This is a genomic window from Fenollaria massiliensis (genome assembly GCF_000312505.2).
Lineage (GTDB): Bacteria > Bacillota > Clostridia > Tissierellales > Peptoniphilaceae > Fenollaria > Fenollaria massiliensis.
Map to the genome: position 1 here is coordinate 1 of NZ_HG326230.1, position 46,885 is coordinate 46,885.

The following is a 46,885-nucleotide window of genomic DNA, read 5'->3' on the forward strand; positions in this document are numbered from 1 at the left end:
TTCTAATCCGTGTGCCGGGGGTTCGACTCCTCCTAGTCGCGCCATTGTTGGGATGTAGCCAAGTCGGTAAGGCACCAGACTTTGACTCTGGCATTCCGTAGGTTCGAGTCCTACCATCCCAGCCATGCGGAGAGGTATCGAAGCGGTCATAACGAGGCGGTCTTGAAAACCGTTTGGGTGCAAGCCCACGTGGGTTCGAATCCCACTCTCTCCGCCATTTTTTTTATTTAAAATGGCTTATGCCGAATAATTTAATAAATATTGGAGAAGTACTCAAGTGGCTGAAGAGGCTCCCCTGCTAAGGGAGTAGGTCCTAATTTACGGGGCGCGAGGGTTCAAATCCCTCCTTCTCCGCCACAATGTGGACCTTTAGCTCAGTTGGTTAGAGCGTCCGGCTCATAACCGGCAGGTCCGGGGTTCGAGTCCCTGAAGGTCCACCAATTTAGGGGTTTAGCTCAGCTGGTAGAGCAACGGTCTCCAAAACCGTGTGCCGAGGGTTCGAAACCTTCAACCCCTGCCATAAGCCTTTTATAGGCTTATTTTTTTAGCTTTTTTTATAATTTACTATAAAAATTATTTAGAATGGATGTGTTTTCATGAAGGCGCACGCTTTTTTTGAAACAATTGAAGAAATATTATTAGAGTCTTTAAAAGATGAACTTGATTTAACACCTAAGCCTGGCTGTGTTGATGGAGATGACTGTGGTCCGCACTCAGACATGGATTATGATGTGTTTTTAAAAAGTATTTCATCTCTTAAAGGCTATTTTTTTGAGATAATGGAGGCATCAAATACAGAAAAAAGTTTTTCTGATACTTTCAATGCGATTAGATCCATTGGCATAAAATATGAAAAGAAGATGTATGAGGCAAGTGGGGGAGTCAATACACATAAGGGTGCAATATTCACTCTTGGTGTGATTGCTTCTGCTATTGGAAAAATTTATTATGATAACAAATACATTAGCATAAATCTAATTAGTGATTATGTTAAAAAATTGTGTGCGAATATTTTTGACGATTTTAATAAAAAAGAGATGCAGGACTCGAATGGTGCTCGTATTTATAAAAATAATGCTAAGCACTCTGGAATTAGATATGAGGCGAAGCATGGCTTCATGACTGCTCTTGATGCTTATGATTTTTATAAAAACACGAAAGACTTCTTAAAGACTTATGTCTACATCATTTCAATTCTTGGTGATACGACAACTATTAATAGAGTAGGTGAATCTGGCCTTAATTTTTCTAAAGATTATGCAAAAAAAGTATTAAATAGTGATAATTTTGATTATGAAATAAATCTTATGAATAAAGTTTACACTGAAAAAAACATTTCAACTGGCGGCTGCGCTGACACCATTGAGCTTGTTTACTTTTTTAAGCACATGGACGATTTTTTAGAAATCTATATGAATAATTTTTTAAATAACAAGGAAGATAGATGGAAAATTATTACAAAAGCTATTGAAGACTATAAAAAACCAATTATCACTCTTAATTTAAATATAAAGGGAATGCATAAGGATAAGGTTGAGTTTGAGCCTATTTACAAGGCTGCGAAAATGTTTTTATCTAATTATAAATTGATTTATGAGGATGAGGATAATTATTCAGCCATTTATCTAGCGAAAAATGATGGGGCTTATGAAAAGAAAAAATTTGTGAACTTAGAGGAAAAATATGATTTTATGCGCTTTGTTGATATTGATGTGATTGATACTAGTCTTAAACCTATATCGAGATCTGATCTTGGTCTTCATAAAAGGTCTTGTATTGTTTGCGGAGGCGATAGATTTATTTGTATGCGTGAAGATAGGCATTCGCAAGAGGATTTCAACGCACGATTAGACAAAACTTTATTGAATCTTGACAAATAGGCTCATTTACTATATAATATTATCTATGGAAAAAAGGTTTATGAACATGGCAATCAGAGAGGCAATCAAGGCTTACAAGTTAGGCGAGGTGCCTGTTGGTGCTGTAATTGTTAAGGATGGAGAAGTGATTTCTAAGGCCTTTAACGAGACCATCACCATGACTGATGCATCTAGTCATGCGGAGATTATTGCTATAAGAAGGGCATGTGAAAAGCTTGAAAACTACAGGCTCACAGGCTGCGATCTCTATGTAACGCTTGAGCCATGCATGATGTGCCTAGGAGCGATTTTGGAAGCGCGTATAAAAAATTTATACATTGGTCTACTTGATTATAAGAAGGGCGCTTGTATTAGCAAAATGCAGCTTCACAACTCATCTCTTAGCTATCACAAGTTAAATGTGTTTTATGAGGAGAGCAAAATTTACAAATTTCTTTTGCAAAACTTTTTCAAGACCTTAAGAAACAAATAGGGAGTGGTATCGAAGAGGTCATAACGGGGCGCACTCGAAATGCGTTAGGGGCCTTGCTCCACGTGGGTTCGAATCCCACCCACTCCGCCAATATAATATATGTGCACTAGTAGCTCAGTTGGATAGAGCAGCGCCCTCCTAAGGCGTGTGCCGGGGGTTCGATTCCTCTCTAGTGCGCCATTTTATTTTTTTCACAAGGAGGTACTTTAGTGAACTTTAAGATAAAAAAGCTTGGCATCATCGCAAGTGTGGCATTTATAGCTCTTGCCATGACCATACTTTTTGTATATAAGAATTTTTTCTCGAGGGTAGAAGTTTTTTCTTCTGGTAAATCTTTGGGTGTATACGCAAGTGTACATAAATTTAATGAAGCTATTGATAATTATAAATCCAAATATGAAGATAGATATGGTGTATATCTTATAAAGGCAAAATATGAGTTTAATTCAAGTGATGAAGAGCTTAGAAACACTATATCTGAAGACGCTTTTGACATAGACGCTTATGCTATTTTAAAAAATGGTAGAAACATTTATGCACTTAAGAATGAAGATTCTGCGAATGAGTTTTTGACAGATCTTGAAAACCATTACTATAGTGACAACACCGTGAGCGTAAAAATTAAGGACGATGTTGAAATAAAAAGAGAAAAGATGCCTCTAAGAGCTGTAATGACTGTAAAAGCAGCGCTTGAAGAGGTATTAGAGAACAATAAATTAAAGAATGAAAACGCTATAAATGTATTACTAACTAAGAAGGAAAATGTTGAAGAGGTCATCACTATGCCGGTTGAAAGCCAAGATGATCCATCTCTTTCAAGAGGTGAGACTGTTCTTTCAATGGATGGTGAGGACGGACTTAAAACTGTTAAGAGCATTTCTTATTACGAAAACGACGAGCTTATAAGCAAGGTAGTTTTAGAGGAGAATGTTAAGAAAAAGGCTGCTCCGAAGCTTGTTCTTGTTGGAACTAGAAAGGCTTTGGCTGATGGAAGCTTCATAAAACCTACCAGAGGTGGCTACTCATCAGGATTTGGTAGAAGATGGGGCAGAATGCACCAAGGCGTTGACATAGACGCTGATTATGGAGACGATGTTTTCTCAGCTGATGGCGGCGTTGTAAGCTTTGCTGGAACTTTAGGTACTTACGGTAACCTTATCGAGATAGACCACCAAAACGGCTACAAGACTAGATATGCTCACCTAAGCAGTATAAATGTTTCCAAGGGAGACACTTTAACTAAGGGTGAGTTTATAGGCAAGGTTGGCGCGACTGGTAGAGTAACTGGTCCGCATCTACATTTTGAAGTTATTGTCAATGGCAAGGCTCAAGACCCAATGAATTACTTAAGAGGCAATTAAAATGAAGAAATTTCTATTATTAGCACTTGTTCTTTTAATGAGCCTAAGTTTATTTTCATGCACAAAGAAGATAGAATACAACGAAGCAAAGGACATAGCTCATAAGTATATGGAAGCACTTAGAAGTGCTGATGGTGACGTGCTTTTCGAAGCGGCTAAGCTAAAAAATCAAAAGCAAATTGAAAGAGAAGCTTTTCAAAGATCTTTAACTCAAACTCTTAAAAAGATAGGTGAGTTCAAAGAGGGCAAGGACGAAAAATTTGATTATATTGAAAACACTTATGTATTATCGAGTGAAGATAAATTTACTTATAGGATGACTACATCCATTATAGAGCTTAACAAGTCAGGCGGCTTAAATAACGCATACTTTATGCTTAAGGAGCCAATTTGTGAAGATAATGACATTTTCAAAGAAGAAAGTTTTGTTTTGGACAATGATGGAGCGAAGATGTATGGCGCTCTTACCATTCCAAAGGATTTTACTTCTAAGAAGGTAGTTTTTATGATGCAAGGATCTGGTCCACAAGATATGGACGAAACAGTTGGTCTAAACGGCAACAAGCCATTTAGAGACCTTGCTCATGGCCTTGCAAAGCTGGGTGTAGCAACACTTAGAATTGACAAGAGATATGTAAATAACGCGCCAAAGGAATACACTGTTGATGAAGAAGTTTTATCAGACGCAAAACTTGCTATAGAAGAGCTTAAGAAAGACTCTAGATTTGATGATGTTTATGTACTTGGTCACTCACTTGGAGCGATGCTTGCACCAAGAGTAGCCAAAGAAGAGGGTTTGAATAAAGTAGCCATGCTTTCTGCATCGACTATGAAGTTTACTGACATAATTTATACGCAGCAAATGGAGTATCTTGACTCAGGCGAAGTAAGCAGCTCAGTTGCTGATTTTCAAAAGAAAGAGATCACTAAGATAAAAGAGCAAATCGATGCGATGACAGAAAAGACTAAAGGTAACTTCTTTAGTATGCCTGCTTCTTATGTTTATTCAGTTAATCAAGTGAGTACAGTAGATGACATAAAAACATCAAACTTTGACGTATTTATAGCACACGGCTCAAAGGACTTCCAAGTGAAGAAAGATGAGCTTGATAAGTTTGAAAAAGCCTTGAATGGTAGAGAGCATGTTATATACAAGCTATACGAGGGACTTAATCATCTTATGATGCCAGAGGATTCAGATGAGCTTTCAGTAGAAATATATGACAAAGAAAATCACCTAAGTCAAGACGTAATCAATGATTTAGCAGAATTTTTTAAATAAGATATAAGAGCGAATAGAGATATTCGCTTTTTTAAACGGAGGAAAAATGTTAAAAGCGATTGCATTTACATTAATATTCTTAGGAACATCCTTGCAGCTTCCTAGCAAGATAGCGTCATATAAGAAAGAAAGAAACGCAGAAAATTTATTAGAGATGCTTGCGTATATACTAATTCCGATAGGATCGTTTTTACTAGCGTTTGGATATTTTTTTGGATAATTATATAAAAAAATAAAATTGTTATTTAGCTATGAAAAAATTAGCTTTATATAAAATATTTATAAATAGGAGGAATTTATGAAATTCAAAAGACTAATGGCCCTAATTCTTGCATTAGCATTATTTGCATCATTCGCAATTGGCTGCTCAAAGCCGGCTGATGATGCAGGAAAAGCTAATGAAGAAGAAAAAGTAGCCGAAGAAACAAAAGATGATGAGACTAAAGAAGAGCCTCAAGAGGCTGAAGAAGCCGAAGAAGATGACGGCCCTGTACAAGAAGGAGGCACTTTAACAATTGGATTGTTTGGAGAACCACAACAATACTGCCCACTAGTAAATTATTTAAGCGTAATTGAAAATAATATCGCTCCAAATGTATTTAATGGACTTGTAAAACTTAATTTAAAGAAAGAAATAATTCCAGACCTTGCTGAAAGCTATGAGTATAAAGACGATGGCAAGACTATAGTTTTCCACTTGCATGACAATGTAAAGTGGCACGACGGAGTGGATTTTTCCGCTGAAGACGTAAAGTGGTCATATGATGCTTATAGTAATAATAAAAATTATAGTGATTATTTATTTAATCTTGATTCTGTGAATGTTATCGATAAGAATACTGTTGCATTCAAACTTAAACAAGCAGATGCAGCCTTTATAGCAAATACGGCTGATCTTATGATGTATGTTTTGCCTAAGCATATATATGGCGGTAATAATATTGTAAATAATCCTGCAAATAAGGCGCCTATAGGCACTGGCCCTTTTAAATTTGTCGAACAAAAAGCTGGTGAGTCAGTTACACTTGAAAAAAATCCAGTTTACTTTGGCAAGGGTCCTTATCTAGATAAATTAGTATTTAAAATTTATGATGGTCTAGATCCACAATTCAAAGCCTTGACAAACGATGAAATTGATTATGGTGGAGTTTCATATAATGATGTTGATAAGCTTGCCAATAATGATAAGTACAAATTTGTATCTTATCTTGTCCCAAAAATTGAAGGGATAGAATTTAATGTTAAAAGCGGAAAGTTTGCAGACTCTAAGCTAAGAGAAGCGGTTTTATATGGACTAGACAGAAAAGCAATTTGCGATAAAGTTCACAAAGACAGAGGCTCAGCTTCAGATTACTTTATCTCACCTATTTATGAGTGGGCGCTTAATGACGATGCAAAGATGCCTGAAAGAGACGTAGAAAAAGCTAAAAAACTTATAGAAGAAGCTGGCTTTACTATGAATAGTGATGGATATTATTTTGAAACAAGCTATCTTACAAATACAAAAGCTGAATATGACGACTTATATAAAGTGCTTGTTGAACAATTTAAAGAAATTGGCATTAAGTTAAATCGTGATGAGGTAGAGTATTCAGATTATATATCAAAAATTCATGATAAGAAAGATTTTGAAATAACCGTTATAAATTTCTACAATGGAGCTGATATCTCATCAATAAGCGAGGTATTTCAATCATATTCATCAATTAACTTTGGAGCTTACTCAAATGAAGAGATGGATAAAGAACTTAATCTTGGTAGAATTGCATATAAGATAGAAGATAGAGCACCTCACTATAAGAAGGTTCAAGAAATTGCAAGAAAAGATTTACCAGTTATATTCTTGTGGAATTTTGGATATAAAACACCAGTTAAGAAATATATTAAAAATATGCCTTTTGATAAAGTTAAAGACGAAGTTACTTGGGGAGAATACACTCTAACTTGGATAGACAAAAGCAAGAAATAATGTTTTAACTTAATAAACACTAAATTAGCGTAAGAAGCAATTTGCTTTTTACGCTTTTTCTTATCTATTAATAGCTTTTGGGTATATATAATTCAGGTGATTATATGAAAAATATCAATGACAATATCAATTTAGCAGATGAATTATACGATAAAATCGAGAGGGAACTTGGCAAGCTTAAGAAGGTGAAGATACTTGTGCTAGGCAAGACTGGTGCAGGTAAGTCGACCCTTATCAATGCCTTGTTTCGTGAGGATATACTAAAGACTGGCGTTGGCTATCCTATGACAAAAAACATTGTCAAGGTAGAGAAGGACGGTGTGCCTCTTACTTTATATGACACGCGTGGACTTGAGCTGGACAATGACTCGCGCCTTGAAGTATACAAGGAAGTCGCAAATTTCGCCCGTGAAATGCAAATGAAGGGTGATGACGAAAAACTGAGTCTCATATACTTTTGCATAAATGCCCAAGGACTTAGGATAGAGAAGGAAGAGGAAGAGCTCATAAGAACGCTTAGTAAAGAGAATAAAGTCATCATAGTGCTTACAAAATTCTTCTCTGAAGAAGCCAAAGATTTTTACTCTTTTATTAAAGATATGAATATGGGTGAGTTTGCCATAGCTCCAGTACTTGCGAAGAACCTTAAGATCAACCGTGATAATATTATTTTGGCACATGGACTTGAGGACCTTGTTAAAATGAGTATGGATGCGCTTGAAGAGGAGTACCAAATATCTTTTAACAATGCCCAACATGCAGATTTAAAGCTAAAAGCAGAAAAGGCACGCAGTTGGGCGAAAAAATACATTGCCTCAAGCTTTGGAGTTGGCTTCGTTCCAATACCATTCTCCGATGCATCGGTGCTGGTACCCATGGAGCTAACCATGCTTGCTCATATCACAGCCATCTTTGGAGTGCCGGTGAATAAAAAGAGGCTCGCTTCATTAGTCGCAGGTCTCGGCGGAACTATGGGCGCGACCTATCTTGGACGCTTCATAGTAAGTAACGCACTAAAATTCTTTCCAGGTGCAGGAACCGTTGTCGCAGGTCTCATAAGCGGCACAACCGCTTCAGCCATCATGGCTTCACTTGCCTTTGCCTACATAGAAGTACTTACAGTTCTTCTTAAAAAAGCAAAGACGGGTGACGACATAGATGACAAAGAATTAGAAGAACTATTAAAGAAGCTATACAAAGATAATTTAAAGAATCACAAAAAGCTTAAATAAATTAAGACCTTAAGAGTTAATTCTCCTAAGGTCTTTTACTTTGCTTATAAAACTAATTATCTATAAATGAACCAAACTAAAACGTATCCGACTAAGACTGCTGTTAAAGTGAACGGCACGCTCATCTTCATAAAGTCTTTGTTCTCAACAGTGTAGCCCGCTTCCTTAAGTATGCCAAGTGAAGCGATGTTTGCTGAGGCACCTATTGGCGTGATATTTCCTCCAAGTGTCGCGCCGCTTAGTAGCCCGAAATAAAATACTGTCATGTCAAATGGCACGTGCGTTGAAATTACTGAAAGAACTGGCAGCATTGTCGCAACATAAGGGATGTTGTCAACGAAGGCACTGATTAAGACGCTGCCCCAAACAAGTGCTGTGTATAATAAAAGCGGTCTGTCTGCTAGCTTTATGAATAGCTTTGCGATTTCATCGATAACACCAGCATTTTCAATACCAGATATGATTATGAATAGCCCCGCAAGTAAGCCAAGTGTGTTGAAGTCGATTTCGCTTGCAACTGTCTTGATTATGGATGTATCTTTATGTCTTAATAGGTGATAAATTACACCAAAAATAGCTACACCGACGCAGATAAGTCCATTTAGTATATCTATCTTTTCTTCTTGCGGAATAAATGATGCGAAAATCAATAAAATTATCATAAGTATTACTAAATATGTTGGCATCATGTCTTTAACCTTTGTTACTTCGATCGCATCGACCTTGCCCTTCATATCTCTAATTGCAAAATAAATGAAGGCAGTAGCAACTATTGCCGAAATCTGAACTATCCAGAACATACCCATGTGTCCATGATATACGAAGAAGTCGAAGAAAGTCATATTTAATGCACTTCCTAAAAGTATTGAAGATGTATCGCCAACCAAAGTTGCCGCACCTTGTAAATTTGATGAAATCGATATTGCTATAATCATTTTAACTGGTGATATCTTTAGTTTTTTAGCTAAGCTCATCGCAACAGGTGCTATCATTAAAACTGTTGCGACATTATCGATGAAGGCTGATACAAAGCCGGCGAACAAGGATAAGAAAAGTATTATTAGCCTTATGTCCTTAACCTTGTTTATGATAAGGTCCGCAAGTCTTGTTGGCATCAAGCTTTCGGAGAACAAAGATACAAGCATCATAGTTCCACCTATCATTAAAAGTACGTTGAAATCGATAGCACCCCAAATTGTATTAACAGGCACTATATTTAAAATTATAAAAACAAGCGCACTTATGCCGACAACGAGCGGCCTATGATTAACAAACTTAATCATGAATATGTATGTTATGATGAAAAGTGCAGCTGCGAGTATGAGTTTATCCATATTGTCCTCCTTTATATATATTAACTAGATTATTATATATATAATTATAAAAAATGTCAAGGAGTTCGCAGCTCATATTGATTTTTTCATGCGTTTGCTGTATTATATTTATAGGTGAAATTATGTTAGAAGAATTAATTTATGAAGATATAGAAAATTTGAATAATATCGTCTTGGTCGATGTGAGGAGCGAAATTGAGTATAAAAACGCTCACATACCAGGCGCCATCAATATACCGATACTTGATAATGATGAGAGAAGTGAGGTAGGCACACTATATGATAGGGTGTCTTATGAACTTGCTAAAATAAAGGCCGTTGAATACGTATCGAAAAAACTTCCTGAGCTTTATAAAAAATATTTGGATTTAGAAAAAAATTATGAAGAAATTGTCATATATTGTGATAGAGGTGGATATAGATCGACTGTGCTTGAGAAAACTTTTCGTGCGCTTGGCATGCACATCTCAAAGCTTGGCGGTGGTTACAAAGCATATAGAAAATATATAACAAAAAAACTTGATGAATACCTAGATAGGATAAAGGTCCTTAGCTTATACGGTTTAACTGGCACACATAAGACATATATAATTAGAAGACTTGAGGAAGATGGCATAAAAGTTTTGGATTTAGAAAAGTATGCGAATCATAGAGGATCCATCTTTGGCTCAGTTGGCTTAAAGGAAAAAGTTTCGCAAAAAATGTTTGACTCATACATCTATGAAGCGATTAAAAAAGATCCTGATGCGACATACATTACAGAGGGCGAATCAAGAAGGATAGGAGACATAATTTTAGATGAAAAACTATATGCCAAGATGCTCAGCTCAGATAAAATACTTATAGAAGCATCTCTTGATGAAAGAGCAAAAAACATTAGCGAAGATTATTTGCCAAAGGACAATGAAGAAGAAATACTAGAGACTTTTGAAGAATTTAAAAAATTCATTAGCAAGGAAAGATATGAAAAATACAAGGAGATGCTCTTAGCTAAGGATTACATAGAACTTATCAAAGATATGATGAAGAGCTACTACGATCCGAAGTATTCATATAAGAATTACGAGTACATCAAAACATTTAAAGACGCTAGCTACGAAGATATTAGGGAATTTATAAAAAAGCACTTGACATTGTAATCTAGTTATGCTAAACTATGGATGTAGTATTAAATACTAAGTGGAGGCAATATGAGAGTTAAAATATTAAACAGTCTTAGCGAACTAAAGCTTCCAAGATACAAGGACTTGCCTGACTTTGGTATATATTCAGAGCAGCTAGTCGAGATAGTTAACAAAGCTTTGGAAGCAATGTTTGATGAGGATAACAAACTAACGAAGTCCATGGTCAATAATTATGTCAAGCACAAAATTATGCCGAGCCCAATCAAAAAGCGTTACTTTCGTAATCACATCGTTTATTGCATAGTGATTACTGTTTTGAAAAACATTTTGAGCATAGCAGAGATTGATGAAGGGATTTTGCATGAGCTTAATAAAAGCCCTATAGAAGAATCATACAATTATTTCTGCAATAAAATGGAAGAAGTGATGAGACTCGTTATAAGCATCTTGGATAGGCAAAGCAGCCCTGAAATTAAAGGCAGAGCATCTATTGATATAGATCTTGACAAGAGAAATGGCTTAACACTTGCCATAGTAAGCGTTTGCACCAAAGTTATTACACAAAAACTATTAAAATACGAGCTTTTAAATGCTAAGGAGGACAAATGAGTAAAGTAGGATTAATTATAGATACAGCCTGCGATGTACCTAAGGAAGCGTACGAAAAGTTAAATGTAGCTATGCTACCTTTATGGGTTCATTTCTCAGACAAATCATATAGAGATATCTTAGATATAGAAAAAGGTGAGTTTTATGAGCTTCTTGATAAGGAGTTTCCTAAGACAAGTACACCATCTCCAGTAGAGATAAAAGATATAGTTGACAAAGAATTTGCAGACGGCGCAGATGAAGTCATAATCATCACACTATCGTCAAAGCTTAGCGGTGCCAATAACTTAGCAAATCTTATAGCTATGGACTACGATGGAAAGGTAAAAGTTTTTGATACAAAAAATATTGCCATCGGTGCAGGTTTTTACGCATATAGAGCAGCAAGCCTTAGAGATGAAGGACACAGCGCTGATGAAATCATCAAGATAATGACAGATGATAGAGATAATATGAAGTCCAAGACATACTTTGCTATACCAGAATTAACTAATCTAATCAATGGCGGAAGGATAGGCAAGGTTCAAGGCGTTATTGGTCAATTTTTAAATATAAAACCAATAATCACATGTAATATGGACGGCGTTTACTATGCAATCGATAAAGTGAGAGGCTTTTCAAAGGCACAAAAGAAACTTATCGAGAGGATAAAAGAAGAGCTAAGTGGTGTAAAAGACTACTACCTAGCTATTTGCCACGGAGCAAATCCTGAAGCATTTAATTTAGTTAAGGAAGCACTTAAAGACGAAGTAGCTAAGGCAAAAGTATATGTTGAAGAACAAATCGCGCCAACACTAGCAGTACACACAGGCAGAGGCCTTGTGGGCGTTGCATATTATAAATTATAGATTGAAAAGCTTAGGAGATGACCTAAGCTTTTTTGTTACCCTTTTGTAAGATTTAAGTACTTGTATATGGATTTGATAAGATATATAATATACTTAACGATATATCAGACGAAAGCACAAGGAAGGTGGTTTTATGAAAGCTATTAAGAAAAATATGTTTTTTGTTTTATGCTTACTAGTATCAAGCTTATTATTTATCAGCGCGTGCTCAAGTAATATCGCTTCAAAATTCCCAAAAGACGAGGACGGCTATCCAGAACAAAATTACGCAATGATTGATGGCGAAGTTTATGAGGTAGAAAAGAAAGAAGATTTGTATGGAAAAGATGAAAGTGATAATCCTGATGAAAAGGTCATAGACATAAGCACAAATAAAGATGAAGTAGAAGTAGTCTTGCCAGCAGGAAATTGCTTTGACGAGTGGGTTATATCACCAAAGAACGATTTAGCTGAAAAAACGTTTGAAAAATTTAAAGTTAAAGGCGAGTTAAGAGATGGAGGCCCATCACGTTTAGTAGACATATATAAAGTTAAACTCAATGGCGATGAGACTATAGAGTTTAAGAGAGTAAACGTTACAAATGAAGATGAATATGAGTCGAAGAAGGCCTACTTTGTAATTAAAAATTAGGGTAAAAAAAGAAAAGTAAATAGATGATATATAAGGGCTTACAAATTAAGTCCTTATATTTTTGTAAAAATATATTAAAAGACTAAAATAATACTTGACAAAGCAAAAAAATGTGTATATAATAAAATTAGCTCATATTCAATAGTGAATATGGATGTAAATTAAAAGAAAAATATATTTTAAGAGGCGAAAATTATCTAAACATTATTATGTATAAACACTAGCAGGATTATATCATAAAAAGGAGGAAAATTATGAAAAAGAAAGTATTTATATCTGTATTGCTTTTATTATCGATATTAACTTTAATTTCTTGTAATCGTAAAGAAAAAAGCACAGAAACAAATAATAGAGATTATTATTTATATAAGAACGATGTTTATGGATTTACTCTTGAAATACCTGAGTGGAACTATAATATTCAACTATTTAATGTTAACGATGATTCGGATGCAGAAAAATATGGTTATGAGAAGCAATATGATGATGCAACGACTATAAATTTTATGATATTAAGGAGAGAAAAAGATTTAGACATAAGCTTTTATACTGCTTTTGAACTTATTGTATCAGAAAAAAGCAAACTAGATTCTAATCTTATAAAATTAGGCGAAAAAGACGGAAAAACATATTACTACAAAGAGCTTAAAGAAGATGATGTCATGAAAGAGATAAAAGATAGAAAAGACAGTGACGATAAATATATTGCTAGAATTAAGAATTTAATTAAAGAGCTAGAGCCTATGCACAAAGAAATTATGGATTCATTTAAATTTATTGATGCATAATATTTTGTGTTGTAGATATAAAATTTAAATAAATTGGAGTGATAACTATGAAAGATAAAAAGTTTTTTATATTTTTAATGTTAGCAATATTAGTACTCTGTTTTTCTATAGCTTGTAATATAGATATTGGAAAAGAACAAAAATCTAATATTCGTGAACATAATGATGCTAATGAAAAGTATTTATACCATAGTGATGATTATGGCTTTACTCTTGAAATACCTGAGTGGAAGTACGATGTTATGCTGATAGAAGTTGTAGATGACTCAAAAAGCGAGACTGCAGATAGCAATAAAGATACTAAGACGATAAGTTTTGTTTTAGAAAAGAGGGATAGAGAGTCTTTAATTAGATCATTTAGCTCAGTCTTTGAGATAGTTGTTTCTAAGAAAAGCGACTTGGGCGGCTATTTTTTAAAAAAGCTTATAAGTAAAGGAGATAAAACTTTTTATTATCACATAAATAAAGATAGTGGAGATGATGGTGCCATAGAAGAAATGATTGAAGAATTAAAACCTATGCATAAAGAAATAAAAGATTCGTTTAGAATTGATGATTAATTGTAAAATTATAAAACTTTAAATGAATTAGTGCTTGATATGTGCAATTTATTGCTTATGTGGCTAAGATTGCACATATCAAAGCAAGTTTATAGAAGCTAATAATGATTGATAGCATTTTATACAATATAGAAAGGAGGTACATATGAATTTATCAGATAGCGAGTTAATAGTTTTAGAGGAGTTATGGAAAGGCGATTGCCTAGATGAAAACGGAGAGATAACTGCTTTAGAATTATCACAAATACTTAATGAAAATATAATTTTTCTAAAAGTTCAAGTTACACCTTTATAAACAGATTAGTAGAAAAAAATGCACTTAAGAGAAGATATCCAAATTATATAATTAAACCTGTGATTAAAAGAGAGGATCTTGGAAACAATCAAATACAGAAAATTATAGATACAGTTTATAAAGGATCATTTGTAAAATTATTTTCAGCATTTGTAAACAATAAGAAAATTACTAATACAGAGCTAGAAGAAATGAAAGATATTATTTCTTCAATTGAGATTAAGGATGAGTAAGCTGTGTTTGAAATAATTAAAGTAAATGCTGTTAACAAATTAATTAAAAGTGTATTATTAATTGCGGCAATACTATTATTGAGAAAATCATTTAATAGAAAAAGTATAAAATATGCCAATAAAATTATGTGGTCATTACTTTTTGTGTATCTAATTATTCCTTTTGGCGTGCAAATAAATATAGAAAACGCTAGTTATGGGCCCATATTAGATGCATGCTTTTCATTTATTAAGAATTTAAATGAGTATACAGAGTTATTACTTATAAAATTCGCAAATGTTTTATATTTAAAAAATCGTTTGATAGCAGCAATATTGTGTTTAATATATCTAATATTTACAGCTATAAAAACTAATAAAGCTTTGAGAAGTGCTAATAAAGTCAATAATCTTAGTATTAATGAGTATATAAGTTCATTTAATCTAAAAAGAAAAGTAGAAGTTTTAATAAATGATAAGCTCGAAACACCAGTAAGCTATGGATTTTTCAAGCCAAAGATTGTTTTGCAAACATACATTTTAAAAGACGATATTATCTTAAAAAATGTAATTTATCATGAGATGATGCATATAAAAAAATGTGATATATTGCTAAATTATTTAAAATATATGCTAGCATGTTTTTATTGGTACAATATATTTGTGCTTTTAGCTCTAAAATATATAGATGAAGATATGGAAATACTTTGTGATAAATTAGTTATAAATAAAATGGGTGGATCAAATTTAGCAAAAAAAGAGTATTTAGAAACAATGCTTAAACTGTCTAGTGTAGAAAATAAAAAAGCAAATAAATTTGTGTTAGAATTAAATCCAACATTAGAAAGAATGAGGATTATGAGCTCATATAAAATTACAAAGCTTGGTGTAATTTCATTAGCACTTGTATTCGTTTTGAGTTTAAATTCATTTGCTTATTTTAACGTCGAACCGGATGATAAAGTAGTATCAAGCGTAAAAGCTCTGGACGATGGAGGTGAGCTACTTAGTGACAAAGTAGAAGTGATAGACAAAGATGAATATGAAAAAATTAATAAAGTGTCAGATGATTTAATTGTATTAAGAAAAATTGATATAAATGATAATAGACTTTTAGATGGATTTGAAAGTAGAATATATAAATTTAATTTGTTTACACCTGATACAGCTCATCATAATGGTTTTACAATTAACTTAAGTGAGATGACTTGCAGCTCAAGACTAAAATATGAGGTAATAATACTAGAAAAAACAAAAATTATTTATGATAAGACATTTGATAAAGAAATAATATTGAAAGTTAATGCTAAGCAAAATGATGAATATAAAGTTGCAATCATCAATAAAATGGACAAGAAATTGGAGTATAGTATTCAAATTAATAGTTATGTTAGATAGATATTGAGGTGTAGTATGAGAAAGTATAATCAGCAGAGCTATAAAATTGGAGCAGGAAGGCACCATTAGGTGCCAGCAATAAGAGAAATTTTAAAAATGTTAAGGAGGAAAGGTTATGAAAAGAAGAATAATTATAAGTATATTAGTTTTAGTAGTATTGTTGGTTACTCCAGTAATAAATATACAAGCTTTGACAATAGAAGAAAGTAAAATAGATAAAATAAATAGAACTCATCCATTAGACAGTGGAAAAGAGATCTTATATTATTTACTTTACACTGAAAATGATGATAAACTGATAAATGATGTTAGAAATATGAAATCAGATTTAAAACTATCTGAAGAACAATTTATTGCGATAAAAGAAATAGGTTTAAATGAACATTTAAAAGATAATGAATTAAATGAAAAGAGTAAAATTGATACTTATAAAAACAATATAGAGTCAGTTAAGCTATACAATAATAATATATATAAATTAACGGATCAAAGAAATCAAGAATTGATTAGAGTTTTTAAATCTACAGAAGAATTAGAAAAGTTCAGAGATTGGATTTACAACTGGTGGATTAAAGAATGTGATTATCGTATGAATAGAAATTCTCTTAGAGCTGATATTGATAGAGTTTCTAATATCTAGGCTACTCAATATTATACTACTAAGAGCGGATCAATTGAAGCATCATTACCAGATAAAAAACTTAAATTTGCAAATTTAGGATGGCCAAATGGTTATTCAAATCCACCATATACTGTTAATGTATATAATCCTAAAAATAGTAAACGGTGAAAATGTAGAAATATTAGACGTTGGACCATGGAATGAGGATGATAATTACTGGGATACAGATAGAAGGATGTTCTCTGGATTAGGTTTAGGAGTTCCTGAAGCTCAAGCAGCTTATTTTGATAGATATAACAATGGAAAAATCAATTTGGAAGAGTTGTTTCAAATCCAGCAGGAATTGATTTATCTATTGAATTAGCAAGAGATTTAGGCTTTGGTAAAAATGTAAACGTTACGAATGAAGAAGAGTACGAGGCGAAGAAGGCCTACTTTGCATTAAGAATCAATGTAAAGAAAGAAAAGTAAATAAGGAGGAATAATAAATGAGTAAAAGTAAAAAAATAATATATGCCATATTAATTATTGTAATAATTTTTGCAGCATATAAATTGATTAACAATAAAAATACAAATAATGAAGAAGTTTTATATCCGGCTATTAACGATGAATTAATTAGTGAATTGGAAAATGGAAAGAAAACATATCTATTTGACAGTGAAGGTGTTGTTAATGAATACCTAGCTAAAACATATCCAGATAGCAAATTTGAGGTAAAAGATAAAAAAGACAGTGGCAATACCATGACCTATACTATAAACCTGGTTGATAAGGATAAAGAGCTTGAATTAACTTTGAAGCAAAAGGAAATTGAAGTGAATAAAGAAAAGTTAAATATATGGGTCATTACAGATAGTAAAGAAATAACAAAGAAGTAAATAGATTGTATAAGGGCTTAGTGATTAAGTCCTTATATTTTTTGTAAAAATATTTCTATAATGATTGAAAAATATTTTTCTTAGTGATATAATTAGAATGTAATTTTTAAGGAGGATGACGACATGGAAAAGTTAGAACAAGTTTATGAAGGTAAGGCAAAAAAGGTTTTCAAAACTGATGACCCTAAAAAGTTTATCTTATCTTACAAGGATGACGCTACTGCATTTAACGGCAAGAAGAAAGGAACTATAGTTGGCAAAGGGGTAGTCAACAACAAGATGAGTAACTTCTTCTTCCAAAAGCTTGAAAAAGAAGGTATACCAACAATATACATTGAAGAACTAAACGACAGAGACACTTTAGTTAAGGCTGTTGAGATAGTTCCACTAGAAGTTATAGTTAGAAACGTAACTGCAGGTAGCTTCTCTAAGAGGATGGGTGTTGAAGAAGGTAAGGAATTAATTCACCCAATAGTTGAGTTCTCATACAAGTCAGATCCACTTGATGACCCATTCATCAACGATGACTATGCTACAGCACTTGGTCTTGCTACTAAAGAAGAAGTAGAAACTATAAAAGACTATGCAAGAAAGGTAAATGAATACCTTTGCAAGCATTTTAAATCTGTTGGCATAAGACTAGTTGACTTCAAGCTTGAATTTGGTAGATATGACGGCAAGATTATCTTAGCTGACGAAATCAGTCCAGATACTATGAGACTTTGGGACTACGAAACTAACGAAAAGCTTGATAAAGACAGGTTCAGACGTGACCTTGGTAATGTTGAAGATGCATACCACGAAGTCATGAGAAGACTTGGACTAGAAAAGTAATGTTTGATAAAATACATGAGGAGTGTGGCGTTTTCGGAGCTTATTCACTTAAGCACGAAGACGTCTCGACTCTGATTTACTACGGATTATTCGCTTTACAGCACAGAGGCCAAGAATCTTGCGGTATTGCTGTAACAGATACCAAGATGAGCCAAAACATCCAAGTTTATAAAAACATGGGTCTAGTTAATGATGTTTTTAATAAAGAAAATTTAGCTAAACTTAATGGCAATCTAGGTGTTGGACATGTTAGATACTCAACTTCAGGTAATTCTACCGTTACTAATGCTCAGCCACTAGTTATAAACTATTGGAAAGGTACTTTAGCCATCGCTCATAACGGCAATATTGTTAATCAAAAAGCACTTAAGGATGAACTTTCACAAACAGGAGCCATCTTCCAAACGACTTCTGATTCTGAAATCATTCCTTATCTTATAGCAAGAGCTAGACTTGAGTCAAAATCTGTTGAAGAGGCAGTTGTCAAGGCTATGCCAAAGATAGTTGGAGCCTACTCACTAGCAATAGCAAGCCCACAAAAGCTTATCGCTGCAAGAGATCCAAACGGTTTTCATCCACTTTGCATAGGTCAAAAAGAAGATACATACTTTGTGTCGAGCGAGTCATGCGCTCTTGACGCAGTTGGAGCAAAGTTCATAAGAGATGTTGAGCCAGGCGAAGTTGTTGTTATTAATGAAGATGGTATAGAATCTGTCTACAAATACGAAGCTAAAAAATCCGTCTGCATCTTTGAATACATTTATTTTGCAAGACCCGACTCAGTTATAGATGGCATCAGCGTTTATGAAGCAAGATTAAACGCAGGTAGGATGCTTCACAAGAGATATCCAGTCGATGCTGACGTAGTCGTTGGAGTTCCAGACTCAGGTACACCAGCAGCTTATGGCTATGCACAAGAGGCTAATATACCATTCTCAATCGCTTTCATCAAGAATAATTATGTTGGTAGAACATTTATTAAGCCTAGTCAAGATCAAAGATCACAAGGCGTATCTATCAAGCTAAACATTCTTAAGGATGAGGTTAAAGATAAGAAGATAGTTTTAGTTGATGATTCAATCGTTAGAGGAACAACTATGAAAAATATTGTAAAGCAGCTTAAGGAGCTTGGCGCTAAGGAAGTTCATGTCAGAATATCCTCACCACCATTCTTACATCCGTGCTTTTATGGTACTGACGTGCCGACAAATAAGGAGCTAATCGCGTTTAAGTATACACAAGATGAGATCAGGGACTACATTGGCTGTGATACGCTTGGTTACTTAAAGGTAGAGGATCTTAAAGAGCTTGTAGAAGGACGCTGTGACTATTGCAACGCTTGCTTTACTGGTAATTATCCAACAGAGGTGGAAGATGGACAAATATAATAAATATATATCGCCGTTCTCAGAAAGATATTCTTCAAAAGAGATGCAGTATATATTTTCAGAAGAATTTAAATTTAAAACTTGGAGAAAGATGTGGATAGCCCTTGCTGAAGCAGAAAAAGAGATGGGTCTAGACATATCAGATGAAGCTATCGAAGAGATGAAGGCTAATAAGGACAATCTTAACATCGAAGTCGCAAAAGAAAGAGAAAAGCTTGTGCGTCACGATGTTATGAGTCATGTCTACGCCTATGGTCTTCAGGCACCAAAGGCAAAGGCAATCATTCACTTAGGAGCAACTAGCTGCTATGTTGGTGATAACACTGACCTTATCACTATGCACGAGGCTCTTAAGCTTATCAGAAAAAAAGTTCTTACTGTTATGAAAAATCTAAGAGACTTTGCCATGAAGTATAAGGACCTTGATACGCTTGGCTACACTCACTACCAAGCAGCTCAACCAACAACTGTTGGTAAGAGAGCCTCACTATGGCTTCAAGACCTTTATATGGACCTAGAAGAGCTAGATAAATTATTAGCAGATTACAAATTACTTGGATCAAAAGGAACTACAGGCACACAAGCCTCTTTCATGGAACTTTTTGACAATGACGAAGAAAAAGTAAAGAAAGTCGATGAACTTATAGTGAAAAAACTTGGTTTCGATAAAGTTTTAACTATAAGCGGACAAACATATACAAGGAAAATAGATGCCAAGATACTTAATGTACTTAGCCTAATAGCTCAAAGTGCATATAAGTTCTCAGGCGACTTAAGACTATTAGCAAATTTAAAAGAAATAGAAGAGCCACTAGAAAAAAATCAAATCGGTTCATCTGCCATGCCATACAAGAGAAATCCTATGCGTGCAGAAAGAATCGCATCCATTTCACGCTACATCATAGTAAACTCACTTAATCCGCAAATAACTGCCGCAACACAATGGTTTGAAAGAACACTTGATGACTCGGCTAATAAAAGGATTGCTGTGAGCGAGGCCTTCCTAGCGCTTGATGGCGTACTAGATATATACATCAACGTTAGCGACGGACTTATAGTTTATGAGAATGTTATTAAGAAGCACTTAAACGAAGAGCTTCCATTTATGATAACAGAAAATATCCTTATGGAATGCGTTAAACGTGGCGGAGACAGACAAGCCCTTCATGACAAGATCAGAGTTCATTCGAGAGAAGCTCAAAAGAGGATCAAAGAAGAGGGCAAGGATAATAATTTATTAAAGCTAATTTCTGAGGACAAAGACTTTAACTTAACTATGGATGACATAGAAGAGATAAAGTCTGATTCAAAGATTAGTGGTAGAGCATCTTCACAAGTTGAAGAATTCGTAAGTGAAACCATTGACCCGATACTTGAAAAGAACAAAGACAGCATCGGTATCAAGGTTGAACTCAATGTTTAGGAGGTATATATGATTACAGCTATAGTAGGAGCTAACTGGGGCGACGAAGGCAAGGGCAAAGTAACTGATATGCTAGCATGTGATGCAGATTATGTCGTTAGATTTCAAGGTGGAGCCAACGCTGGCCACACTATTATCAATAATTATGGTAGATTTGCACTTCATCTATTGCCATCAGGAATATTTAATGAAAACACTGTCAACATACTTGCAAACGGTGTTGCACTAAACATACCATTCTTCATAAACGAGCTTAAATCAATCATTGACGCAGGCGTTAAAGAGCCAAAAGTTTATGTATCTGACAGAGCACAAATAGTTATGCCATATCATATAGACTTTGATAAGTACGAAGAAGAAAGACTTAGCAAGGCATCCTTTGGCTCGACTAAATCAGGCATAGCATATATTTTTGCAGATAAATATCAAAAGATAGGCTTTGAAGTGAATGAGCTTTATGACGAAGAATATCTTTCAGAAAAATTAGATTTGATACTACCAATTAAAAATGCCATTCTTAAGGAGCTTTATCATAAAGAGCCGCTTAAGAAGGAAGATGTATTAAAGACACTTCTTGAATATGGCGAAATGATTAAGCCATATGTTAAAAACACATCCAAGATGCTTAGAAAAGCTATCAAAGATGGCAAGAAAATCTTATTTGAAGGCCAATTAGGTACACTTAAAGATACAGATCACGGCATATACCCAATGGTAACAAGCTCATCAACACTAGCTGGCTACGCAGCCATAGGAGCTGGAGTGCCACCGTATGAAATTAAAAACATCATCGCAGTAACAAAGGCATATTCATCAGCAGTAGGCGCAGGCGAGTTCGTTAGCGAAATCTTTGATGAAGAAGCAAATGGGTTGAGGACTCATGGCGGCGACAAGGGCGAGTTCGGCGCAACAACAGGTAGACCAAGAAGAGTTGGCTGGTTTGACGTAGTCGCAACAAAGTATGGCATAGAAATGCAAGGCGCAACAGATATCGCCTTCATGGTAGTAGACGCACTTAGTTACCTAGACGAGATACCAGTTTGTGTTAGCTACGACATAGACGGCGAGATAACAGATGAGTTTCCTAACACATCCAAGCTTAAAAAAGCAAAACCAGTTCTAGAAAGACTAAAGGGCTGGAAATGCGACATAAGAGGCATAACTAAGTATGAAGAGCTTCCAAAAGAAGCAAGGGACTACATCGAGTTCATCGAAGAAAAACTTGGCAAAAAATTCAAATACATTTCTACAGGACCAAAGAGAGAAGAAATGATAATTAGATAAAGATTAACTACGCTTGTGTATATGAGCGTAGTTTTTTGTTGCAAAAAATTGCATTTGTGATATAATAATTATGTTAAACTACAAGGGAGTACTTAATATGGAACTAAAAAAATCGAAAAAAGAAATGTTAAAGCTTGTTAATATACCTAGCTTTATCTTACTACTTGCACTTTGCTTATTATCAGCAATATTATTTGTAATAGCACCAATCACCTTAAACACGGTTATTGAAAATGTTGGCAAGATTGGTGTTTATGATATACTTAAAGTTATATCAATACTAGCACTTGGATACATAGTTGATTTTATCTCTGTTTTTACAAAGAATCAGCTGGTACAAGATTATCATACAAAAGGCGCTGGTCTTATATATAGCGATATATTTAAATTAGACTACGATAAATACATAAACGAGGGACCAACAGCACTTCGCGAGCTTGCTTATAACGCGGTTGAAGCATATGCTAGTTTTTATTTTGACGTCATACCAAATCTTCTTGTCAATATTGTAACTATAGTTGTAACGATAGCAGTTGCTTGGTCATTTAATTATATTGCAGCTCTATTTATGCTTGCAATCATCCCAATTCACTACTTCGGCTTTAAGGCACTTAATAAAAAACTATCTAAGCTATCAATAAATTTGCAAAGTACAAGTAGTGAATCATTCAAAAATATTAATTCACTTATTTCACAAGTTGATTTTATCAAACAAAACGCTGAGAATGAAAACTTATTACCAGCGATTGAAGATAATATTCATAAATCAGAGGGAGTTAGAAAGAAAGTTAACTACGTTGCTAACGGTGCATCAGGCTTACTTATTGGTTTAAATCAAATCATACAAAATTTGGTAATCATCTTCTTAGCCGCTCTTGCACTTAATGATAAGAACAATTTTGGATCAGTAATATTTGTTATGCTTGTATTTCCTTACTTTTCTAATGCTATTAGAGGTTTATCTTTTACAAATTTAGGCTTTGCTAATGTAAAAGCAGCTGATAATTTTTTAAAGACACTTATAGATTTTAAAGCAAAAGATGGTTCAAAGCCTATGCCAGAGAAAATTGAAAGCATAAAATTTGACATCGACAAGGTCAATATACTTGATAAAAATTTACTTAATAATGTAAAGATGGAGTTTAAAAAAGGAGATATAGTTGGCGTTATGGGCGAGAGTGGTACTGGTAAGAGCACTCTATTAAAACTTATACCAAAGTTTAGAGAAACAGATGGTATATATATAAATGATATTCCTATAAGTGAGATAAAAAATAAAGATTATCTAAGAAAAGTTTCTTATTACTCACAAAACACACCAATTATTACAGATACTTTATATAATAATTTAAATTTTGGACGCAAAAAAGTTTCTAAAGCAATATATGAAGCAATGCCGTTCTTAACTAAGTTTATAAATCTAGATGAAATGATAGTTGAGAATGGAGCGAATTTATCAGGTGGAGACAAACAAAGGATAGCTCTTTCTAGATATTTTACAGAAGATGCTGACATAGTTATACTTGATGAGCCTACATCTTCATTAGATAAAGAAACTGAAGAAGAGCTCATGAAAGAGATACTAAAAGATACTAAGGATAAGATTGTGTTTATAATTAGTCATAACAAAGAAATTATGAAGTATTGTTCACATCTTGTTGAAATAAAAAATAAAACAGCAACAGTTTTATAAAGATTAACTACGCTTGTGTATATGAGCGTAGTTTTTTTGTTGCAAATGGGGGGGGGGTACTTGTGATATAATAAAAAAAAGGGGTTGATAAAATGAAGAAGAAAATAGTTTTATTTCTTTTAGTGCTTTGTTTACTAATGAGTTTTGGCTGCACAAAAACAAAAAAAGAAAATAAAAATGATATTGAAACTAAGAATGAAACGACTGAAGAGACAAGAATAAGTGAATTAGAAGAAGAAAATAAAAAGCTTAAGGATAATCTTGCAAGCTTTGCACTTTCACAAGAAGAACAAGAAGAGATAATTAAATATTATAGAAGCATATTTTCAAATATGAGCAAAAGAGATGATGAAGACTTAAAAAATAAAGTTAATGCAGATGTGCTTACACCAATGTTTTCATTTAAAGAAAGATTGCTTAATGAAGAAGAAGTTATACCTATAAGTAGTCTCGATGACAAAGCGTTGACAATACACTTTACATATAAGAACTTGCCAATAAGTTTAAGACATGAGTATCAATTAGCATTCCAAGATGAGCTAATTAAGATAGATCCTGAAAAGATGCTTGAGATTAAAACTACTCATGATTATGATATTGTGAATAATAATGCTTACGGATTAAATGATGCAGCGATTACGATTAAAGACGTAAAAGCTGGTGACAGCATAAGCATAGTACTTAGTGATGAACTTGCTAAGCTATGTGATTATAAGAGCGGCAGCATCACCATAAACATAATTGAGTAATATAAATTAAGGGGAAGTAGTCTCACTTTTCTAATCTATAAAGAAATCTTATTAAAAGAGAGAAGAAATGATAATAAGATAAAAATTAACTACGTTTGTGTATATGAGCGTAGTTTTTTACTGCGCATGGATGGATTAGAAAAAGTGAGCAAAGGACTAAAAAAATCTTGCAAGCTTTTATTTAAGATCAAGTGATTCTTAAGTTTTGATATACACATAGAAATCTTAGCATATCAATATTAGTATAATATATTAATAAACCAAATACAAGTTTGATATTAATTTAACTTGATATAATAGTTAACATATGGTATACTATCAGCATAGAGAGGATGTAAGTAAGAAAGAAAATGATATGGAGGTATGAAGATGAAAAAAATCGCTTTATTTCTTTGTTTATTATTAATGATTTTTAATATAAATATTAATGCTCAAAACGAACTTATAACTGAGACAACTAAGGGTAGGCTTTCATATAACTTATATCAGGCAAGACCAGTATCTATTACTGATGATAGTATATATTTTTACATAATTTACAAGCCTATATTTAAAACAAATCCTTATGCATTTTCCCCTAAAATCTTTAAATATGATTTAAAAACAAGTGGTGTTGAAAGCATATTTGCATTGGATAGAAATGAGGCTGTTTTGAACTTGATAAGTGATGAAAGAAAAACTTTATTACTAAGTTATGATGGAGCTAGTATAATAATTAGAACAAGATCTAAAAAAGGGATTATAAAAAAAGAAATACTTTCGAGATCTAATTCTAAACCCTATACATTTAATACTGAAAAGAAAATATGTATTTGCTATGAAGACTCAAATAATAAAGAGAATATAGTTACAAAGTTTACAATATTAGATATTGATGCCAATCAATCAATCGTTAAAACTTGCGAATTAATAGGAAGCGATAAAGCTTATAATGGAGAGTATTTATCAGTTGTAGGTGGTAGTGATGGCGCAATATACGTATCTATAATAAGTATGAAAAACGGCAATTTCAAAGGTAAAAATGTTATAAGCAAAATATATGAATATGATGATAAGAGGAATGAGTTGGTAAAAACTGAAGCAGAATATAAGTTTTTAGCAAATGCTATGTGTGGAGATTCTAAGTATATCATTATAGATGAGTATAATGAGGAAGATCCTAATTCTCAAACCTTAAATATTTTTTACATTAAAGAAAATAAAAATATTAATTTAGCTGAAAAGACTAATAAGATGAGAATTAAAAATATACTAAAAACAGAAAATAAATTTATAATTGAAGCTGATAAAGGTATATATGAACTTAATTTAACCCAATCCGTGCTAAAAACTATATACGACGAAGAATTAGATAGCTTATTATATCATCGTAATAAAATTTATTTATACAATTATGATTCTAATTATGAACAATTTATATTGAGGTTGATAAAATGAAAAGGAAATATGCATTAATTATTTTATTAGTTTTTTCTTTATTTTTAATTTCTTGCAACAAAGCCCAAGACAAAGAAATTAGTGATAATAATGAAAAAATGATAGCAAAAGAAGATGAAATTAAGAATTTAGAGGATAATATATTTAGTCTAAATATGGAAAAAGAAGAATATAGAAAGAATTATGAAGATATTGCAGAAAAATATATCGATTTAGAAGAAGTAACAAATTTTTATAAAAGAATTGCTGGTGAATTTACAGGAAAAGATGCTATAAGAAATAAATTTGCCTCAAATTTACTTGGCATAAGCTTTGGCATTGGCGACAATAATCTTGAAGATGGATTTAAGGTGTCTTTAAATGGACTTTATGGTCAGCCGTTAAGAATTGGTGTTTCATACAATATAATCTCAAATAAAGTAAGACATGAATATTCAAGTTATTTTGGAGAGTCTTTGCCGGCAATTAATTTAGCTTCTATGCTTGATATTAAGACAAGTGGAGACTACGTTATAGAAGGAGAAAGCATTGATAAAATACAAAGCGATAAAATTATATTCAAAAATTTAAAAGCTGGTGACAAAGTAATTATTAAAATGAATAAGACTTTACAAGATCTTACTGATTATAAGTCGGATACCATCACCATAAACATAGTAGAGTAATTAAAATTAAGCGAGGCACTTGTCTCGCTTTTTACATATCTATAAAGAAATCTTATAATAATATACACTTTTTTATAAAAAAATCTATATTTGTGATTCAAATCACATATTTAATATAAAATGAACTGTATAATTTAAACACAATATAATTCATCCAGAGAGGCGGAGGGACTGGCCCTATGAAGCCCGGCAACCTGTTTAAACAAGGTGCTAATTCCAGCGGTTATACCGAGAGATGACGATTTTTCATGATACTCTTTATCTTTTGGTAAAGAGTTTTTTTATTGGATTTATCCAAGGAAGGAGGAGCTTATGATAGAAGCAAAAAATTTAATTAAGACTTACAAGGTAGATGGCAAAGAATTTAATGCTGTTGATGGTGTAAGTTTTAAAGCAGAAAAGAAAGACATCTTGGCCATCATAGGTTTATCTGGCGCAGGTAAGTCTACTTTGGTCAGACTACTCAATAGACTTGAGGAAGCTGATGGTGGCGAAGTAATCATAGATGGAGTGAACATCTTTAACTTAAAGCAAAAAGAGCTCTTAGCTTTAAGAAAGAAAATCGCTTTTATCTTTCAAACTTTTAATCTTTTTAGTCAATACACAGTTCTAGACAATGTTATTTTCCCTTTAAACTTAAATGGATTTAAGGGCGACAAAAAGGCTGAAGCGAGAAAGTTTCTTGATTACGTTGGCTTACTTAATAAAGAGAAGGCATATCCAAGTGAATTATCTGGTGGACAAAGACAAAGAGTTGCCATAGCAAGAGCTCTTGTATCTAAGCCTGAAATTATACTTTCAGACGAAGCAACGAGCGCACTTGATCCGGAAAGCACTAGGATGGTCATAGATTTATACAAAAGAGCAAGAGATGACTTTGATACGACTACCATCATGATAACGCATCAAATGGAAGCGGCAAAGGATGCTTCGAACAAAATTGCTCTTATGGAAAATGGAAGAATTATAGAGGAAAACCCTACTACAGAGCTTTTCAAAAACCCAAAGACAAAGCTTGCACAAAGCTTTATCAAGAAGGCAGCTCCTGATATTGAGCTTGATTACAGCGCTTTCACTGGCAAACTAATAAGACTTTCTTATTCAAAAGATACAGTTAAAACGCCTGTATTAAGTAATGCGATGAAAAACTTTAATGTTGATATCAACATCATAGATGGCAATATCAGTAACGTTTTGGATGAAGAGCTTGGTTACATGGTTGTTGAGCTTCGCGGCTCAGACGAAGAGGCACAAAAAGTAATTTCTTATTTAAAAGCTAATTGCGCAGAGGTATCGGAGGTGATAGCATGAGATTCAAGGAAATAATGGACATAGTTTTACCAGCACTTCCTGAAACTATAATCATGATTATAGTTCCGGCACTCATCGCTCTAATCATAGGACTTCCATGGGGTGTATTGACTTATGTGACTAGGCCAAATGGATTAAGAGAAAATAAATTTATATATACAATTACTAATGGCGTCATCAATATTTTTAGAAGCATGCCAGCAATTATATTAATCATAGTCCTAGCGCCATTATCAAGATTTATAATTGGTAAGGCAATAGGAACTGAGGCGGCTTTAGTGCCACTAACATTCGCGGCAGCGCCTTTCATAGCAAGATTATATGAAGGATACTTCCTAGAAGTTGACTCGGGCGTCATAGAAGCAGCCAAATCAATGGGCGCAAGCAATTTCGAGATAGTAAAGGTACTATTAAAAGAGACAGTACCAGCAGCTATACTTGGCGTAACAACTACAATCATTAACTTAGTTGGCTATTCAGCAATGGCTGGAGCACTTGGAGGAGGCGGCCTTGGAGACATCGCAATCAGATACGGCTACCAAAGAAATCAACTTGATATACTTTGGATATCAGTCGCACTCATAGTTATAATCGTACAAATTGTACAATTCACAGGAAACACTATTTACAAAAAAGTAAACAAAAAATAAATTTACAAATTTAAGGAGAGAATAAAATGAAAAATATATTTAAATTATTATTAGCATTAACTTTAGTAGCAACACTTGTAGCTTGCAATAATTCTACAGGAAATACAAATAAAAATGTAACAGAAGAAACTACAGGAACAAGTTCTGAAACAGAGTCAGAAACAAAGACAGATGAAGACAATAAGATTATCATAGGTGTATCACCAGTGCCTCACGCAGAAATAACTGAAGCACTTAAAGATGAATTTGCAAAAGAAGGCCTAGACGTTGAAGTAAAGGTATTTGATGACTATGTTCAACCAAATCTTGCACTTGATCAAGGCGACATCGATGCAAACTATTTCCAACACATACCATATCTAGAAAATTTTGCTAAAGAAAGAGGACTTAGCTTAGAAAATCTAGGTTCAGTACACATCGAACCAATGGGATTATACTCAGACAAGATAAAATCACTTGATGAATTAAAGGACGGAGACGAAGTTTTAATTCCAAGCGATCCATCAAACGGACGTAGAGCTTTACTATTACTTGAAAAGAATGGTTTAATCACACTAAAAGATGATACTAAAGAAGATATAACTGAAAAAGATATTGATCAAAACACAAAGAATCTAAAGTTTACACCAATTGAAGCAGCTAATATACCAAACGTTTATAAAGATGCAGCACTTGCAGCTATCAACACAAACTTCGCACTTGGCGCAGGACTTAACCCATCAGCTGATGCTTTAGCTCTTGAAGACAAGGACAGCCCTTACGCAAACATCATCGCTGTTAGAAAAGGTGACGAAACAAAAGATAAGTTCCAAAAGCTTATCAAAGTATTCCAATCAGAAGCTTGCAAGAAATTTATTGAAGAAAAATACAAGGGTGAAATATATCCTGCTTTTTAATTTTTAATGACAAGAGAAGTGATGGCTACGGCTATCACTTTTCTTTTGTAAAAATTTTATATTTTTTTCATAAATATATGTTATAATTAGTATAGATGTTTATGCGCGAAAATATTCACGCACTATGAATGTTATAAATGCTTTTTTGAAAGGAAGATATTATGTGTGGTATAGTTGGATACTATGGCAAGAATGATGCGATAAATTATGCAATCAAGGGACTTTATAGCCTTGAGTATAGGGGCTATGACTCGTCAGGAATTGCGTTTATTAAAGATAATGATTTAAAAATATATAAAAGAGTTGGCAGGATAAAGGAGCTTGACAAGGTTTGTCCGAAGGAAGCTTCTGACATAGCTATCGCTCATACGAGATGGGCGACACATGGAGGCGTGAGCGAAACAAACGCGCATCCGCACCTTGATACGAGTGCTTCATACGCTATAGTTCATAACGGCGTCATAGAAAATTATCTTGAGCTAAAAAGATCTATGCCTGACTTTACTCCGAAGGGTGAGACTGACACAGAAGTTCTTGTTGAATACATCGCAAGAAATATGAAAGAAAACAATGTAAGTAGCTTTATGAAAGCACTTGAGGGAGTAAAAGGCAGTTACGCGATATTAATTTTGGATAAAAAGACAAAAAATTTATACTTTGCTAAGAATGGCTGCCCATTATTGATGAGCGTTAAGAATGACGAATATCTATTTGCAAGTGATATTTCGGCTGCCATTGACTTAAGTAATGAAATTATTTATTTTGAAGATGGTGATGTGGGCGTTTTAAATGCTGACGGCATCAAGATATATAACGATGATAAAGAAGTTCAAAGAGAAATTCAAAAATCAAATGTAAATATAGAAGAAACTCAAAAAGATGGCTACGAGCACTTTATGCTTAAGGAAATACACGAAGAGCCAAAGAAGTTCAAAGAATTACTTGATAGACACATTCGTGACGGCAAGGTATATTTCGATGAATTAGATGGACTTAATCTAAATGATTTTGATAACATCTATGTCACAGGCTGTGGAACTGCTTATCATGCAAGCCTACTTGCGAAAAATTATCTTGAAAGATTCTTAGAAAGACCGATAATTGCTGAAACATCGAGCGAATTAAGATATTCATATAATTTCATTGGCAAAAAGACACTTCTTATAGCAATCAGTCAATCAGGTGAAACGGCTGATGTCATGGGCCTTGTGAAAGAAGCAAAAAAAAGCGGTGCGACAGTACTTGCCATCACAAATGTGATTAATTCATCGCTTGACAGAATCGCTGACTACAAAGTACACATCTTTGCTGGACCAGAAATTTCAGTTGCATCGACAAAAGCTTTTATGATGCAAATACTATGCATATATTTACTAGGAATATACTTTAGAGAAGGACTTGCTGGCTACGACTGCGGTATGTACAGCCAAATTGTTGATGAACTTATTAAAATATCAAAAGAAATGGATTCAGAAATCACAAGACTTGAGCCTATTGCCAAAGAAGTTGCTAGCAAAATTAAAGATAAGGAAAAAATATTTTTTATTGGTCGTGACCTTGATTATATCGCGGCTCTTGAAGTTTCGCTTAAACTTAAAGAGATTAGCTACATCAATTCAATCGCATTCAAGGCAGGCGAGCTAAAACATGGCAGCATAGCGCTTATAGATGAAAAATCATCGGCCATTGCCTTTGCAAATGAAGGACAAATTTATGAAAAGACTAGAACTACTTTAGAAGAGCTAGTTGCTAGAGGCGCTGAGACTATACTCGTGACAAATCAAGACGAGGGCGAGGGCATAGTGACCTTAAAGAGAACATTCACAATTTTTACGCCAATTTACAGCGTTTTATTTGGTCAACTTATGAGCTACTATACAGCGAAGTTTTTAGGACGCGACATAGACAAGCCGAGAAACTTGGCAAAGAGCGTAACAGTAGAGTAGGAGGATATATGATTAGAAAAGCAATAATACCTGCGGCTGGCTTGGGAACGAGGATGCTTCCTCAGACTAAAGCATCGCCAAAGGAGATGATACCAATCTTTGATAAGCCGACCCTGCAATATATAGTTGAAGAGGCTTATGAATCGGGCATCACGGACATACTGATTATAACTGGAAGGAATAAAAATTCTATAGAGGATCACTTCGACAGAAATATCGAGCTAGAGAAATCTCTTGAAGATTCGGGCAAATTCGAGATACTTAAGGAGATTAACAAAATATCTGACATGGTCAATATTTATTACATCAGGCAAAAGGCGCCGCTTGGTCTTGGACACGCGATTTTGTGTGCAGAGAGCTTTGCTGGTGGGGAAGATGTCGCAGTGCTTTTAGGCGACGACATCGTTTATTCAAAAGAGCCCTGCTTAAAGCAACTGATGAACGCTTATGACGAGACGGGCAAATCCATCTTAGGTGTTGGTCTTGTAAATAAAGAAGATACATCAAAGTATGGCATCATCGCTTATGATGAAAAAGTGAATGAAAGATTATATAAGCTTAAGTCCATAGTCGAAAAGCCAGATATTGACAAGGCTCCATCCAATATAGCTGTGCTTGGTAGATACATACTAAAAAATGATATCTTTAGCTTGCTTAAAAAGACTAAGCCAGGTAAGAATGGCGAGATACAGTTAACTGATGCTATTGATATGCTTTTAAAAGAAGACGATATCTACGCTTATGTCTTTGAAGGCCACAGATATGACTTAGGCAGCAAACTTGGATTTATACAGGCAAATCTTGATTTTGCTTTAAGAAGTGATATTCGTGAAGATGTTTTAAAATACATCAAGGATATAGTGAAAGATGAGGCTTAAGGACTTTGAGGCAGCCATCTTTGACTTGGATGGAACTGTCTTTGACTCGATGAATGTTTGGAAGAACGTTGACCTAAGATTTTTCAATAGGCACTCGCTCTTCTTAACTGACGACTACTTTGATAATATCATGCACAAAACTCTCACGGACTCGGCAAAATACACAATAGAGCGCTACGCACTCAATATGACGACTGAAGAAGTCGTTAACGAGTGGACTCATCTAGCAAAAGAAGAATTCGAGAACAATGTAGTGCCAAAGAAAGGCATCATTGATTATTTAAAGAAAATTAGAAAAAAAGGCGTAAAAACTTCAATCGCGACAGCGAATGAGAAGGACATATTTATTACTACGCTTAAAAAGTTTGATATGCACACGCTTTTTGATGACATAGTGACTCTATCTGAAGTTGGTTCAGATAAATCGTCGCCAATCATTTATTTAAAGTGCATTGCAAAATACAATATCATGCCGCAAAACACAATAGTTTTCGAAGATTTGCCGAAAAACCTCAAAACTGCGAAAAAAGCAGGTTTTGTAACAGTTGGCGTACTTGATAACGAGGACTATCTGTCACATATTTCTAAATATAGCGACATCATCATCAGAGATTTTACAGAAATTTAGGAGGACATTATGAAAAAATTTATTTTAACACTAATTATTCTATCTATGCTTATGGCTTTAGTATCTTGTAAGCCAAAGGAAAAGGAAGAGCTTAAACTAGGCTTTGTGCCTTTAGTTGACCAAGATAAACTAGAAGATTTAACAGAACCACTAACAAATATACTTACAGACAAGCTTGGAACAAAGGTTTCTATGTTTACTTCAACAAACTATGTTGGCGTAGTTGAAGCACTTGGCTCAGGAAAGGTTGATTTTGCAATCATCCCACCATTTGCCTATGTACTTGCAAATAAGAATGGCGGAGCACAAGTACTTTTATCAGCACTTAACAAGGACGGCAAAAATTATTATAGAAGTGAATTATTAGTTAGAAAAGATTCTGGCATCAAAGAAGCTTATGAAAAAGACGGCTACGAAGCACTTAAGGGTAAAAAGATTGCCTTCGTTGACCCAGAGAGCGCATCAGGCTACATCTACCCAGGCGCTATGCTTGTTAAGGGCGGACTTGATCTTGAAAAAGATATTGAATATATGTTTGCTGGTGGACATGACAAGGCGGTTCAAATGCTTTTAAATGGCGATGTTGACGTATGTGCAACATATGAAGGCGCTGAAAAGAAGCTTATGAAGGACTTTGATGGACTTGAAGGACTAGAAGTGCTTGAATATACTGACAAGATCCCATACGTATGCGTAGCAGCAAGCAAGGACCTTTCAGATGATATGAAGAAAAAGATAAAAGAAGTATTTCAAAATGATTTATCAAGCGGCGAAGGCAAAGAAGCCTGCGAAAAAATATTTAATTTAACAGGTTTTGTCGAAGCAACAAACGATGATTTTCAAAATGTTATCGATACAGCTAAGATTATGAACGTTGATTTAAGTAAATGATATTAGAATTAAAAGATATATCAGTACAATACGAAAAAAATATAGATGCGATCAAGGACGTCTCCTTTAATGTAGAGGGAGGCGACTTTGTTGCGCTTATAGGCCCATCAGGTGCAGGCAAATCAACTCTTTTAAAAGCAATTAACGCGCTTAATCCTCTTAGCAAGGGAAGCGTTATATATAAGGGCGAAGACGTTCATAGCCTTCGCGCAAAAGATTTAAGAAGTCTTAGAAGAAATATTGCCTTCATTTTTCAAGATACAAGCATTATTGAAAATATTTCAGTTCTTGATAATGTTTTATTAGCGCGTCTCGGCGAGAAGAATTTTTTTGAGGCAATGTTATCAAAATTCACAAACGACGAGTATATGGATGCGCTCAAAGCCATTGAGATGGTTGGGCTTAAAGAGAAAACTTATGCACTTGCAAAAGATTTATCTGGTGGACAAAAGCAAAGAGTTGCCATAGCTCGCTCACTTTTTCAAAAGTCAGACCTTATCTTAGCAGACGAGCCTATATCTTCCCTTGATATAGAAACAAAGAGGTCAATCATGGATATTTTTAAAATGCTTAATACTGATTACAAAAAGACAATTATCATAAGTATGCATGACCTTGATTTATCGCTTGAATATGCAAAGAGAGTAATTGCAATCAAGGACCACAGAGTGTATTTTGACAGGAGTACAAATGAACTAAATTATGACTCAGTTAAAGACTTATTTATCTAAAAAGAGAAAAAAGAATATTTTATTAGTAATGGCTTTTTTAGTCATGCTAGTGGCATCAGGCTTAGGATCACAAGTTTCCTTAAGCTCTTTTTTGCGTGGACTGCCAGATATGCTTGACCTAGTCAGAAGGATGTTTACACTTGATTTTTCATATATAGTATCGGTTATGGATTTACTATTCGAAACATTTCTTATGGCCTTTGTATCATCGGCCTTTGGGGTATTCTTGGCCTCTCTCATAACATTTTTCCTTCCTTACAACACAAGCCCTTCGCAAATAGTTTCAAAGGTACTAAGCGCAGTATTTTCAGTTTTTAGAACGCTACCATCACTTATATGGGCAGCTTTACTTGTGAGCTTTTTCTCGGCTGGACGCTTCTCAGGTCTTTTAGCCTTGAGCATAATTTCATTTTTCATGTCAACAAAACTTATAAAAGAATATATAGAGGCCATGGACAAGGATGATTTTGATTTTTACAAGTCACTTGGCATTGGCAAAGGCAAAATTTATTATAAGATAATACTTACTAAGATGAGAAAATTTATTGTATCGACATTTTTACTTTGCCTAGAGAGCAATATCAGAAGCGCGTCAATACTTGGACTTGTTGGCGCAGGCGGCATAGGACAAAGACTTTGGCTTGAGTTAAATCACATGAACTACGATAGAGTCTCGTCAATCATATTTATGCTACTTATATTAATTTTCCTTATAGACTTAGTGAGTCAAAAGATAAGAGAGATAGATATAAAAAGTCCGATAAATGTTAATAATTTAGCTTTATACAAAAAAAGCAATATACTTAGGGAGATATTATTCATAATTTTTTTGATAGCACTTTTCCTTATAATTAAATTTTCAATCAATATTACCTATGAACGCTTTACACTTGGTCTTAAGCAAGGCGGCGTTATAATTAGAAAGATAATAAGCCCAGATTTTGCTTATTTATCAAGGGCAGTGCCAGCAGCTTTTGAATCAGCTGCCATCGCCATATTTGCTTCACTTATGGGAGCCATCGTATCATTTATATTTACACCATTTACTGCGGTGAACATCGCTCCATCAAAAAAAGTTTCAGTTTTATTTAAAGTACTCATCAATGTAATCAGGACCTTCCCAGCCATCATCTCAGCTATAATTTTCTTCAGAGGCTTAGGACCGGGCCCCTTTGCAGGCGCACTCGCACTAAGCGTTTATACATCGGGTATGCTTAGTAAACTTTATTTTGAATACATCGAAGACATTCCAGCTGAAACAATCATGTCCATGAAGGCACTAGGCTTAAGTCCATTCACCATGTATGCGAAAATTATTTATCCAAAGACATATAGAAGTTTTTTAGGTTTTGTGCTATATAGACTCGAATCAAACGTTAGAAACTCGTCGATACTCGGACTTATCGGGGCAGGCGGTATCGGTACACTTCTTTCTATGAACATAGCGTGGCGCAATTGGAACAGAGTTGGCTCACTTTTATTAGTCAGCTCAATCATGATTATATTTTTTTGATTATTTATCATCAACAATTAGAAAAAAATTATTATAATTAAGTGGGCAGACGCTCACTTTTTTTATTTTATATAAATTCAATGATATAAAAATATTTTTATAGGTTTATTAAAAAAGGTATTGACTTTAAATTATTTAAATAGTATAATTAGCTATAGCTAATAAAAGTTAGTTAAAGCTAATGATATATTGGCTGAGAAGTTTTATTTAATGGCGATTGTATTTGCCAAATATTTTCGAAAGGAGGAACTATGAAAAAACTAAGCATTTTATTGGTGACAGCATTAGTTTTTTTGATGTCAATTACTAATGTTTTTGCAGGTAATGCAGATAAAATATACAAAGACTGGGAAGACGTAAGTAAGGACATGGAAGTCGTTTTAAGGGATGCCCTTAAAATTTATGAAGCAGGCGGTCCAGATGCCGGCAAGGATGGCTATGACAAAATTAACGAAGCTTATTTTAGATATTATGAAAAATTAGGCTTTGAAAAAATTGTTATGACAACAATTTCTGGTAAGCGTGGATCAACTGTTGAGAACCAATTTTATTTGGCAAGAAAATCTATGCGTCAAAATGAAGATATCGATGTTGTTAAAGATGAAGTTGAAGTACTAATTAGATATCTACACGAAGATGCAAAGACACTTGACGGTATGAGAGGTAAAACAGGTTCTGGCTGGGGCGTTTTCTTTAGCGTACTAGGACTAACTTTAAGAGAAGGTCTTGAAGCAATCCTAATTGTTGCAGCACTTATTGCTTATCTTGTAAAGACAAACAATTTAAAATACGTAAAAGGCGTCTATGTCGGCGCAATTTTAGGTATTGTTGCTTCAATAATTCTTGCGATTATTTTCAATATAATTTCTGCAAAATTTGGCGAAGACAGCAGTGGTGTTAGCCAAGAGATTTTTGAAGGATGCGGAATGTTTTTGGCTGTTATTGTTTTATTCTATGTATCAAACTGGATGCTATCAAAATCTGAAGTTGAAGTTTGGAATCATTACATCCAATCAAAGGTCGAAAGTTCAATTACAAAAGGAAGTGCTATGGCTTTAGTATTCAGCTCGTTCTTAGCAGTTGCCCGTGAAGGCGCGGAATTGATTATTTTCTTCCAAGGTATGAGAGAAAATATTTCAAACAATCCAGCATACATGTGGGGCGGCTTAGCATGCGCAATCGTAGTACTTGCAATTGTATATGTATTAATTACAAAGATGAGCGTAAAGCTTCCATTAAAGCCATTCTTCACAGTTACATCAATCTTGATGTTTGTACTTTGTATCTCATTTATTGGAAAAGGAGTCGCCGAACTTCAAGAAGCTGATCTTATCGGAAGGACAATAATTCCATGGATGAATGGATTTGCAATTGACATCTTAGGAATTTATGATAGGGTAGAAACTCTATTGCCACAAGTTATTTTATTAGTAATAACTATTGTAACAGTTATCGTTCAAATTAAACGTAACAAAATTAAAAGAGCAGAGCTCGAAAGAGATTATGCAAATAAGAACTAATAGGAGGTTTATTATGAGTTCAAAAGTAAAAAAATTATTAGCATTAGCGCTTGCAATTATGACAGTTGCAGCATACGGATGCAATCAAGCACCAAAACCAGCTGATGACAATACAGCTAAGGTTGAAGACAAAAAAGATGAAGACACAAAAACTGAAGACACAAAAGATGAAGACAAAAAAGACGTTGCAGCTCCTGGTGAAGACGCAGGATTCGACGAATTCCCAATTGGCGACGAACAAGAATCAGGCCCTCTAGCAGTATCTGGTGTTTATTTCCAACCAGTAGACATGGAACCAGCAGGTAATTCATTATCAAAAGAAGAAGCTGACTGCCATATCGAAGCTGACATTTCAGCAACAGAAGAAGGTACAACTCTTGGTTACGGCGCAGGCGACTTTGTTCCTTGGTTAAATGTTAAAGCATATATCCAAAAGAAAGGCTCAGACAAGGTTCAAGAAATCGCTTTCATGCCAATGAACGCATCAGACGGTCCACACTATGGTGCAAATATAAAATTTGAAGAAGGTCTTGGCACATACGATGTTAAGTTTGAAATTTCTGCTCCAGGAAACGACTATCTATTACACGTTGACAAAGAAACAGGTGTAACAGGAAGATTCTGGACAGAGCCAATCGTTATTGAATGGCCAGAATTTGAATGGACAGGTCCAAAGTGGTAGAAAATAGTGGAAATGGCTTTTAGCCATTTCCTCCTTGTACATAGGAGGAATTATGTTAAAGATATTTATTAAAGTAATGGAAGCTGGCGTAGGATTCTCATTTATAATGGGTCTGGCGCTTGGATATCTAAGTACAGAAAACTTCAAAAGCAAATATAAAATTATTTTTGGTACAGTCTTTGTAGGCACTCTTGCGGCAATTATCTCTTCAATCATTAGAGAAATTCCGAATTTTGTCAACAGAAGCGCTTTGTCATTTTGGTCAATGGTACCAATAGTAATTGCTTTTATTGGAATTATCATTTTTTATTTTTTAAAAGAAAAATCCAGTATATATAAAAATTTTTTTGTTAGTTTTTTGTCCCTTTATATCATAGCGTCATTTTTCTATTATATGCCGGCTCTTTTTGTTCAGCTAAACAATTTTGTTTATTATGGGGAATCTGCTGTATCTACCATGGTTCTATATAGAATTATTGGTTATGTATTTGCAGTTGTTCTGATGATTTTATCGAGTATTGCAATTTTCAAAATCGTTAGACGAGTTGACAAAATTTATAGGGATAAAATTTTAATGATCTCATTATCAATTTGGGGAATAAATCAAATATTTATTGTTCTTCAAAGACTATACGCAGTTGACCTTATACCGAGAAGTGCAAGTGTATTTAACACAATTGCTTGGGTAATAAACCATGCACATTACATCGGATTTAGTCTAATGATTTTCTTAATAATCCTGCCAATAATCTTATATTTAAATAATATGAAGGTTAAGGAAACTTTTAAAAATCCTGCAGAATTAAGAAAAAAGAAATATCGTATGAGATGCAATAGAAATTTAGCAAAATTTTTATTAATTTTAATCGTTATTAATGTTTTTAGTTTAACTTATTTAAGGGCTTATTCTGGACGCGAAATTCAGCTTTCAGAACCTGAAGAGTATGAAATTGACAACGATATGATTGTTATCCCACTGTCAGAACTTGAAGATATGAAACTCCACCGTTATCAATACACGGCATCTGATGGAGTTCACATGAGATTTTTCTTAATTAAAAAATCTCAGGGTTCATATGGAGTTGTGCTTGATGCTTGTGAAATTTGCGGGCCATCAGGTTATTATGAGCGTGGCAACGATGTAATTTGCAAATTATGTGATGTTATTATGAATCGTGGTACAATTGGTTTTAAGGGCGGATGTAATCCAATCCCTATACCATACATTGTTCACGATGAAAAAATAAAAATCAACACGCAAGATCTTGATGCCAACAGCTTTGTATTTAAGTAGGTGACATATGTTTTTTAGAATGATTAAAGGTGCAATCTTTAGGCAAAAGAAAAAAATGGTCTTGATTGCATTTGTAGTAATGCTTGGCACTTGTCTTTCAACCGGCATGCTTAACACAATGCTTGGCATTGGTGACAAGGTCAACAGAGAATTAAAAGCTTATGGGGCGAATATAAATGTTGTCCCAAAAGAATCTTCCATGCTTGATGATATTTATGGAATTGGCGAGGATAGTCAAAAAAATTATTTGAAAGAAGATGAACTTGGCATGATAAAAACCATATTCTGGTCTTTCAATATCGTTGATTACACACCATATTTAAATATCAATGCGAAAGTTGATGGAGAATCTACAAGAGTTGTAGGAACATGGTTTTATTATCACATGGATCTTCCAACTGGCGAGTCCATTGATACAGGTATGAGAAAATTAAAAACTTGGTGGAATATCGATGGCGAGTGGATTGAAGACAAAGATACAGACAAAGTCATGGTTGGCACTGTCTTTGCTCTTAGAAACAATTATAAGCTTGGCGATAAAATTAAAATCGAAGGTTCTTCTAAAACAAAAGAATTTACAATCGCGGGTATTTTTGATTCAGGTAGTGATGAAGACTCACACATTTATCTACCATTAAAAATTGCTCAAGAATTGGATGGGGTATCAAATGTAGTTTCTCGCGTAGAAGTTTCTGCATTAACAACTCCTGATAACGATTTGGCAAGAAAAGCCGCAAGAAATCCAAAGTCTCTTACAATTAAGGAATGGGAGGTTTGGTACTGTACAGCTTATGTAAGTGCAATTTGTTATCAAATTCAAGAAGTTATGACCGATTCAATCGCAAAGCCTATTAGGCAGGTAGCAGAAAGCGAAGGCGATATTTTAAACAAGACAACTCTGCTAATGGTTTTAATTACCGCACTAAGCTTAATTGGCGCCGCACTTGCAATTTCAAATCTAGTAACAGCATCTGTCATGGAAAGGCGCGCTGAAATTGGATTGCAAAAAGCAATTGGCGCAAATAACACGAGAATTATTTCGAGAATTTTAGTTGAAAATATTAGCACAGGTATTATGGGTGGAACCGTTGGATATTTCATTGGACTTGGTCTTACTCAAATCATTGGTATAACAGTTTTTGGTTCTGGAATACCGCCTACACCGATGGTAATACCTATTGTAATTATTTTAATTTTACTGGTAATTGTTTTAGGCTTCATACCAGCCATTAGATATTTGCTAAAACTTAATCCAACGGAGGTGCTTCATGGAAAAGGCTAAAAGAAAAAATGTACAATTCTTTTGGAAGATGGTTGAGTCATCGATAGCAAGAAGAAAGGCTCGTATGCTAACTGCACTTCTAGCAATTGCAATGGGCGCAACGATTTTATCAGGTCTTGTTACAATCTATTACGATATTCCAAGACAATTGGGAAAAGAATTTAGAAGTTATGGAGCAAATATGATTGTTATTCCAAAATCGCAAGACGATAAGATTGGAGATAATCATATTGATGAAATAAAAAAGCTTGCAGGCGACAAACTTGTGGGAATTGCTCCTTATATTTATCAAAACGCAAAAATCAATGAGCAACCTTTTGTAATTGCAGCTACAAATTTTGATGGTTTAAAGAAGAACAGTCCGTTCTGGCTAGTCGATGGTGATTGGCCGAGCGAAAAAAGGACAGTTATGCTTGGTCACGAAATTTCAAAAAAACTTGGCCTAAAAATCGGCGACCCTTTTGTACTGAGCACTCCAAAAGAAAATTCACAAGAAATGAGAGACAGTGATTTTAAAGTTGCTTCAATTGTAACGACTGGCGGAAAAGAAGAAGATTTAATATTTATGTCTATTGAAGATATTAGATCTATTATGGGCGATTTAAATATCAATATCATCGAATGTTCAATTGATGCAAACAGTGAAGAGCTTCAAGCAATTGCAAATAAAATAAATGAAATCGATGCTACTGTTAGTGCCAGACTTGTTAAAAGAGTTACAGAATCACAAGGCGTGGTACTTGAAAAGCTTCAAGCCCTTGTATGGATTGTTACAATTATTGTTTTATTTATCATGATGATATGCGTTAGTACAACAATGATGGCTGTTGTAACTGAAAGAAGAAAAGAAATTGGTCTTAAAAAAGCCTTGGGCGCACACAATAAATCAATAATTTATGATTTCTTAGGCGAAGGATTTTTACTTGGACTAATGGGCGGAGCCCTTGGTTCTTTACTTGGATATTTATTTGCAAGTGAAGTATCAAGACGAGTTTTTGCAAGAGGCGTAAATTTTTTATGGGCTCTAGTTCCAATTACAATCATTGTATCAATAGCAATTACAATTGTGGCTTGTATTATACCAGTTAAAACTGCAACTGCAGTTGATCCAGCACTTGTATTGAGGGGGGAATAATGAATATATTAGAATTAAAAGATATCTCAAAGATATACGGAGATTTAAAGGCACTAGATAAAATAAACTTAAATGTGGAAAAAGGCGAATGGGTTTCAATCATGGGTCCATCAGGTAGCGGTAAAACAACAATGATGAACATCATCGGCTGTATGGATAAGCCTTCTATAGGTGAAGTTTTACTTGAAGGAATTGATGTTTCAAAATTAAATCAAAAGGAATTAACCGAGATTAGAAGAGATAAGATTGGACTAATTTTTCAACAATTCCACTTGGTAAACTATTTAACTGCCTTAGAAAATGTTATGATGGCCCAATACTATCACTCAATGGTAGATAAGGAAGAAGCCTTACAAGCCCTTGAAAGCGTTGGATTAAAAGATAGGCACAATCACTTACCTAATCAGCTTTCAGGTGGTGAACAACAACGTGTTTGTATCGCCCGTGCTCTCATCAACCATCCTTCACTCATCTTAGCAGACGAGCCGACAGGAAATTTGGACGAAAAGAATGAAATGCTTGTTTTGGATATTTTAGAAAGACTTCATAACAGCGGATCAACAATTGTAGTTGTTACCCACGACCAAGAGGTTGGTGTTGAGGCAGAAAGAATCGTTTTTCTAGAGCATGGAAGAATTGCTAGAGAAGAAAAACAAAAAAGACAAAGACCAATTTTGGAGGTTTAATATGAAAAAGATTTTATTATTACTATTGGCGCTTAGTTTAATGTTGACAGCATGCGCCAAGAAGCCTGACGATGCTCGTGCTGATGGCTCAGGTAGTGATGCATATAAAGATGGCACATACCACGGAGAAAGTCAAGCTGATGAATGGGGCGGCAAGGTTACAACAGATATTACCATCAAGGATGGAAAAATTGTTGAAGCAAATTTAAAAAACTTGCTAGCTGATGGAAGTGAAAAAGACGAAAACTATGGAAAGGCCAAAGAAGGCGCAACAAACCAAGGCCTTTACAAGATTGCACAAGAAGCAGTTAAAAATTCGAAGGAATATCCAAAGCTTTTAATTGAAAAAGGTAAGATCGAAGATGTCGAAGCTATCTCTGGTGCGACTGTTACATTTAAATCTTTCACAGAAGCTGTAAATGATGCATTGAAGGATGCAAAATAAAATCTATTAAAAAAACCAGGAGGTCAATTATGAATAAAAATAAAATTTTTGGAATTCTATTTATAATATTTGGCGTATTAATTTTCTTAACACCAGGTACACTTGCTCCGGTATGCCCAGCAATGCCAGATGGAAAATTTATGAAATGTCATTGGATGGGACAAGCTATTAAAGGCATTGGTGGAGTCATGACTGTTCTAGGCCTTATTTATACAGCTATTAAATCTAAGAAGCAAATGTTTTTTACCCTAGCCATATCTAATGTATTAGTTGGTATTTATGCAATATTATTACCTGCAAAATTAATTGGCGGCTGCATGAAACCTGAAATGGCTTGTAGAGCAAAAACTATGCCTATGATTTATATTTTAGTGGGAGTTTATATTCTTATTAGCATTGTTGCTATAATTTTAAATAGGCCTTGCAATGAATCTAATCAATGTAAATAATCTATCCAAATCATTTAGACGTGGTGAGAGGGATTTTTTTGCAATTGATAATGTAAGTTTTGATGTTAACGAAAAAGATTTTATAAATATTATTGGTAAGAGTGGAAGCGGAAAAACAACGCTTCTTACTCTTTTATCTGCAATTATTGAACCAACATCTGGAGATATCTTTGTGGAAGGAAAAAATCTATCTAAGATGGATGATGAAGAAAAAAGTGGATATAGGAATGAATTTATAGGTTATGTTCCTCAATCACTTGGAACTTTACCAACCCTAAATGTACTTGACAATGTAAGGCTTCCTTACTTTTTTAAAAAACGCGAGGGAAATGGAATCGAAAGAGCTAGAATGCTTTTAGATATGTGCGGCATTTTAGATTTGGAAAATGATTTTTGCAAAAATTTATCAGGTGGCGAATTAAAAAGGGTTTTAATCGCAAGGGCTCTCATGAACGAACCCAAAATTTTAATTGCAGATGAACCAACTTCTGATTTGGACTCAAAAACTACAATTGAAATTATGAATATGCTAAAAGAAATTAATGAAAAAGGCACAACTATCATTATAGTAACCCATGACAATGATTTATTGAAATATGGGTCTCGCCTTCTTGAAATGACAGACGGTAAATTAAATGAGGTGAGCATATGAGATTAGATTCTAAACAAATTGCCTTTAAAAATATTCAAAACAAAAGCGTAAGAAGTGCTTTGCTAATAATCTTAACAGCAATTTTAACCCTTGTTTTATTTTTGTCAAGCTTTTTGATTTTGTCACTTAGAAATGGAATGAGCTCACTTGCCAATCGTATGGGCGCAGATATTATCGTTGTACCTGAGGGATATGATTCAAAAATTAGAGGCGCAATACTTCGCGGCGAACCAAACACTTTCTTTTTAGATAAATCAGTTGTTGAAAAAATCAGAACAATCGATGGCGTTGAAATTGCAAGCCCTCAATTATTTATTGCTACTCTTTCAGCTGGTTGCTGCTCATTTCCAATACAAGTTATTGGTTTTGATTCGGATACAGATTTTGTAGTAAAACCTTGGCTAGAGACTCAAGCAAAACTTCCTTTAGGAAAAGGAGAAATTTTGGTTGGTAACAATATTGTTGGCGATATGCACAAACACGTTAAATTTTTCAACCAAGAATTTATTATAAGAGGTAGACTTGCAAAAACAGGCATGGGCTTTGACAATACTGTTTTTGTAAATTTTGATGAAGCTAGAAGACTTGCCAAGGAATACGAAAAAATCCTTAAGCTTGAAGACAAGGACCATGAAAATATGATTTCATGTGTAATGATTAAGCTTAAAAAAAGCGTTGATCCTGTTGAAATTCAAAATAAAATTAGGAGTGAATTTAAGGGCGAGGGCGTTTATCCACTACTTTCACAATCAATGATGAACGAGGTCAGCACATCAACTCAAGATATGATTAAATATGTTTATATTTTAATCGCTCTAGTATGGCTCTTGGTCTTCCTTGTACTAACACTAGTTTATTCAATTACAATCAAAGAACGTAAGAGAGAATTTGCTACACTAAGAATTTTAGGAGCAAGCAAAAAACATTTGAGAAGAATTATTTTGTGGGAAATATTTACCATAAATCTTGCAGGATCTGCATGCGGAAGTGCACTTGGCTTGGTTATTTCAATTTTATTTGGAACTTGGTTTAGTCTAAGCTTTAAAATGCCTTTCCTTGCGCCAAAAGTTTTAACACTTGCAATAATATTTATTGCTGTATTTGCAATTGGCACAGTGATGGGACCACTTTCATCACTTAGCGCAATTAAAAAGATGAATGAAGAAGAACTGGGACTTTTATTAAGGCAAAACGATTAATATGTAATTTTAGATGTAAAATATTTATTGAATAATATCTATGGGGGAGCAAAAACCTCCATAGATATTTTTGTATGAAAATTTGTCAAAAAAAGCTCAAGATATGTCTTTGCAAAAAGAAAAAATTACTATTTAATTTATCTTGCTATTGACTAAGGATTTTATCTTGTGATATAATTATGTAGATCTTTACATAGGGGGTAATCTTATTGGCTAAACTAATTAAAAAGAAATTCACAAAAGAAGAGATCACTAAGATGGTCAAAGAGTACATATTAATATTATTTGGTGCTTTCATAGTCGCAGCGGGCATGTTTTTCTTCTTCAATCCGGCTCATTTATCAGTTGGCGGTGCCAATGGTCTAGCGGTAGTGCTTAATCATTATCTAGCAATAGGAGTAGGTAATTGGATGTACGTGATAAACATAGGACTGTTTATACTAGCATTTTTAACTATCGGCTCACAATTTGGAGTTAAAACAATCATTGCATCGCTACTTACATCAGGCTTTTTCGATGTGCTTGAAAAACTAATTCCGCACTTCCAACCATTGACAGGAGATACCTTTGTTGAGCTATTCTTCGGCGTTTTTGTAACAGCGCTTGGCATGGCGATAGTATTTAATCAAGGTGCATCAACTGGTGGTACAGACATAATTGCTAAGATACTAAATAAATTTATCGGTATTGATTTAGGAAAAGGCGTTTTAATCTCAGACGTAGTAATCACACTTCTTGCAGGAAGCGCATTTGGAGCAAGAATCGGTATTTATTCATTATTCGGGGTAATTGTTAATGGATTCTTGATTGACTTTGTCATTGAAGGCATGAACATGAATAAAGAAGTCAAAATCATTGCCGAAGACACAAAACCTATAGAAGAATTCATAATAAAAGAGCTAGATAGAGGCGCAACCATTTACAAAGCTTACGGCATGTACACTAAGGAGCCAAAAGACATTATCATGGTTTTACTTGACAGAAAAGACTTCCTTAGACTTAAAAACTTCTTGAGAGATCTTGATCAAAAGACTTTCATTTCAGTTTCAAACGCATCAGAAGTTTTGGGATATGGATTTAAAAATTTAAAAGACTGATATATTAAAAGCTTTCCATTTTGATGTGT

48 protein-coding genes, 7 tRNA genes and 1 riboswitch are annotated in these 46,885 nt (G+C 34.1%); of the genes, 54 read left to right on the forward strand and 1 reads right to left on the reverse strand.

Annotation, left to right across the window (positions count from 1 at the left end):
* The first annotated feature begins 48 nt into the window (after window positions 1-48).
* The 14 genes from BN30_RS08220 (at window position 49) to BN30_RS08285 (ending at window position 8,196) form a co-directional block, all read left to right on the forward strand.
* Window positions 49-125 (forward strand) — tRNA-Gln (locus BN30_RS08220).
* Between the two features lie 3 nt (window positions 126-128).
* Window positions 129-217: transfer RNA gene (locus tag BN30_RS08225), tRNA-Ser, on the forward strand.
* Between the two features lie 46 nt (window positions 218-263).
* Window positions 264-357: transfer RNA gene (locus tag BN30_RS08230), tRNA-Ser, on the forward strand.
* Between the two features lie 6 nt (window positions 358-363).
* Window positions 364-440: transfer RNA gene (locus BN30_RS08235), tRNA-Ile, on the forward strand.
* A 4-nt stretch (window positions 441-444) separates the two neighbouring features.
* Window positions 445-520: transfer RNA gene (locus BN30_RS08240), tRNA-Trp, on the forward strand.
* A 76-nt stretch (window positions 521-596) separates the two neighbouring features.
* Window positions 597-1,880: a triphosphoribosyl-dephospho-CoA synthase gene (locus BN30_RS08245; RefSeq protein ID WP_019215032.1), complete on the forward strand. Its 1,284-nt coding sequence runs from the start codon at window positions 597-599 to the stop codon at window positions 1,878-1,880.
* Between the two features lie 40 nt (window positions 1,881-1,920).
* Window positions 1,921-2,352 carry a nucleoside deaminase gene (locus tag BN30_RS08250; RefSeq protein ID WP_019215033.1) on the forward strand — a complete coding sequence of 144 codons (432 nt, stop codon included), beginning with the start codon at window positions 1,921-1,923 and terminating at the stop codon, window positions 2,350-2,352.
* Window positions 2,353-2,442: transfer RNA gene (locus BN30_RS08255), tRNA-Ser, on the forward strand.
* 13 nt (window positions 2,443-2,455) lie between these two features.
* Window positions 2,456-2,532: transfer RNA gene (locus BN30_RS08260), tRNA-Arg, on the forward strand.
* Window positions 2,533-2,561: 29 nt separating this feature from the next.
* Window positions 2,562-3,713: a peptidoglycan DD-metalloendopeptidase family protein gene (locus BN30_RS09480; RefSeq protein ID WP_019215034.1), complete on the forward strand. Its 1,152-nt coding sequence runs from the start codon at window positions 2,562-2,564 to the stop codon at window positions 3,711-3,713.
* A 1-nt stretch (window position 3,714) separates the two neighbouring features.
* Window positions 3,715-4,995: an alpha/beta hydrolase family protein gene (locus tag BN30_RS08270; RefSeq protein ID WP_019215035.1), complete on the forward strand. Its 1,281-nt coding sequence runs from the start codon at window positions 3,715-3,717 to the stop codon at window positions 4,993-4,995.
* Between the two features lie 46 nt (window positions 4,996-5,041).
* Window positions 5,042-5,215, forward strand: a complete 174-nt coding sequence (locus BN30_RS10190; RefSeq protein WP_019215036.1) for a hypothetical protein — start codon at window positions 5,042-5,044, stop codon at window positions 5,213-5,215.
* 78 nt (window positions 5,216-5,293) lie between these two features.
* Complete coding sequence (locus BN30_RS08280) at window positions 5,294-6,964, forward strand: ABC transporter substrate-binding protein (protein ID WP_019215037.1); 1,671 nt, start codon at window positions 5,294-5,296, stop codon at window positions 6,962-6,964.
* 104 nt (window positions 6,965-7,068) lie between these two features.
* Window positions 7,069-8,196, forward strand: coding sequence for a YcjF family protein (locus BN30_RS08285; RefSeq protein ID WP_019215038.1), 1,128 nt, complete (start codon window positions 7,069-7,071; stop codon window positions 8,194-8,196).
* A gap of 56 nt (window positions 8,197-8,252) precedes the next feature.
* Here the strand turns inward: BN30_RS08285 and BN30_RS08290 are convergent, their stop codons facing one another.
* Entirely contained in the window at window positions 8,253-9,530 is a 1,278-nt protein-coding gene (locus BN30_RS08290; RefSeq protein ID WP_019215039.1) for an ArsB/NhaD family transporter, read from the reverse strand.
* Between the two features lie 122 nt (window positions 9,531-9,652).
* Between BN30_RS08290 and mnmH the strand changes: the two genes are divergently transcribed.
* From mnmH to BN30_RS08485, 40 genes are all read left to right on the forward strand, one after another.
* Window positions 9,653-10,669, forward strand: a complete 1,017-nt coding sequence (gene mnmH / locus BN30_RS08295) for a tRNA 2-selenouridine(34) synthase MnmH (protein ID WP_019215040.1) — start codon at window positions 9,653-9,655, stop codon at window positions 10,667-10,669.
* A 51-nt stretch (window positions 10,670-10,720) separates the two neighbouring features.
* Complete coding sequence (locus tag BN30_RS09485; protein WP_019215041.1) at window positions 10,721-11,263, forward strand: DUF1836 domain-containing protein; 543 nt, start codon at window positions 10,721-10,723, stop codon at window positions 11,261-11,263.
* Window positions 11,260-12,111 (forward strand): DegV family protein, encoded by an 852-nt coding sequence (locus tag BN30_RS08305; RefSeq protein WP_019215042.1) that lies wholly within the window; start codon window positions 11,260-11,262, stop codon window positions 12,109-12,111. The genes BN30_RS09485 and BN30_RS08305 overlap by 4 nt, the downstream gene beginning before the upstream one ends.
* Window positions 12,112-12,244: 133 nt before the next feature.
* A complete protein-coding gene (locus tag BN30_RS08310; protein WP_019215043.1) occupies window positions 12,245-12,742 on the forward strand; it encodes a hypothetical protein in 498 nt (165 codons plus the stop codon).
* A 254-nt stretch (window positions 12,743-12,996) separates the two neighbouring features.
* On the forward strand, window positions 12,997-13,530 hold the full coding sequence (locus BN30_RS08315) for a hypothetical protein (RefSeq protein ID WP_019215044.1): 534 nt from the start codon (window positions 12,997-12,999) through the stop codon (window positions 13,528-13,530).
* Between the two features lie 47 nt (window positions 13,531-13,577).
* A complete protein-coding gene (locus tag BN30_RS08320; protein WP_019215045.1) occupies window positions 13,578-14,090 on the forward strand; it encodes a hypothetical protein in 513 nt (170 codons plus the stop codon).
* 145 nt (window positions 14,091-14,235) lie between these two features.
* The gene (locus tag BN30_RS10245; protein ID WP_207636160.1) at window positions 14,236-14,385 is read left to right on the forward strand and encodes a hypothetical protein; all 150 of its coding nucleotides are present in this window, start codon (window positions 14,236-14,238) and stop codon (window positions 14,383-14,385) included.
* Complete coding sequence (locus BN30_RS10565; RefSeq protein WP_207636161.1) at window positions 14,382-14,618, forward strand: BlaI/MecI/CopY family transcriptional regulator; 237 nt, start codon at window positions 14,382-14,384, stop codon at window positions 14,616-14,618. The genes BN30_RS10245 and BN30_RS10565 overlap by 4 nt, the downstream gene beginning before the upstream one ends.
* Window positions 14,619-14,621: 3 nt before the next feature.
* Window positions 14,622-15,995, forward strand: a complete 1,374-nt coding sequence (locus BN30_RS08330; protein WP_019215047.1) for a M56 family metallopeptidase — start codon at window positions 14,622-14,624, stop codon at window positions 15,993-15,995.
* Window positions 15,996-16,110: 115 nt separating this feature from the next.
* Window positions 16,111-16,635 carry a hypothetical protein gene (locus tag BN30_RS08335; RefSeq protein ID WP_019215048.1) on the forward strand — a complete coding sequence of 175 codons (525 nt, stop codon included), beginning with the start codon at window positions 16,111-16,113 and terminating at the stop codon, window positions 16,633-16,635.
* An 88-nt stretch (window positions 16,636-16,723) separates the two neighbouring features.
* Window positions 16,724-16,981 carry a hypothetical protein gene (locus BN30_RS08340; RefSeq protein ID WP_026880728.1) on the forward strand — a complete coding sequence of 86 codons (258 nt, stop codon included), beginning with the start codon at window positions 16,724-16,726 and terminating at the stop codon, window positions 16,979-16,981.
* Between the two features lie 124 nt (window positions 16,982-17,105).
* Window positions 17,106-17,498 (forward strand): hypothetical protein, encoded by a 393-nt coding sequence (locus tag BN30_RS08345; RefSeq protein ID WP_019215049.1) that lies wholly within the window; start codon window positions 17,106-17,108, stop codon window positions 17,496-17,498.
* Between the two features lie 123 nt (window positions 17,499-17,621).
* Window positions 17,622-18,332: a phosphoribosylaminoimidazolesuccinocarboxamide synthase gene (gene purC / locus BN30_RS08350; RefSeq protein ID WP_019215050.1), complete on the forward strand. Its 711-nt coding sequence runs from the start codon at window positions 17,622-17,624 to the stop codon at window positions 18,330-18,332.
* Entirely contained in the window at window positions 18,332-19,720 is a 1,389-nt protein-coding gene (gene purF, locus BN30_RS08355) for an amidophosphoribosyltransferase (protein ID WP_019215051.1), read from the forward strand. Before purC ends, purF begins: the two co-directional genes overlap by 1 nt.
* On the forward strand, window positions 19,707-21,143 hold the full coding sequence (gene purB, locus BN30_RS08360; RefSeq protein ID WP_019215052.1) for an adenylosuccinate lyase: 1,437 nt from the start codon (window positions 19,707-19,709) through the stop codon (window positions 21,141-21,143). The genes purF and purB overlap by 14 nt, the downstream gene beginning before the upstream one ends.
* 9 nt (window positions 21,144-21,152) lie before the next feature.
* Entirely contained in the window at window positions 21,153-22,427 is a 1,275-nt protein-coding gene (locus BN30_RS08365; RefSeq protein WP_019215053.1) for an adenylosuccinate synthase, read from the forward strand.
* 97 nt (window positions 22,428-22,524) lie between these two features.
* Complete coding sequence (locus BN30_RS08370) at window positions 22,525-24,120, forward strand: ATP-binding cassette domain-containing protein (RefSeq protein ID WP_019215054.1); 1,596 nt, start codon at window positions 22,525-22,527, stop codon at window positions 24,118-24,120.
* A gap of 92 nt (window positions 24,121-24,212) precedes the next feature.
* Window positions 24,213-24,869 (forward strand): hypothetical protein, encoded by a 657-nt coding sequence (locus BN30_RS08375; protein ID WP_019215055.1) that lies wholly within the window; start codon window positions 24,213-24,215, stop codon window positions 24,867-24,869.
* 369 nt (window positions 24,870-25,238) lie between these two features.
* Window positions 25,239-26,306 (forward strand): hypothetical protein, encoded by a 1,068-nt coding sequence (locus tag BN30_RS08380; protein ID WP_019215056.1) that lies wholly within the window; start codon window positions 25,239-25,241, stop codon window positions 26,304-26,306.
* Window positions 26,303-26,971 (forward strand): hypothetical protein, encoded by a 669-nt coding sequence (locus BN30_RS08385; RefSeq protein ID WP_019215057.1) that lies wholly within the window; start codon window positions 26,303-26,305, stop codon window positions 26,969-26,971. Before BN30_RS08380 ends, BN30_RS08385 begins: the two co-directional genes overlap by 4 nt.
* 147 nt (window positions 26,972-27,118) lie before the next feature.
* Window positions 27,119-27,213, forward strand: a riboswitch (SAM riboswitch).
* A gap of 70 nt (window positions 27,214-27,283) precedes the next feature.
* Window positions 27,284-28,282, forward strand: coding sequence for a methionine ABC transporter ATP-binding protein (locus tag BN30_RS08390; RefSeq protein ID WP_019215058.1), 999 nt, complete (start codon window positions 27,284-27,286; stop codon window positions 28,280-28,282).
* Window positions 28,279-28,932: a methionine ABC transporter permease gene (locus BN30_RS08395; protein WP_019215059.1), complete on the forward strand. Its 654-nt coding sequence runs from the start codon at window positions 28,279-28,281 to the stop codon at window positions 28,930-28,932. Before BN30_RS08390 ends, BN30_RS08395 begins: the two co-directional genes overlap by 4 nt.
* A 26-nt stretch (window positions 28,933-28,958) precedes the next feature.
* Window positions 28,959-29,828, forward strand: a complete 870-nt coding sequence (locus BN30_RS08400; RefSeq protein ID WP_019215060.1) for a MetQ/NlpA family ABC transporter substrate-binding protein — start codon at window positions 28,959-28,961, stop codon at window positions 29,826-29,828.
* A 161-nt stretch (window positions 29,829-29,989) separates the two neighbouring features.
* Window positions 29,990-31,774 (forward strand): glutamine--fructose-6-phosphate transaminase (isomerizing), encoded by a 1,785-nt coding sequence (glmS, locus tag BN30_RS08405; RefSeq protein ID WP_019215061.1) that lies wholly within the window; start codon window positions 29,990-29,992, stop codon window positions 31,772-31,774.
* Window positions 31,775-31,782: 8 nt separating this feature from the next.
* Window positions 31,783-32,652 carry a UTP--glucose-1-phosphate uridylyltransferase GalU gene (gene galU, locus BN30_RS08410; RefSeq protein ID WP_019215062.1) on the forward strand — a complete coding sequence of 290 codons (870 nt, stop codon included), beginning with the start codon at window positions 31,783-31,785 and terminating at the stop codon, window positions 32,650-32,652.
* Window positions 32,642-33,280, forward strand: a complete 639-nt coding sequence (locus tag BN30_RS08415; RefSeq protein ID WP_019215063.1) for an HAD family hydrolase — start codon at window positions 32,642-32,644, stop codon at window positions 33,278-33,280. The genes galU and BN30_RS08415 overlap by 11 nt, the downstream gene beginning before the upstream one ends.
* Window positions 33,281-33,289: 9 nt before the next feature.
* Entirely contained in the window at window positions 33,290-34,171 is an 882-nt protein-coding gene (locus tag BN30_RS08420) for a phosphate/phosphite/phosphonate ABC transporter substrate-binding protein (protein ID WP_019215064.1), read from the forward strand.
* Window positions 34,168-34,902 carry a phosphonate ABC transporter ATP-binding protein gene (phnC, locus tag BN30_RS08425; protein WP_019215065.1) on the forward strand — a complete coding sequence of 245 codons (735 nt, stop codon included), beginning with the start codon at window positions 34,168-34,170 and terminating at the stop codon, window positions 34,900-34,902. The genes BN30_RS08420 and phnC overlap by 4 nt, the downstream gene beginning before the upstream one ends.
* The gene (locus BN30_RS09495) at window positions 34,874-36,415 is read left to right on the forward strand and encodes a PhnE/PtxC family ABC transporter permease (RefSeq protein ID WP_019215066.1); all 1,542 of its coding nucleotides are present in this window, start codon (window positions 34,874-34,876) and stop codon (window positions 36,413-36,415) included. Before phnC ends, BN30_RS09495 begins: the two co-directional genes overlap by 29 nt.
* Window positions 36,416-36,666: 251 nt before the next feature.
* Window positions 36,667-37,935 carry an FTR1 family iron permease gene (locus BN30_RS08435; protein WP_019215067.1) on the forward strand — a complete coding sequence of 423 codons (1,269 nt, stop codon included), beginning with the start codon at window positions 36,667-36,669 and terminating at the stop codon, window positions 37,933-37,935.
* 13 nt (window positions 37,936-37,948) lie between these two features.
* Window positions 37,949-38,617, forward strand: coding sequence for an iron transporter (locus tag BN30_RS08440; protein WP_019215068.1), 669 nt, complete (start codon window positions 37,949-37,951; stop codon window positions 38,615-38,617).
* A gap of 52 nt (window positions 38,618-38,669) precedes the next feature.
* A complete protein-coding gene (locus tag BN30_RS08445; protein WP_019215069.1) occupies window positions 38,670-39,911 on the forward strand; it encodes a DUF2318 domain-containing protein in 1,242 nt (413 codons plus the stop codon).
* A gap of 7 nt (window positions 39,912-39,918) precedes the next feature.
* Window positions 39,919-41,193, forward strand: a complete 1,275-nt coding sequence (locus BN30_RS08450) for an ABC transporter permease (protein WP_019215070.1) — start codon at window positions 39,919-39,921, stop codon at window positions 41,191-41,193.
* Window positions 41,180-42,328: an ABC transporter permease gene (locus BN30_RS08455; protein ID WP_019215071.1), complete on the forward strand. Its 1,149-nt coding sequence runs from the start codon at window positions 41,180-41,182 to the stop codon at window positions 42,326-42,328. Before BN30_RS08450 ends, BN30_RS08455 begins: the two co-directional genes overlap by 14 nt.
* Window positions 42,328-43,014 carry an ABC transporter ATP-binding protein gene (locus BN30_RS08460; RefSeq protein WP_019215072.1) on the forward strand — a complete coding sequence of 229 codons (687 nt, stop codon included), beginning with the start codon at window positions 42,328-42,330 and terminating at the stop codon, window positions 43,012-43,014. Before BN30_RS08455 ends, BN30_RS08460 begins: the two co-directional genes overlap by 1 nt.
* Before the next feature lies 1 nt (window position 43,015).
* Entirely contained in the window at window positions 43,016-43,459 is a 444-nt protein-coding gene (locus tag BN30_RS08465) for an FMN-binding protein (RefSeq protein ID WP_019215073.1), read from the forward strand.
* 29 nt (window positions 43,460-43,488) lie between these two features.
* On the forward strand, window positions 43,489-43,908 hold the full coding sequence (locus tag BN30_RS08470) for a DUF4418 family protein (protein ID WP_019215074.1): 420 nt from the start codon (window positions 43,489-43,491) through the stop codon (window positions 43,906-43,908).
* Window positions 43,886-44,560 (forward strand): ABC transporter ATP-binding protein, encoded by a 675-nt coding sequence (locus BN30_RS08475; protein ID WP_019215075.1) that lies wholly within the window; start codon window positions 43,886-43,888, stop codon window positions 44,558-44,560. Before BN30_RS08470 ends, BN30_RS08475 begins: the two co-directional genes overlap by 23 nt.
* Window positions 44,557-45,759, forward strand: coding sequence for an ABC transporter permease (locus tag BN30_RS08480; protein ID WP_019215076.1), 1,203 nt, complete (start codon window positions 44,557-44,559; stop codon window positions 45,757-45,759). Before BN30_RS08475 ends, BN30_RS08480 begins: the two co-directional genes overlap by 4 nt.
* A 209-nt stretch (window positions 45,760-45,968) precedes the next feature.
* Window positions 45,969-46,856 carry a YitT family protein gene (locus tag BN30_RS08485; RefSeq protein ID WP_019215077.1) on the forward strand — a complete coding sequence of 296 codons (888 nt, stop codon included), beginning with the start codon at window positions 45,969-45,971 and terminating at the stop codon, window positions 46,854-46,856.
* The last annotated feature ends 29 nt before the right edge of the window (window positions 46,857-46,885 follow it).

Coding starts and splice junctions, on each gene's coding strand:
- BN30_RS08245 (WP_019215032.1), top strand. CDS start 597: ATGAAGGCGCACGCTTTTTTTGAAACAATTGAAGAAATATTATTAGAG.
- BN30_RS08250 (WP_019215033.1), top strand. CDS start 1,921: ATGAACATGGCAATCAGAGAGGCAATCAAGGCTTACAAGTTAGGCGAG.
- BN30_RS08270 (WP_019215035.1), top strand. CDS start 3,715: ATGAAGAAATTTCTATTATTAGCACTTGTTCTTTTAATGAGCCTAAGT.
- BN30_RS10190 (WP_019215036.1), top strand. CDS start 5,042: ATGTTAAAAGCGATTGCATTTACATTAATATTCTTAGGAACATCCTTG.
- BN30_RS08280 (WP_019215037.1), top strand. CDS start 5,294: ATGAAATTCAAAAGACTAATGGCCCTAATTCTTGCATTAGCATTATTT.
- BN30_RS08285 (WP_019215038.1), top strand. CDS start 7,069: ATGAAAAATATCAATGACAATATCAATTTAGCAGATGAATTATACGAT.
- BN30_RS08290 (WP_019215039.1), bottom strand. CDS start 9,530: ATGGATAAACTCATACTCGCAGCTGCACTTTTCATCATAACATACATA.
- mnmH (WP_019215040.1), top strand. CDS start 9,653: ATGTTAGAAGAATTAATTTATGAAGATATAGAAAATTTGAATAATATC.
- BN30_RS09485 (WP_019215041.1), top strand. CDS start 10,721: ATGAGAGTTAAAATATTAAACAGTCTTAGCGAACTAAAGCTTCCAAGA.
- BN30_RS08305 (WP_019215042.1), top strand. CDS start 11,260: ATGAGTAAAGTAGGATTAATTATAGATACAGCCTGCGATGTACCTAAG.
- BN30_RS08310 (WP_019215043.1), top strand. CDS start 12,245: ATGAAAGCTATTAAGAAAAATATGTTTTTTGTTTTATGCTTACTAGTA.
- BN30_RS08315 (WP_019215044.1), top strand. CDS start 12,997: ATGAAAAAGAAAGTATTTATATCTGTATTGCTTTTATTATCGATATTA.
- BN30_RS08320 (WP_019215045.1), top strand. CDS start 13,578: ATGAAAGATAAAAAGTTTTTTATATTTTTAATGTTAGCAATATTAGTA.
- BN30_RS10245 (WP_207636160.1), top strand. CDS start 14,236: ATGAATTTATCAGATAGCGAGTTAATAGTTTTAGAGGAGTTATGGAAA.
- BN30_RS08335 (WP_019215048.1), top strand. CDS start 16,111: ATGAAAAGAAGAATAATTATAAGTATATTAGTTTTAGTAGTATTGTTG.
- BN30_RS08340 (WP_026880728.1), top strand. CDS start 16,724: ATGGTTATTCAAATCCACCATATACTGTTAATGTATATAATCCTAAAA.
- BN30_RS08345 (WP_019215049.1), top strand. CDS start 17,106: ATGAGTAAAAGTAAAAAAATAATATATGCCATATTAATTATTGTAATA.
- purC (WP_019215050.1), top strand. CDS start 17,622: ATGGAAAAGTTAGAACAAGTTTATGAAGGTAAGGCAAAAAAGGTTTTC.
- purF (WP_019215051.1), top strand. CDS start 18,332: ATGTTTGATAAAATACATGAGGAGTGTGGCGTTTTCGGAGCTTATTCA.
- purB (WP_019215052.1), top strand. CDS start 19,707: ATGGACAAATATAATAAATATATATCGCCGTTCTCAGAAAGATATTCT.
- BN30_RS08365 (WP_019215053.1), top strand. CDS start 21,153: ATGATTACAGCTATAGTAGGAGCTAACTGGGGCGACGAAGGCAAGGGC.
- BN30_RS08370 (WP_019215054.1), top strand. CDS start 22,525: ATGGAACTAAAAAAATCGAAAAAAGAAATGTTAAAGCTTGTTAATATA.
- BN30_RS08375 (WP_019215055.1), top strand. CDS start 24,213: ATGAAGAAGAAAATAGTTTTATTTCTTTTAGTGCTTTGTTTACTAATG.
- BN30_RS08380 (WP_019215056.1), top strand. CDS start 25,239: ATGAAAAAAATCGCTTTATTTCTTTGTTTATTATTAATGATTTTTAAT.
- BN30_RS08385 (WP_019215057.1), top strand. CDS start 26,303: ATGAAAAGGAAATATGCATTAATTATTTTATTAGTTTTTTCTTTATTT.
- BN30_RS08390 (WP_019215058.1), top strand. CDS start 27,284: ATGATAGAAGCAAAAAATTTAATTAAGACTTACAAGGTAGATGGCAAA.
- BN30_RS08395 (WP_019215059.1), top strand. CDS start 28,279: ATGAGATTCAAGGAAATAATGGACATAGTTTTACCAGCACTTCCTGAA.
- BN30_RS08400 (WP_019215060.1), top strand. CDS start 28,959: ATGAAAAATATATTTAAATTATTATTAGCATTAACTTTAGTAGCAACA.
- glmS (WP_019215061.1), top strand. CDS start 29,990: ATGTGTGGTATAGTTGGATACTATGGCAAGAATGATGCGATAAATTAT.
- galU (WP_019215062.1), top strand. CDS start 31,783: ATGATTAGAAAAGCAATAATACCTGCGGCTGGCTTGGGAACGAGGATG.
- BN30_RS08415 (WP_019215063.1), top strand. CDS start 32,642: ATGAGGCTTAAGGACTTTGAGGCAGCCATCTTTGACTTGGATGGAACT.
- BN30_RS08420 (WP_019215064.1), top strand. CDS start 33,290: ATGAAAAAATTTATTTTAACACTAATTATTCTATCTATGCTTATGGCT.
- phnC (WP_019215065.1), top strand. CDS start 34,168: ATGATATTAGAATTAAAAGATATATCAGTACAATACGAAAAAAATATA.
- BN30_RS09495 (WP_019215066.1), top strand. CDS start 34,874: ATGACTCAGTTAAAGACTTATTTATCTAAAAAGAGAAAAAAGAATATT.
- BN30_RS08435 (WP_019215067.1), top strand. CDS start 36,667: ATGAAAAAACTAAGCATTTTATTGGTGACAGCATTAGTTTTTTTGATG.
- BN30_RS08440 (WP_019215068.1), top strand. CDS start 37,949: ATGAGTTCAAAAGTAAAAAAATTATTAGCATTAGCGCTTGCAATTATG.
- BN30_RS08445 (WP_019215069.1), top strand. CDS start 38,670: ATGTTAAAGATATTTATTAAAGTAATGGAAGCTGGCGTAGGATTCTCA.
- BN30_RS08450 (WP_019215070.1), top strand. CDS start 39,919: ATGTTTTTTAGAATGATTAAAGGTGCAATCTTTAGGCAAAAGAAAAAA.
- BN30_RS08455 (WP_019215071.1), top strand. CDS start 41,180: ATGGAAAAGGCTAAAAGAAAAAATGTACAATTCTTTTGGAAGATGGTT.
- BN30_RS08460 (WP_019215072.1), top strand. CDS start 42,328: ATGAATATATTAGAATTAAAAGATATCTCAAAGATATACGGAGATTTA.
- BN30_RS08465 (WP_019215073.1), top strand. CDS start 43,016: ATGAAAAAGATTTTATTATTACTATTGGCGCTTAGTTTAATGTTGACA.
- BN30_RS08470 (WP_019215074.1), top strand. CDS start 43,489: ATGAATAAAAATAAAATTTTTGGAATTCTATTTATAATATTTGGCGTA.
- BN30_RS08475 (WP_019215075.1), top strand. CDS start 43,886: ATGAATCTAATCAATGTAAATAATCTATCCAAATCATTTAGACGTGGT.
- BN30_RS08480 (WP_019215076.1), top strand. CDS start 44,557: ATGAGATTAGATTCTAAACAAATTGCCTTTAAAAATATTCAAAACAAA.